This is a genomic window from Labrenzia sp. C1B70, from assembly GCF_000475395.1.
Taxonomy (GTDB): domain Bacteria; phylum Pseudomonadota; class Alphaproteobacteria; order Rhizobiales; family Stappiaceae; genus Roseibium; species Roseibium algicola.
In genome coordinates, this window is the sequence record NZ_AXCE01000010.1 from 115344 (window position 1) to 172294 (window position 56951).

52 protein-coding genes and 1 tRNA gene (2 of these 53 cut by a window edge) are annotated in these 56951 nt (G+C 59.8%); 30 read left to right on the forward strand and 23 right to left on the reverse strand.

Annotation, left to right across the window (positions count from 1 at the left end; all coding sequences use genetic code 11):
• On the forward strand, positions 1-338 hold the 3' portion of the coding sequence (locus tag Q666_RS46400) for an NfeD family protein (RefSeq protein ID WP_023003575.1). 118 nt of this gene lie to the left of the window's left edge; 338 of the gene's 456 nt are visible here — the last part of the coding sequence; the start codon falls outside the window, past its left edge; its stop codon occupies positions 336-338.
• Positions 339-391: 53 nt separating this feature from the next.
• Here the strand turns inward: Q666_RS46400 and Q666_RS46405 are convergent, their stop codons facing one another.
• The 3 genes from Q666_RS46405 to Q666_RS46415 all read right to left on the reverse strand — a co-directional run bounded on the left by Q666_RS46405 (position 392) and on the right by Q666_RS46415 (position 3314).
• Positions 392-1249, reverse strand: a complete 858-nt coding sequence (locus Q666_RS46405) for a flagellar motor protein MotB (protein ID WP_023003573.1) — start codon at positions 1247-1249, stop codon at positions 392-394.
• A 126-nt stretch (positions 1250-1375) separates the two neighbouring features.
• Entirely contained in the window at positions 1376-2143 is a 768-nt protein-coding gene (locus tag Q666_RS46410) for a MotA/TolQ/ExbB proton channel family protein (protein ID WP_023003571.1), read from the reverse strand.
• 157 nt (positions 2144-2300) lie between these two features.
• A complete protein-coding gene (locus Q666_RS46415) occupies positions 2301-3314 on the reverse strand; it encodes a KpsF/GutQ family sugar-phosphate isomerase (protein ID WP_023003569.1) in 1014 nt (337 codons plus the stop codon).
• A gap of 205 nt (positions 3315-3519) precedes the next feature.
• On the opposite strand from Q666_RS46415, the gene Q666_RS46420 reads away from it, so the two are divergent.
• The 3 genes from Q666_RS46420 to Q666_RS46430 all read left to right on the forward strand — a co-directional run bounded on the left by Q666_RS46420 (position 3520) and on the right by Q666_RS46430 (position 7643).
• Positions 3520-4983, forward strand: a complete 1464-nt coding sequence (locus tag Q666_RS46420) for an outer membrane beta-barrel protein (protein WP_023003567.1) — start codon at positions 3520-3522, stop codon at positions 4981-4983.
• 76 nt (positions 4984-5059) lie between these two features.
• Positions 5060-6331, forward strand: a complete 1272-nt coding sequence (locus Q666_RS46425) for a lytic murein transglycosylase (RefSeq protein ID WP_051990118.1) — start codon at positions 5060-5062, stop codon at positions 6329-6331.
• Between the two features lie 34 nt (positions 6332-6365).
• Complete coding sequence (locus tag Q666_RS46430; protein WP_031270546.1) at positions 6366-7643, forward strand: GDSL-type esterase/lipase family protein; 1278 nt, start codon at positions 6366-6368, stop codon at positions 7641-7643.
• A 78-nt stretch (positions 7644-7721) separates the two neighbouring features.
• Here Q666_RS46430 and Q666_RS46435 read toward each other — a convergent pair whose 3' ends face one another.
• Positions 7722-9152, reverse strand: coding sequence for a glutamate synthase subunit beta (locus tag Q666_RS46435; RefSeq protein WP_031270545.1), 1431 nt, complete (start codon positions 9150-9152; stop codon positions 7722-7724).
• 91 nt (positions 9153-9243) lie between these two features.
• Positions 9244-13920 (reverse strand): glutamate synthase large subunit, encoded by a 4677-nt coding sequence (gene gltB, locus Q666_RS46440; protein WP_023003559.1) that lies wholly within the window; start codon positions 13918-13920, stop codon positions 9244-9246.
• Positions 13921-14588: 668 nt separating this feature from the next.
• Between gltB and Q666_RS46445 the strand changes: the two genes are divergently transcribed.
• From Q666_RS46445 to Q666_RS46465, 5 genes are all read left to right on the forward strand, one after another.
• A complete protein-coding gene (locus tag Q666_RS46445; protein WP_023003557.1) occupies positions 14589-14888 on the forward strand; it encodes a DUF2282 domain-containing protein in 300 nt (99 codons plus the stop codon).
• 190 nt (positions 14889-15078) lie between these two features.
• Entirely contained in the window at positions 15079-15975 is an 897-nt protein-coding gene (locus tag Q666_RS46450) for a DUF692 domain-containing protein (RefSeq protein WP_023003554.1), read from the forward strand.
• A gap of 1 nt (position 15976) precedes the next feature.
• The gene (locus tag Q666_RS46455) at positions 15977-16762 is read left to right on the forward strand and encodes a DNA-binding domain-containing protein (protein ID WP_023003552.1); all 786 of its coding nucleotides are present in this window, start codon (positions 15977-15979) and stop codon (positions 16760-16762) included.
• 43 nt (positions 16763-16805) lie between these two features.
• Positions 16806-17390, forward strand: coding sequence for a DoxX family protein (locus tag Q666_RS46460; protein WP_023003550.1), 585 nt, complete (start codon positions 16806-16808; stop codon positions 17388-17390).
• Between the two features lie 43 nt (positions 17391-17433).
• A complete protein-coding gene (locus tag Q666_RS46465; RefSeq protein WP_023003547.1) occupies positions 17434-18492 on the forward strand; it encodes a low specificity L-threonine aldolase in 1059 nt (352 codons plus the stop codon).
• A gap of 113 nt (positions 18493-18605) precedes the next feature.
• On the opposite strand, the gene Q666_RS46470 is transcribed toward Q666_RS46465, so the two are convergent.
• Entirely contained in the window at positions 18606-19052 is a 447-nt protein-coding gene (locus Q666_RS46470) for an Hsp20 family protein (RefSeq protein ID WP_023003544.1), read from the reverse strand.
• Positions 19053-19326: 274 nt separating this feature from the next.
• Between Q666_RS46470 and Q666_RS46475 the strand changes: the two genes are divergently transcribed.
• Both Q666_RS46475 and Q666_RS46480 read left to right on the forward strand, forming a co-directional pair.
• Positions 19327-19746 carry a hypothetical protein gene (locus tag Q666_RS46475; protein ID WP_145903916.1) on the forward strand — a complete coding sequence of 140 codons (420 nt, stop codon included), beginning with the start codon at positions 19327-19329 and terminating at the stop codon, positions 19744-19746.
• A gap of 215 nt (positions 19747-19961) precedes the next feature.
• Positions 19962-21035 carry an alpha/beta hydrolase gene (locus Q666_RS46480; protein WP_023003539.1) on the forward strand — a complete coding sequence of 358 codons (1074 nt, stop codon included), beginning with the start codon at positions 19962-19964 and terminating at the stop codon, positions 21033-21035.
• Between the two features lie 30 nt (positions 21036-21065).
• On the opposite strand, the gene hisN is transcribed toward Q666_RS46480, so the two are convergent.
• Together hisN and Q666_RS46490 are read right to left on the reverse strand one after the other, a co-directional pair.
• Positions 21066-21872 (reverse strand): histidinol-phosphatase, encoded by an 807-nt coding sequence (gene hisN / locus Q666_RS46485; RefSeq protein ID WP_023003537.1) that lies wholly within the window; start codon positions 21870-21872, stop codon positions 21066-21068.
• A gap of 268 nt (positions 21873-22140) precedes the next feature.
• Entirely contained in the window at positions 22141-22986 is an 846-nt protein-coding gene (locus Q666_RS46490) for an N-formylglutamate amidohydrolase (protein WP_161633288.1), read from the reverse strand.
• Positions 22987-23430: 444 nt separating this feature from the next.
• Between Q666_RS46490 and cpdR the strand changes: the two genes are divergently transcribed.
• The 5 genes from cpdR to Q666_RS46515 all read left to right on the forward strand — a co-directional run bounded on the left by cpdR (position 23431) and on the right by Q666_RS46515 (position 26266).
• On the forward strand, positions 23431-23790 hold the full coding sequence (cpdR, locus tag Q666_RS46495; RefSeq protein WP_006932209.1) for a cell cycle two-component system response regulator CpdR: 360 nt from the start codon (positions 23431-23433) through the stop codon (positions 23788-23790).
• 149 nt (positions 23791-23939) lie between these two features.
• Positions 23940-24014, forward strand: a tRNA-Val gene (locus Q666_RS46500).
• Between the two features lie 149 nt (positions 24015-24163).
• Positions 24164-24289, forward strand: a complete 126-nt coding sequence (gene ykgO, locus Q666_RS46505) for a type B 50S ribosomal protein L36 (protein ID WP_006932207.1) — start codon at positions 24164-24166, stop codon at positions 24287-24289.
• 162 nt (positions 24290-24451) lie between these two features.
• Entirely contained in the window at positions 24452-25114 is a 663-nt protein-coding gene (locus Q666_RS46510) for a tetratricopeptide repeat protein (RefSeq protein WP_023003532.1), read from the forward strand.
• Between the two features lie 114 nt (positions 25115-25228).
• Complete coding sequence (locus Q666_RS46515; protein WP_081713249.1) at positions 25229-26266, forward strand: alpha/beta hydrolase; 1038 nt, start codon at positions 25229-25231, stop codon at positions 26264-26266.
• 57 nt (positions 26267-26323) lie between these two features.
• On the opposite strand, the gene pyk is transcribed toward Q666_RS46515, so the two are convergent.
• Complete coding sequence (pyk, locus tag Q666_RS46520; RefSeq protein ID WP_023003528.1) at positions 26324-27760, reverse strand: pyruvate kinase; 1437 nt, start codon at positions 27758-27760, stop codon at positions 26324-26326.
• Positions 27757-28194 (reverse strand): DUF1036 domain-containing protein, encoded by a 438-nt coding sequence (locus Q666_RS46525; protein WP_023003527.1) that lies wholly within the window; start codon positions 28192-28194, stop codon positions 27757-27759. The genes pyk and Q666_RS46525 overlap by 4 nt, the downstream gene beginning before the upstream one ends.
• A 461-nt stretch (positions 28195-28655) precedes the next feature.
• On the opposite strand from Q666_RS46525, the gene Q666_RS46530 reads away from it, so the two are divergent.
• The 3 genes from Q666_RS46530 to Q666_RS46540 all read left to right on the forward strand — a co-directional run bounded on the left by Q666_RS46530 (position 28656) and on the right by Q666_RS46540 (position 30221).
• Positions 28656-29465, forward strand: coding sequence for an N-formylglutamate amidohydrolase (locus Q666_RS46530; RefSeq protein WP_023003524.1), 810 nt, complete (start codon positions 28656-28658; stop codon positions 29463-29465).
• Between the two features lie 37 nt (positions 29466-29502).
• The gene (locus tag Q666_RS46535) at positions 29503-29799 is read left to right on the forward strand and encodes a DUF1244 domain-containing protein (RefSeq protein ID WP_023003523.1); all 297 of its coding nucleotides are present in this window, start codon (positions 29503-29505) and stop codon (positions 29797-29799) included.
• A gap of 152 nt (positions 29800-29951) precedes the next feature.
• Complete coding sequence (locus Q666_RS46540) at positions 29952-30221, forward strand: DUF2312 domain-containing protein (RefSeq protein ID WP_031270542.1); 270 nt, start codon at positions 29952-29954, stop codon at positions 30219-30221.
• Between the two features lie 90 nt (positions 30222-30311).
• Here Q666_RS46540 and Q666_RS46545 read toward each other — a convergent pair whose 3' ends face one another.
• Both Q666_RS46545 and Q666_RS46550 read right to left on the reverse strand, forming a co-directional pair.
• Complete coding sequence (locus Q666_RS46545; RefSeq protein ID WP_023003518.1) at positions 30312-32135, reverse strand: DUF882 domain-containing protein; 1824 nt, start codon at positions 32133-32135, stop codon at positions 30312-30314.
• Positions 32136-32370: 235 nt separating this feature from the next.
• On the reverse strand, positions 32371-33945 hold the full coding sequence (locus tag Q666_RS46550) for a sigma-54 dependent transcriptional regulator (protein ID WP_023003516.1): 1575 nt from the start codon (positions 33943-33945) through the stop codon (positions 32371-32373).
• Positions 33946-34135: 190 nt separating this feature from the next.
• On the opposite strand from Q666_RS46550, the gene Q666_RS46555 reads away from it, so the two are divergent.
• A complete protein-coding gene (locus tag Q666_RS46555; RefSeq protein ID WP_031270540.1) occupies positions 34136-35962 on the forward strand; it encodes a M3 family oligoendopeptidase in 1827 nt (608 codons plus the stop codon).
• A gap of 11 nt (positions 35963-35973) precedes the next feature.
• Positions 35974-36876, forward strand: a complete 903-nt coding sequence (locus tag Q666_RS46560) for a DUF3445 domain-containing protein (protein WP_023003512.1) — start codon at positions 35974-35976, stop codon at positions 36874-36876.
• Here Q666_RS46560 and Q666_RS46565 read toward each other — a convergent pair.
• Positions 36863-37720: a helix-turn-helix transcriptional regulator gene (locus tag Q666_RS46565; RefSeq protein ID WP_023003510.1), complete on the reverse strand. Its 858-nt coding sequence runs from the start codon at positions 37718-37720 to the stop codon at positions 36863-36865. The two genes, Q666_RS46560 and Q666_RS46565, sit on opposite strands and share 14 nt — an antisense overlap.
• 97 nt (positions 37721-37817) lie before the next feature.
• Between Q666_RS46565 and Q666_RS46570 the strand changes: the two genes are divergently transcribed.
• The 4 genes from Q666_RS46570 (at position 37818) to Q666_RS46585 (ending at position 41470) form a co-directional block, all read left to right on the forward strand.
• Complete coding sequence (locus tag Q666_RS46570) at positions 37818-38705, forward strand: SDR family oxidoreductase (protein ID WP_023003508.1); 888 nt, start codon at positions 37818-37820, stop codon at positions 38703-38705.
• A 167-nt stretch (positions 38706-38872) separates the two neighbouring features.
• Complete coding sequence (locus tag Q666_RS46575; RefSeq protein WP_023003506.1) at positions 38873-40252, forward strand: AarF/ABC1/UbiB kinase family protein; 1380 nt, start codon at positions 38873-38875, stop codon at positions 40250-40252.
• A 155-nt stretch (positions 40253-40407) separates the two neighbouring features.
• The gene (locus Q666_RS46580; RefSeq protein WP_023003505.1) at positions 40408-40689 is read left to right on the forward strand and encodes an aa3-type cytochrome c oxidase subunit IV; all 282 of its coding nucleotides are present in this window, start codon (positions 40408-40410) and stop codon (positions 40687-40689) included.
• 109 nt (positions 40690-40798) lie between these two features.
• Positions 40799-41470 (forward strand): RluA family pseudouridine synthase, encoded by a 672-nt coding sequence (locus tag Q666_RS46585; RefSeq protein ID WP_023003504.1) that lies wholly within the window; start codon positions 40799-40801, stop codon positions 41468-41470.
• 61 nt (positions 41471-41531) lie between these two features.
• Here Q666_RS46585 and Q666_RS46590 read toward each other — a convergent pair whose 3' ends face one another.
• The 3 genes from Q666_RS46590 to rpsU all read right to left on the reverse strand — a co-directional run bounded on the left by Q666_RS46590 (position 41532) and on the right by rpsU (position 43813).
• The gene (locus Q666_RS46590) at positions 41532-42392 is read right to left on the reverse strand and encodes a sulfotransferase domain-containing protein (RefSeq protein WP_023003503.1); all 861 of its coding nucleotides are present in this window, start codon (positions 42390-42392) and stop codon (positions 41532-41534) included.
• Positions 42393-42565: 173 nt separating this feature from the next.
• The gene (locus tag Q666_RS46595; RefSeq protein WP_208984760.1) at positions 42566-43417 is read right to left on the reverse strand and encodes a tetratricopeptide repeat protein; all 852 of its coding nucleotides are present in this window, start codon (positions 43415-43417) and stop codon (positions 42566-42568) included.
• 168 nt (positions 43418-43585) lie between these two features.
• Positions 43586-43813: a 30S ribosomal protein S21 gene (rpsU, locus tag Q666_RS46600; protein WP_008188883.1), complete on the reverse strand. Its 228-nt coding sequence runs from the start codon at positions 43811-43813 to the stop codon at positions 43586-43588.
• A gap of 403 nt (positions 43814-44216) precedes the next feature.
• Here rpsU and Q666_RS46605 point away from each other — a divergent pair, with 403 nt between their 5' ends.
• On the forward strand, positions 44217-45614 hold the full coding sequence (locus Q666_RS46605) for an MATE family efflux transporter (RefSeq protein WP_031270537.1): 1398 nt from the start codon (positions 44217-44219) through the stop codon (positions 45612-45614).
• Between the two features lie 91 nt (positions 45615-45705).
• Here Q666_RS46605 and Q666_RS46610 read toward each other — a convergent pair whose 3' ends face one another.
• The 3 genes from Q666_RS46610 to Q666_RS46620 form a co-directional block, all read right to left on the reverse strand.
• Positions 45706-46797 carry a 5-(carboxyamino)imidazole ribonucleotide synthase gene (locus Q666_RS46610; protein WP_023003499.1) on the reverse strand — a complete coding sequence of 364 codons (1092 nt, stop codon included), beginning with the start codon at positions 46795-46797 and terminating at the stop codon, positions 45706-45708.
• A 29-nt stretch (positions 46798-46826) separates the two neighbouring features.
• Positions 46827-47315, reverse strand: coding sequence for a 5-(carboxyamino)imidazole ribonucleotide mutase (gene purE, locus Q666_RS46615; protein ID WP_023003498.1), 489 nt, complete (start codon positions 47313-47315; stop codon positions 46827-46829).
• Positions 47316-47463: 148 nt separating this feature from the next.
• Complete coding sequence (locus tag Q666_RS46620; protein ID WP_023003497.1) at positions 47464-47670, reverse strand: DUF465 domain-containing protein; 207 nt, start codon at positions 47668-47670, stop codon at positions 47464-47466.
• Between the two features lie 355 nt (positions 47671-48025).
• Between Q666_RS46620 and Q666_RS0133190 the strand changes: the two genes are divergently transcribed.
• The gene (locus tag Q666_RS0133190) at positions 48026-48205 is read left to right on the forward strand and encodes a DUF465 domain-containing protein (protein WP_031270536.1); all 180 of its coding nucleotides are present in this window, start codon (positions 48026-48028) and stop codon (positions 48203-48205) included.
• Positions 48206-48263: 58 nt separating this feature from the next.
• Here the strand turns inward: Q666_RS0133190 and Q666_RS46625 are convergent, their stop codons facing one another.
• On the reverse strand, positions 48264-49898 hold the full coding sequence (locus tag Q666_RS46625; RefSeq protein WP_031270534.1) for an acyl-CoA synthetase: 1635 nt from the start codon (positions 49896-49898) through the stop codon (positions 48264-48266).
• 201 nt (positions 49899-50099) lie between these two features.
• Positions 50100-50864 carry a sulfite exporter TauE/SafE family protein gene (locus tag Q666_RS46630; RefSeq protein WP_023003494.1) on the reverse strand — a complete coding sequence of 255 codons (765 nt, stop codon included), beginning with the start codon at positions 50862-50864 and terminating at the stop codon, positions 50100-50102.
• A 185-nt stretch (positions 50865-51049) separates the two neighbouring features.
• Between Q666_RS46630 and Q666_RS46635 the strand changes: the two genes are divergently transcribed.
• Entirely contained in the window at positions 51050-52957 is a 1908-nt protein-coding gene (locus Q666_RS46635; protein ID WP_023003493.1) for a propionyl-CoA synthetase, read from the forward strand.
• 135 nt (positions 52958-53092) lie between these two features.
• Positions 53093-53884, forward strand: coding sequence for a 3-oxoacyl-ACP reductase family protein (locus tag Q666_RS46640; protein ID WP_031270533.1), 792 nt, complete (start codon positions 53093-53095; stop codon positions 53882-53884).
• Positions 53885-53949: 65 nt separating this feature from the next.
• Here the strand turns inward: Q666_RS46640 and Q666_RS46645 are convergent, their stop codons facing one another.
• Positions 53950-55758 (reverse strand): ABC transporter transmembrane domain-containing protein, encoded by a 1809-nt coding sequence (locus Q666_RS46645; RefSeq protein WP_031285011.1) that lies wholly within the window; start codon positions 55756-55758, stop codon positions 53950-53952.
• 319 nt (positions 55759-56077) lie between these two features.
• Here Q666_RS46645 and rpmE point away from each other — a divergent pair, with 319 nt between their 5' ends.
• Positions 56078-56302 (forward strand): 50S ribosomal protein L31, encoded by a 225-nt coding sequence (rpmE, locus tag Q666_RS46650; protein WP_006932159.1) that lies wholly within the window; start codon positions 56078-56080, stop codon positions 56300-56302.
• Positions 56303-56677: 375 nt separating this feature from the next.
• Here the strand turns inward: rpmE and Q666_RS46655 are convergent, their stop codons facing one another.
• Positions 56678-56951: the 3' portion of a DUF1465 family protein gene (locus tag Q666_RS46655; protein WP_023003489.1), read on the reverse strand. 266 nt of this gene lie beyond the right edge of the window; 274 of the gene's 540 nt are visible here — the last part of the coding sequence; its start codon lies beyond the right edge, outside the window; it ends in the stop codon at positions 56678-56680.

A 56951-nucleotide genomic window follows, 5' to 3' on the forward strand; every position in this document is an offset into this window, starting at 1 on the left:
TGTCGGCGCTTGTCGTCGGTGTCCTGGCTCTGTTGTTCGATTTCGCCTGGCAGGTGGATGTTGGGCTGTTCCTCGTGCTGTCACTCGTCAGCCTGCTGATCGGACGTCGGCTGATGCAGAAGCTTGCGTCGGAAAAGGGCGATCCGGGGCTGAACCAGCGCGGCAGCCGTTACGTCGGCCGGGAATTCACCCTTGCTGCGCCCTTGAACGAGGGTGCCGGAAACCTGTCCATCGATGACACGATCTGGCGCATTACCGGACCGGACATGCCGGCTGGCACGAAAGTTCGTGTCGAGGCAATTGACGGGGCGCGGCTGGTGGTCTCGCGGGTCAGCTAGATCTCACCGGCATCGTACGCGTTTCCTTTGCAGGGAGCTGTTGCCGTACGGGACTAAAGTTTGTGGCCGGCCGGCAGCGGCGGTTCTTCAGCCTTGAGCAGAATGCCGATCCTGCGGTTTGCCGCCAGGTAGGGGTCGTTGGGGAACAATGGTTCGGTGTCGGCCTTGCCAACCACTGAGTAGAACTGATTGTCCGGCACGCCGTATTCGGACAGGATCTGCCGGGCAACATTGGCGCGTTCGCTGGACAGCTCCCAGCCGGTATAGCTTGGATCGATGGACTGTCGGCCGGCAGTCGTGTGGCCTGTAATCTCGATGCGATTTGGCATCTGCGATAGCACAGGTGCCATCTTGGCGATCAGGCGGCGGGTGGTCTCGTAAGGATACTTCGAGCCTTCCCGGAACATTGAGCGCCCGTCCTGATCGACGAGCATGATGTTCAGTCCGTCCTCGGATTCTTCCAGAATGATGTTGCTGGAAATCTCGGTGATTTCCGGCATCTCCTGCCAGGCCTGGCGCAGCGAGGCGGCAGCCGTCGCAAATTGCCGCGGTTTTTCGATATCGGCTTCCAGCGTGTCGTGCGTGTTGGCTTCCGGGCCCTGTTTGCGCCGCTGTTCATGGCGCACCTGGGAGAAGTCGGAATCCATCTCCTGTTCGACCTGGCTGATATCCTTCATGTAGTCGCGGATCGGAATGCCCTCGACCTCGATGATACCGGTCTTGCGGGACGTGTCCTTCACACCGAAGGCTTCGCGCATGGACCCGGCGACCACCTGAAGCTTTTCCTTGTCCTGAATGGAAAAGGAAATGATCAGAACGAAGAAGCAGACGAGCAGGGACATCAGATCGGCAAAGGTCACCAGCCAGTCCGGTGCGCCGCCGCCGCCTTGAGGTTTCTGTTTCTTTGCCATCGCGTTGTGGTCGCTCTTTTGTCAGTTCCGGATCAGACTTGGTACGATCGATTGCGATTGAGCCCTTACCAATCGCTACCAGGGTTGGCGAACAATCTGCCCGGGTTCATCTGAACGCTTCCTGCTCTAGGCCGCGTCCGCCAGTTCGGCGCGCAATTTGTCCGGCAGGTATGCAATCAGCATTTCCTTGATCAAGGCTGGGCTCTTGGATTCGCGGATCTGGCAAACACCGTCGATGATCAGCGTCTGGTTGAGATCGTCGACGTCGAATTTCGCATCCAGCTTGTCCACCAGAGGCAGACAGAGGATGTTGGAGATCAACGCGCCGTAAAGGGTCGTCAGAAGGGCGACGGCCATGGAAGGCCCGATTGCCGCAGGGTCGTCCATGTTGGCAAGCATCTGCACCAGGCCGACCAGTGTCCCGATCATGCCGAAGGCGGGAGCGGAATCACCAAGTGCCTTGAAAACGCGCTTGCCTTCCGCGAGCCGGGAAAGCTGCAGGTCACGCTCCCGTTCCATCGATTCCTTGATGAATTCCAGCTCATAGCCGTCCGCAATATATTGCACACCCTTGGCAAGGACCGGATCGGAGACGTCCACGTTCTCCAGGCCAAGCGGGCCGGACTTGCGGACGATTTCACCCAGGTTGCTGATTTCGGTAATCAGGTCGCGAGGGCTTGCGTTCTTGCCCGCAAGCGCAACCTTGAAGCCTGTGACGAAAGCAGTGGCGATGTCGGTAAGCTGGAAGCGGATCAGCGTGGCGGCGAGACCGCCGCCGACCACGATGAGGACCGACGGCACGTCAATAAACTGACCGAAACTGCCACCAAGAAAAATAGCGGTCGTCACGATGCCAAAGGCACCCACAATGCCGATTAATGTCGCCAGATCCATTCTGTACACACACCAAGGTCTGCGGCGTCAAGCCGATGAAACTTTGGGGCAGTGTAAGAGGCTTATGGCTAATCAAATCCTAATGACGCGCCACTTGCGGGCCGGAAAAGAAACTTTTTCGACCCCGTGAGGCAATATTGCCTGCTTCGGTGAAAGATCAGGCTGCGCCGATGCGAAGAAGATCGTGCAGATGGACAATACCGACGGGGCGACCGTCCTCGATCACGAACACGGAGGTGATCGACAGGCTGTTGGCCAATTCAAGAATTGAAGCCGACAATGTGTCCGGAGAAACGGTCTTTGGAGCACGCGTCATGATTTCACCGGCGGATTTTGCCAGGAGATTTGACGAAACATGGCGGCGCAAGTCACCGTCGGTGATGATGCCGATCAACTGTTTCAGCTCGTCGACGACACCCAGCACACCGAAGCCGCGCTGGGTCATCAGGACGATGCCTTCGCTCATCGAGGTGTTTGCGGACACCAGCGGCATGCGTTCGCCGGTGTGCATGATGTCCTTGGCCGTTTTCAGGCTGGCGCCCAGGCGGCCGCCCGGGTGGAACACGCGGAAGTCCTGCGCGGTAAACCCACGTCCTTCCAGAAGAGCCACAGCGAGTGCATCACCGACGGCCAGCTGAATGAGGGCGGAGGTTGTCGGGGCGAGGCCATGCGGGCAGGCCTCGGTGACAGCAGGCAGGTTCATGACGATATCAGCTGCACGGCCGAGGGTGCTGTCCTTGCGCGAAGTGATCGCGATCAAGGGCACCTTGAAGCGACGGGTGTAGCTGACGATGCCTGCCAGTTCCTGGGTTTCACCCGACCAGGACAGGGCGATCACGACGTCGTCTTCGGTGATCATGCCCAGGTCGCCGTGACTGGCTTCACTGGCATGAACGAAGAAAGACGGTGTTCCCGTTGACGCAAGGCTTGCTGCGATCTTGGTGCCGATATGACCACTCTTGCCGATGCCGGTGATGACAACGCGTCCCTTGCTCTTTTGAATGAGATCGAAGGTCTTCTGGAACGGGATGGCAAGTCCGTTCTTCAGCGCTGCGCGAACGGCACTCAGGCCGGCAATTTCGGTTTCCAGGGTCCGCTCTGCGGAGACGAGGCACAGGGACGTCATGTCAGTATTTTCTTCGGAAACCGGGTCGCGCAGAACGGTGGTCATGAACATAATTCTTTTTTTATTTAGGATCGCCTAGCTCTATGCCAGTCGCCGACGGGGATCAAGAACCCGTGATCTATTAAATGCATTAGATCAGGTGACTTTATGTAACTTTGTGTAACCTTCCAAATTGCGAAAAAGAAACGAAGGATTAACCATCATTCGTCAGGTTGGACCGGACATTCCACGTCGACTGGTCCCGGAATTCATGCGCAGCTTTCTGCCTCTGATCACTTTTCTTGCCGTTTTGCAGGCCGTTTCCGCGGCTGCACAAACGACGCTTGACGATTTGCGTGGATCGGACGACCCAGGCGGGGCGCAAGAATCAGCAGACCCTTCCGATCAGGCAGCCCAGGCGGCAGACCGCAATCCTACGCAGGCAAATGTCTTTTCCCTTCGTTCGACACTGAATTCGGCAACGGCGGAAACCGGATCGAGCGGCCTTGGAACCAATGGCAGAGCCACTCCTGTCAGGCCATTTGCCGACAGGATTGCAGCTGTCGACAGGGCGGTTCCTCTATCGGACAGCGGTATCGACGACAGCGTTTTTGGCGGAGATACGACCTTCGATGCGGCACAGGGGATCCGGCTCGGGTCCTTCACGCTGACGCCCCAACTGACCGTCTCGACAGGTTGGACCGATAACCGGTCACAGGCGGCAGACGGAACCTCTGGCAAGTTCTACCGGATTTCTCCCGATGTTTCGCTGACCTCGAACTGGTCACGCCATCAGCTGGACACGTCGCTGCGAGGTTCCTTCACCGGATATCCCGGTGATACCGACGACAACGAGGCGAATGTCTTTGCGGCGGCAAACCTGCGGCTCGACATCAGCGAAGCGACACAGGTCACGACCAGTATAGCCTACACGCTCAGCCAGGAGGACGACGGCAGCGCAGAATCGGCTTCCGGGACTGACTACGATCACGAACTTTCGGGAAGCCTCAGTGGTACGCGCGCAGTCGGCATCGTTGCCGCAACAGCTTCGCTCGGCGTCGACCGGAATTTCTATACGTCGGAAAGCGGCTCGGAATCCGGACGTAACAACACGCTCTACTCCGCCAGCCTGCGGCTGGACGGCAATACCGGCAGCGTGTTTTCCCCGTTCGTCGAGGGGGCGCTGCTTCTGCGGCGCTATGACGATACCTGTAGCGACGCCTTGTGCGAAAAACGAAATGCCAATGGCTATCAGGTCATGGGTGGTGTCACCATCGCATCCGGCCCCAAACTGACCGGGGAACTCGGCGCGGGGTGGCGGATCGAGGACATTGAGGATGACAGGCTTGAAAACCTGTCAGGCCTGATTGCCGACGCCTCCCTGGTCTGGTCACCAAGCCGCCTGACGACGGTTACCGCTGGTCTTGGCACCTCCTTCGAGGCGACCGATATCGACGGTGCCAGCGGTTCGATCATCTACTCCGGCGACCTGCGCCTCGCTCATGCCTTCAGTGATCGTCTGGTGGGCGAGACCGGTGTCGGTTACAGTTACCGGACCTATGAAGGTGTTTCGATCGAAGAGCGTACCCTGACAGGGTTTGGTGGTCTGACCTTCGCTGTGACGAAGAACATTGCGGTAACGGCGGATTATACCCATCGTCTTTTCGACAGTTCCCAGCAGGGGAACGACTATTCCGAAAACGCTGTTGAAGCCGGGTTTAGATTGCGGCATTAACGTCACGGTAACCAAATCAACATCATTCATGGGGCGGGGGCAGAAACTTACGGACCTGGGCATCGAGGAGGCCCTGATGCGGAACCTTGCGCAGCTGACTGCGAACGTGAAAACCATATTGCCCTTTTCAGGAAGACTGAGAACCCTCGGGCGCCGGCTGCTTTTGACTGCCGCGGCGACGGGCACTTTGCTGGCCGTTTCGGTGCCGGCACAGGCCGATCAGGGGTTCAGCCAGTTCGTTTCCGGCTTCTGGCCGACGGCCAAGGCAGCCGGCATTTCTTCCCAGACCTACAACGCGGTCTTCACCGGCATGCAGCCGGACGATGACACCTTGCGCCTGATGAGCAAGCAATCCGAGTTCGTGAAACCGATCTGGGATTATCTCGATAGTGCCGTTTCAGACACGCGGGTCGAAAAAGGCCGCGAGATGCTGAAGGAGTACAGCCAGGTTCTTGCGGTCATCGAAAACCGCTACGGCGTCGATCGTGAAGCTGTCCTGGCGATCTGGGGCATGGAAACCAACTATGGCGGCTTCATGGGGCGTCATAACGTAATCCAGGCACTGGCGACGCTGGCCTATGCGGCGCCGCGCCGGAAGAGCTTCTGGGAAAAGGAACTTGTTACCGCGCTGGCGATCGTCCAGGCAGGTCATGTGCGTTTCCAGGACATGGAAGGTTCCTGGGCCGGCGCCATGGGGCACACCCAGTTCATGCCCTCTAGCTGGAAGGCCTATGCAGCCGACTATGACGGTGACGGCCGCCGGGATATCTGGACGTCCATTCCCGATGCACTCGCTTCAACCGCTGCCTATCTGCAAAAGCACGGCTGGCAGACAGGCAAGACCTGGGGATACGAGGTAGCCTTGCCCAGCGGGTTCGACTATCACATGGCCGATGGCGAAAAGACGCTGACGCTAGGCGAATGGGGGCGATACGGAATTCGCCGGTCAAACGGCAAGGATTTTCCGCGGCCGTCCGACAACGCCATCCTGGTTCTGCCTGCCGGAGCAAGCGGACCGGCGTTTCTGATGCTGAAGAACTTTTACGTGATCAAGCGATACAACAACGCGACTGCCTATGCGCTTGCCGTCGGCCATCTTGCCGACCGGATCATTGGCGGCGGACCGATCGAGGGCGACTGGTCGCGTGAGCACCTTCCGCTCAATCGCTCTGAAACCGCGGAATTGCAGGCGCTTTTGAACCAGCGTGGATTTTCTGTCGGTACGGCGGACGGCAGGATCGGACCTGCGACCCGAAAGGGTATCCGAGCCTACCAGCGCTCACGTGGCATGGTTCCCGACGGTTATGCATCCATTGTTTTGCTGGCACGCCTGAAGCTGGACGGCTAAACTGGGCGCAGTGCAGCTGCAGCAGGAGCACAGCGTGAGAGTTCAGACACGGCAACGGGAAGGGAAGGGGACACGCGCCGCCTCGCTTCGGGTTGTCGTATCCCTTGGCCTTGCGCTTGTTGTCTGCTCTGCCGGACTCTCTGCCGCACAGGACGCGCAGCGCGGTGAAATCGTGGTTGCGCAGAACGGGCCCTTCCGGGGGTTCAACCCGTTTGCTCCTTTGCAGCGGCTATTTGGCGGTGGGGGTGAAAAGCGCAGAAAGCAGCCGCAAAAGACACAGCAGAAGCCGCGGGTTTCCCGGCCCGCGGGTGCACCACCCAAATTCGACGTTCTCGAAAAGGATCCCAATGCCGGCCTGATCCTGGTCGTTGGGGACCGCATGGCACGCGGTGTCGCCGACGGGTTGAAATACACACTGGCGCAAAAACCACAGATCCGTGTCGAAGCCATTACCGAGGACAAGGAAGGCTTTGTCGGGGAAGGTTCGCCGGACTGGGCGACGCAAGTGGTTTCCAGGATCCGGGGGGCGGACGTTCAGGCCGTTGTGGTGATGATCGGCCGGCAGGACCTGGGTAAATCCTTTTCCGGTGAACCGCCTGTTGAATTCATGACTGCAGAGTGGCTGGAGAGCTACCGCAGGAAGGTCGACGGGCTTGTGCGTGTGGTGCGACAGGAAAAGAAACCGCTTGTGTGGGCCGGCCTGCCGCCCACGGGCGACGAACTGGTGAACGCGGATTTCACGCAGCTCAACTCGATCTTCCAGGGCGCGTCGGAGGACAGGCGGGTCCGCTATGTCGACATATGGGATATCTTCCTGGCTGAAGACGGCAGCTTTTCCTCTTACGGACCCGATGTCGACGGCAAGAACACGCGTCTGCGCACGAACGACAAGATCGATTTCACATGGGCAGGCTATCGGAAAGTCGCGTTCTTCGTGGAACGCGAACTGTCCCGCCTGCTCGGAGGCTATGGCGGGCTAGCTTTCGAAGGTGTGGAGGATGATCCGAACTTCATCGTCCTGACCGGACGAACGACGTCGCCCGAAGCACTGCTTCTGGGTGGTGAGGATGAAGAAGAGATCAATTCGGCCAGCCGGACCTATCGTTTCTTTGTCAAAGGCGAACCCTTGCCACCCATGCAGGGACGTGTGGACGATCCACGGATGCCTGCCGTTGCAGTGTCTGCGCCGGCTGCCGCTGTTGAGGACGTGTTTGCCCCTACAAGTGCCGATTTGCGTGAGAGCTTGAGCTCAGCAGCCAGCCAGGATGCGCAAGGCCGCGTCTCTGTGACTGTGCGCCCGGGATCGGAATGACCCTTTGAAATAGGTCCGAAAAACACAAAACCCCGCAGGCGTTTGCCGGCGGGGTTTTTTCATTTCCGGATTTAGAGTTCAGCGCGGCAGGTCGGTCGAGCCGGTCAGGAACTCGTCAACAGCGCGCGCTGCCTGACGGCCTTCGCGGATCGCCCAGACAACCAGGGACTGACCCTTGCGCACGTCGCCGGCAGCATAGACCTTGTCCAGGCTGGTCTTGTAATCGTCGGTGTTGGCCTTGACGTTGGTGCGGCCATCCAGTTCCAGCTTGTCGCCGGCTTCGGCGATGTAGGTTTCCAGCAGCGGGCCGGAGAAGCCGATAGCCGCCAGAACGAGGTCGGCGCGCAGGATGAATTCGGTGCCTTCGATCGGGCGGCGTTTTTCATCCACGCGGGCGCATTTGACACCGGTAACCTTGCCGTCTTCGCCGACAAGGGCAAGCGTTGCGGCGGAGAACTCACGTTCAGCGCCTTCGGCCTGCGACGACGAGGTGCGGAACTTGGTCGGCCAATACGGCCAGATCGCCAGCTTGTCTTCCTTCAGCGGCGGGATCGGGCGAATGTCGAGCTGCGTCACCGACAGGGCTCCCTGACGGAATGCGGTGCCGACGCAGTCGGACGCGGTGTCGCCGCCGCCGATGACGACGACATGCTTGCCACCGGCCCAGATCGGGGCCTCGTCGCCTTCCGGCTCACCGCCGACCCGGCGGTTCTGCTGGACCAGGTACGGCATCGCCCAATGGCAGCCTTCCAGTTCCATGCCGGAGACACCCGGATCACGCGGACGTTCGGCACCTGCGCACAGGATAACCGCGTCGTGACGCTCTGCCAGTTCTTCCAGGGCAACGGTTACACCGACATTGACGCCGTAATGGAACGTCACGCCTTCAGCTTCCATCTGCTTCACGCGGCGGTCGATGTAGTGCTTTTCCATCTTGAAGTCGGGAATGCCGTAGCGCAGCAGGCCACCGGCCTTCGGCTCACGCTCATAGACATGCACGGTGTGACCAGCGCGGGCGAGCTGCTGGGCGGCCGCCATGCCTGCGGGGCCGGAGCCGATGATCGCCACTGCCTTGCCGGTCTTGGTCGCGGACAGCTCGGGTACGATCCAGCCTTCTTCCCAACCCTTGTCGGCTATCGCCTGTTCCACGCTCTTGATGTTGACCGGAATGTCTTCCAGGTTCAGCGTGCAGGCTTCCTCGCAAGGAGCCGGGCAGATGCGCCCGGTGAACTCGGGGAAGTTGTTGGTGGAATGCAGGTTCTTGAGCGCGTAGTCCCAGTCGCCCTGGTAGACCAGATCGTTCCAGTCCGGGATCTGGTTGTTGACCGGACAACCGGTCGGGCCGTGGCAGAACGGAATGCCGCAATCCATGCAGCGGGCCGCCTGATTGGTGACGTCCTGGTCGTTCAGCGGAATGGTGAACTCGCGGAAATGGCGAATACGGTCAGAGGCAGGCTGATACTTCTGTTCCTGCCGATCGATTTCCATAAAACCGGTTACCTTGCCCAAGGCGACCTCCTCAAAATTTCATGCGTCTGTCCAGGGTGGCTGCAATCGGCCGCGTCATGCGGCCGAGAGCCAGTTCGTGCGTTTGGCCGGATTATTCGGCGGCGACCATGCCGAGGCGCTGCTCTTCCATTTCGCGCAGGGCCCGGCGGTATTCGACCGGCATCACCTTGACGAACTTGGGCCGGTACTGGGTCCAGTTGTCGAGGATTGCCTCGGCCTTTGTCGAGCCGGTCAGTTCCAGATGTTTCGTCAGCATCTGGCGCAGGCGCTCATCGTCATGGCGGGTCATGTCGCAGGAAAGGTCCACGCGGCCCTTGTGCTCGATATCGCCACCATGGTGGTGCAGCTTCTCCAGAAGATCGTCTTCTTCGGTCACCGGTTCCAGTTCGACCATGGCCAGGTTGCAGCGGGAGCCGAATGTGCCGTCTTCATCGAGCACATAGGCAATGCCGCCGGACATGCCGGCCGCGAAGTTGCGTCCGGTCTGGCCGATCACGACGACGACGCCGCCGGTCATGTATTCGCAGCCGTGGTCGCCCACGCCTTCGACAACGGCAACAGCGCCGGAGTTGCGAACTGCAAAGCGTTCCCCGGCAACACCGCGGAAGTAGCATTCACCTTCGGTTGCGCCGTAGAGCACCGTGTTGCCGACAATGATCGAGTTTTCCGGCACGATCCGGGTGTTCTCCGGCGGGCGGACGATCAGCTTGCCACCGGCAAGACCCTTGCCGACATAGTCGTTGGCATCGCCGACAAGATCAATGGTGACGCCGCGGGCGACGAAGGCGCCGAACGCCTGGCCTGCCGTGCCCTTCAGATTGATCTTCAGGGTGTCGGGGTGTTTCAGGCCCTTGTTGCCGTACCGCTTGGCGATTTCACCGGAGAGCATGGCACCAACCGACCGGTCAACGGAACAGATCGTCTCGTCGACAATTGTCGGTTCCTTGCTGTCCAGGGCCGGCTTGGAAGCGGCAATCAGGCGACGGTCCAGGATGTCGTGGATCGGATGATCCTGACGCGTGGTCCAGCGGGTCTCTTCCGGTTTTGCTTCCGGCTGGAAGAAAATACGGGAGAAATCGAGACCCTTGGCCTTCCAGTGATCGATCGCGGCTTCCTTGTCGAGGAAGTCGGACCGGCCGATCATGTCTTCCATCGTTTTGAAGCCGAGGTTGGCCATCAGCTCGCGCACTTCTTCGGCGACGAAGAAGAAGTAGTTGATGACGTGTTCCGGGGTGCCCTTGAAGCGCTTGCGCAGGACCGGGTCCTGGGTCGCGATGCCGACCGGGCAGGTGTTGAGATGGCACTTGCGCATCATCAGGCAGCCTGCGGCAATCAGCGGAGCGGTCGAGAAACCGAATTCGTCGGCACCAAGAAGCGCACCGATAATGACGTCCCGGCCTGTGCGGATGCCGCCGTCGACCTGAAGGGCGATGCGCGAGCGCAGTCCGTTCAGCACCAGGGTCTGCTGGGTTTCGGCAAGGCCGATTTCCCAGGGAGAGCCGGCGTGTTTGATCGAGGTCAGCGGTGATGCACCGGTGCCGCCGTCGTAACCGGAAATCGTGATGTGGTCGGCGCGTGCCTTGGCAACGCCGGCAGCAACCGTTCCGACACCCACTTCCGACACCAGCTTGACCGAGATATCGGCTTCCGGATTGACGTTTTTCAGGTCGTAGATCAGCTGCGCCAGATCTTCGATGGAGTAGATGTCATGGTGCGGCGGGGGCGAAATCAGGCCGACGCCCGGGGTCGAGTGACGCACCTTGGCGATCACCGCATCCACCTTGTGACCCGGCAACTGGCCGCCTTCGCCGGGCTTTGCACCCTGGGCAACCTTAATCTGGATCATGTCGGAGTTGACCAGATATTCCGTGGTCACGCCGAAGCGGCCGGAAGCAACCTGCTTGATGGCAGAGCGCTGCGGGTTGGACGAGCCGTCCGGCAGCGGATTGAAGCGCTCCGGCTCCTCGCCGCCCTCACCGGTGTTCGACTTGCCGCCGATCTGGTTCATGGCGATTGCCAGGGTCGTGTGAGCTTCACGCGAAATCGAGCCGAAGGACATGGCGCCGGTGACGAAGCGCTTGACGATGGCTTCAGCCGGTTCCACCTGGTCGAGCGCGATCGGCGAGCGTCCGATTTCGTCCGCGGACTTGATCCGGAACAGGCCGCGGATCGCGTAGCGTCCGCTCTTTTCGTTCACTTCCTTGGCGAAGGCGCGATAGGTGTCCGGGAGCTTCGCGCGCACTGCATGCTGCAGCAGCGCGACGGAGTCCGGGGTCCACATGTGGCTTTCACCACGGGTCCGGTAAGCGTATTCACCGCCAACTTCCAGCGAGCGGCGCAGGATGGCGACGTCGCCGAAGGCCTGCTCGTGGCGCAGAACGGTTTCATCGGCGACTTCGGCAAGGCCGATGCCTTCGATCATGGTTGCCGTGCCGAAGAAGTACTTCTTCACGAAGGACGAGCCGAGGCCGACAGCGTCGAAAATCTGCGCGCCGCAATAGGACTGGTAGGTCGAGATGCCCATCTTGGACATGACCTTGAGGATGCCCTTGTCGATGGACTTGATGTAGCGATAGACGACTTCGTCCTGATCGACTTCCTCCGGGAAGTCCATTTCCATATGCATGGAAAGCAGCGTTTCAAACGCGAGATAAGGGTTGATCGCTTCCGCGCCATAGCCGGCCAGAACACAGAAATGGTGGACTTCGCGCGCTTCACCGGTTTCCACCACCAGGCCAACAGAGGTTCTCAGACCCTTGCGGATGAGGTGATGGTGCACGGCAGCGGTTGCCAGCAGCGCGGGGATCGCGATGCGTGAGCGGCTGATCAGGCGATCGGACAGGATGATGATGTTGTATCCGTCCAGAACCGCTTTTTCTGCACGCTCGCACAATTCGTCCAGCGCGCCTTCCATACCGACAGCGCCTTTTTCGGAATTGTAGGTAATGTCCAGCGTCTTGGCGGAGAACTGGTTGTCAGCGATGTCGCCGATCGCGCGGATCTTCTCCAGGTCCTCGTTGGTGAGGATCGGCTGGCGCACTTCCAGCCGCTTGGAAGTCGACAGGCCTTCAAGGTCGAAGATGTTCGGGCGCGGGCCGATGAAGGAGACAAGGCTCATCACCAGCTCCTCGCGGATCGGGTCGATCGGCGGGTTGGTGACCTGGGCGAAGTTCTGCTTGAAATAGGTGTAAAGCAGCTTGGACTTGTCGGAGAGCGCTGAAATCGGCGTGTCCGTGCCCATGGAGCCGATGGCTTCCTGGCCGACGGTTGCCATCGGGGTCATCAGAAGCTTGATGTCTTCTTCCGTGTAGCCGAAGGCCTGCTGGCGGTCGAGAAGGCTTTCACCGGCTACCGGCGCGCGCTGGCGCACGCCCGGAAGGTCTTCCAGTACGATCTGGGACCGGTGCAGCCAGTCCTTGTACGGGTTGGCCGTGGAAAGCTGCCGCTTGATTTCGTCGTCGGAAACGATCCGGCCTTCGTCCATGTCGATCAGCAGCATCTTGCCCGGTTGCAGGCGCCATTTCTGGACAATGCGCTCTTCTTCGACCGGCAAGACGCCAACTTCGGAAGACATGATGACGAAGTCGTCGTCAGTAACGATGTAGCGGGCAGGACGCAGGCCGTTCCGGTCCAGCGTTGCGCCGATTTGGCGGCCATCGGTGAAGGCAACGGCTGCCGGGCCGTCCCACGGCTCCATCAGGGCAGCGTGGTATTCGTAGAAGGCACGACGGTTGTCGTCCATCAGCGGGTTACCGGCCCAGGCTTCCGGGATCAGCATCATGGCCGCATGGGCGAGCGAATAGCCACCCATGACCAGGAACTCGAGGGCGTTGTCGAAGCAGGCGGTGTCCGACTGGCCTTCATAGGATATCGGCCAGAGCTTGGAGATGTCGTCGCCGAGCAGCGCCGACGATACGGACGCCTGACGCGCCGCCATCCAGTTGACGTTGCCGCGCAGCGTGTTGATCTCACCGTTGTGCGCAACCATCCGGTAAGGGTGCGACAGATCCCAGGACGGGAACGTGTTGGTGGAAAAACGCTGGTGGACAAGGGCCAGGGCCGACGAAAAGCGCTCGTCCTTCAGGTCGGCGTAGTAGGCACCGAGCTGATAGGCGAGGAACATGCCTTTGTAGACAATGGTCCGGCTGGACATTGAAACGATATAAAAGCCTTTCGAAACCGCATCAGTTTCGGCGCGCACACGGTTCGAGATGACCTTGCGCAGTACATAAAGGCGGCGTTCGAAAGCATCGGCCTCACCGCCGGTCTTGCGGATGAAGACCTGACGGGAAACCGGTTCGGTGGCAGCAATGTCCGGCGCCTTGGAAAGCGATGAATTGTCGACGGGCACGTCACGCCAGCCGATCAGTTCCTTGCCTTCGTCTTCAATGACACGCTCGACGATGGCTTCGCACTTGGCGCGCAGCTCATCGTCCTGCGGCATGAAGATGAAACCGACACCATATTCACCGGCATCGGGAAGCGGTGTGCCGGCGTTCGCGAGTTCTTCTGCAAAGAACGCGTGCGGGATCTGCACCAGCATGCCTGCGCCGTCGCCCATCAACGGGTCGGCACCTACCGCGCCGCGGTGCGTGAGGTTTTCAAGAACCTGCAGACCGTCGGCAATAATCTTGTGGGACTTCTCGCCTTTCATGTGGGCGACAAAGCCGACACCGCAGGCGTCGTGTTCGCGCGACGGATTATAGAGCCCTTTGTCGGCGGCCGTGCTCAGTCGTTCCGCAAGTGTAGTGGTTGCGGTGGTGTTCATGTCCACGCTCCCAGCTTGCATGGCTGTGCTCGTCGTCAGCTCTATCTTCGTCATGTGCGCCCTCACTGTTGACCCCAGTGCCGCCGTGGCTGGGAGCGTCCGGTTCCGTTCGGGTCGCATTCCATCAAGAATGCGGTCCGGCGAACCCTGGCTTTCCTGCCCCGGCTCTGTTGTTGTATTAACCACGGCCGTTTATCAAAGCAAACCGCCGCATTGACGCAGCGGTCCTCCGCTGCCGAAACGTTCCGTCTCGCTTCCTTGCGGATCCTCCCCGGATCCGCCCAGTGGTCAGCCTGGCTATCACCGATGCCTTTTTGTCCTGCGCCCTGTCCGGGCCGTTTTGGGCATGGCGATAATTGGGACAGCATACCTGTCCTATTCCAAGCGGCGCGAACATGACAGATTTCGCCGTCGTGAGCAAGAGTGTTTCTGCGTCGCCGCATTATAATTGTTTCGCGCGAAAAGTGCCAATCGTCCGGAAAGGTCAAAACCGACGATAAATATGTAAGAATCTTGCGTTTGTTAAACTTTGTGCAGTTATGCTCGCAAAACAGTCACATGCGTTTGATTTCCTATTTATCTTCAATAGGGTCATCTACGGTGGGTGACTGGCGGCCCAGCAAAAACGCCGGTACGCAGTGATTTTTCAACGACGAGAGGAGATCGAGATGAAGCATAAGGCCATGTCTGCAGCAATTGTTGCCGGTGCGGTGGCAACCGCGGTTGCGGGTCTGTCGTCAACCGTTCCGGCCCACGCCCAGGCCAAGGAAAAATGCTATGGTGTGTCCTTGAAAGGTCAAAACGACTGCAAGGCGGGTGCAGGTACGACTTGCGCCGGTACGTCGACCGTCGACTATCAGGGCAACGCCTGGACCCTCGTCCCGAAGGGCACCTGCGTGACGATGGATGTTCCTGGTGGCCGTCACGGCTCTTTGACCGAACTTACGCGCGACCTGCCGGAAGCCTGATAGGCTTCAGACGGCCGCAACTGCGGCAATCTGGTCAGGCAGGCACCTGCTTATCCCGCACTTGGTGCCGAGGCGGGCAGGGTGTGAGCCCTTTCAAAGTCATGAGCCATGGTGCTTCAGTCAGCCCAGTCTGAAGATGTCCTCAGCCAGTGTGCCTGCCTGACAAAACTTATTCCACCCGGAGGGCTCCATGGTTTCCGATACCCGATCAAACCCGGTTCAGCGCTGCGAGGCGGCTGTTCCCGCGCGCGCCGGAGCCGGTCTGAAGCCGGAGCATGTCGCGGCTATTCTGGAAACATCCGCGGATATCGGTTTTTTTGAAGTTCATGCCGAAAACTACATGGGGGCCGGCGGTCCGCCGCACCGGCAACTGGAGGCAATCCGCGAGCGGTATCCCCTGTCTCTTCATGGTGTCGGTCTTTCGATCGGCGGTGAACAGCCACTGGACAAGGATCACCTGCGGCGCTTGTCAGACCTGAACAAGCGATATGAACCGGGACTGTTTTCCGAGCATCTGGCCTGGTCGACGCACGACACGACTTATTTCAACGACCTGTTGCCGGTGCCCTATGACGAAGCCACGCTGAACCGTGTGTGCGATCACATAGATGAAGTGCAGGAGACCGTCGGACGGCAGATGCTTCTGGAAAATCCGTCGACTTACGTCGCCTTTGCACAGAGCACGATGAGCGAACTGGATTTTCTGAGCGAGATCGCGCGCCGGACCGGCTGCGGCCTGTTGCTTGACATCAACAACGTGCATGTGTCCTGCACCAACCACGAGAGATCCGCGAGAGATTATCTTGCCGCCTTCCCGATGGCTGCTGTCGGCGAAATACATCTGGGCGGTCATGCGCCTGACCGGGACGACGCCGGACGGCCACTGCTGATCGACGCGCACGACCGGGAGGTGGATCTTGCGGTCTGGCAACTTTATGAAGATGTCATTCGTTTACAGGGGCCGCTGCCGACCCTGATCGAGTGGGACAACAATGTTCCTGCCTGGCCGGTTCTGCTTGCCGAGGCACAAGCCGCGGACCGCATTCTGGCGCAGCCTGCAGAGGCTGGCAGAAAGCAAGCGGTCTGACATGCGTGGTCCGCTCGCCCTGCCGCACGTCAATGCCGCCTCGTTTGGGCGTGCGCTGCTCGACCCGCAAATGGCAACGCCCGATGGACTGACTGGTCCGGATGGAGAAACGGCGCCGAAGCGATTCAATGTCTACCGCAACAACGTCATCGTCAGCCTGTGCGAAGCGCTCGGTGAAAGCTTTCCTGCAGTGAAGGCGCTGTTGGGGGAAGAGTATTTCAGGGCGCTTGCCCAGGCCTTCGTGACAGCTCATCCGCCGGTGTCGCCTGTGTTGATCTGGTACGGCGCCGGTTTCGCCGATTTCTTGGACGCGTTTCCGCCGCTCAAGGCATATCCTTATCTCGGCGATGTTGCCCGGCTGGAATGGTCTTGGCTCCAGGCCTATCATGCTGCGGATGCCGCGCCTCTCGATCCGGCAATCCTGGGCAGCGTCGATCCGCAAAGACTCGGGCGCGTTCGCTTCGTACCGCATCCGGCGGCGCACGTCGTGACATCTGCCTGGCCGATCTGGGCGATTGCGCGAGCCAACAGGTTTGAACCCGATGAGGCTGAAGCTGTCGATCTTGACGAGCCGCAATCGGTAATGATTACCCGTCCGGACATGGAGGTGGATGTCTATCTGCTGCGTCCGGGCGGGGCTGTTTTCACGATGGATCTCCTGCAAGGGCAGACGCTTGCAGCAGCGGCAAGCCGGGCTCAGGAGGACGACGACGGTTTTTCCTTGTCCGATTGCCTTTCGGACTGTCTTGCAGCTGGTGCATTTTCCGCCCTGCAACTGGATGACTAACACGCACGCGGCAAATGGCTGCCGCTTGATCATGGGGGATTAGATGGGTGTGCTGATTGGGTTTTTTGTCAGGCTCTACACGATGGTGTTCGGAGCTCTGGAACGGCTGACAAATGGCTGGTTCATCGGGCTTGCTGCCCGGTTCATTTTTGCCGCGATCCTGCTGCAGTTCTTCCTGAACTCGGCGATGACGAAAATCGGCGGCAACATCATGAACATCTTCACGCCAACCGCAGGTGCCTATGCGCAGATGCTGCCCAAGATGATGGAGCAGGTCAGCTACGACACCAGCCAGATTGCGTTCTTCCCGTATGGTCTCATGGTGCTTCTGGGCACCTGGGGTGAATTTGTCCTGCCGGTGATGGTGGTTGTCGGTCTATTCACCCGCTTCGCAAGCCTCGGCATGATCGTCTTCATCTGCGTCATGACCTATGTCGACATCTATGGCCATGGGGCTGATGCAAAGACGATCGGGGCGCTGTTCGACGGTGAACCCTATGCGATCATCGCCGATGACCGGTTGCTCTGGATCTTCCTGTTGCTGGTGCCGGTGCTCAAGGGGCCGGGTGTCGTCTCGCTGGACTGGCTGCTCGGCCGGTCCTATCGCAAGCGCGAGATGTACTACTGAAAAATCGGTTGCCGGTTGTGATACCAAGTGATTAAACCGGCACATGAATTTTGCCAGTGACAATTGGGCGGGTGCGGCTCCGGCGGTGATGTCGGCGCTGGCCCGCCATAATGACGGGTTCTCGCCGGCCTACGGCACCGACCCGTTGACCGATTCCGTCTCCGCCACGTTCAACGAGATCTTCGAACGTGAGGTTGCCGTCTTCTTCGTGGCGACCGGTTCAGCGGCGAATTCTTTGGCGCTGGCTTCCTGTGCCAAGCCGGGCGGGGCGATCTTCTGCCATTCCGGTGCGCATATTCAGGTTGATGAATGCAATTGCCCCGAGTTCATGACCGGCGGCAACAAGCTGTTGAGCGTGAAGGGACCAAACGGCCGGTTCTCCGCCGATGCCCTTCGCGAAAAGATGGCGCAGGTTCCTGACGGTATTGTCCACCATGGTCAGGTCGCATCCGTTTCCATTAGCCAGGCAACCGAATGCGGCACCGTCTACACGCTGGATGAAATAGGCGAGATCAAGGATGTCTGCCGGTCCCGTTCGGTGCCGCTTCACATGGACGGCGCACGATTTGCCAATGCGCTTGTGACACTCGGTTGTTCGGCAGCCGACATGACATGGAAAGCGGGGGTGGACCTGCTTTCCTTCGGAGCCACCAAAAACGGCTGCTGGTGCGCGGAGGCCGTGGTTTTCTTTGATCTGGACGCCGCAAAATCCTTTGAGTATTTCCGCAAGCGCGGCGGTCACCTTTTTTCCAAGAGCCGCTTCGTGGCGGCCCAGTTCGAAGGCTATTTCCAGGATGACACCTGGCTGACGACCGCAAGCCACGCCAACGGCATGGCGACCCGTCTTGCTGAAGGGATCCGGCAGGCCGGAGGGCGTACTGCCTGGGCGGTGGAAGCCAACGAACTGTTCCCGATCCTGAAACGTAGCCAGATGGAAGCGCTTCAGGCAGCCGGTGCCAAGCTCTATGAATGGCCGGCAGAGGGCCTCGCCGAAGGCCACGCCTCGGCATCGGACGAAGTCTGTGTACGTCTCGTCACCAGTTTCGCAACGACGGATGAAGACGTCGATGCGTTTCTGAAAGTGCTGTCCGGGACGGTCTGAGGGCCGCCTCTCGTGTGCCGAAATGTGTCGTGACGGACGCGCAGGAACATCAAAAAAGGCGCCTGGTTTCCCAGGCGCCCCGATGATGCGATTGCCGCAGTTGAACCAGGCGGTTAGTGAGCCGTGGTTTCGATCTGCTTGGTTTCACCACTGGTGATTTCGATCTTGCGCGGCTTCATGGCTTCCGGGATTTCCCGAACAAGATCAACGTGCAGCAAGCCGTTTTCGAGGCTTGCCCCTTCCACGCGAACATGTTCGGCAATCTGGAAGCGGCGTTCAAAGGTGCGCGAGGCAATGCCGCGGTAGAGAATTTCCCGGCTGGCATCTTCTTCAGCTTTTTCACCCTTGATGGTGAGTGTGTGCTCCTTGGCTTCGACGCTCAGTTCGTCGTCGGAGAAGCCTGCCACGGCCATCGTGATGCGGTAGGCGTTTTCGCCCGTGCGCTCGATGTTATAGGGCGGATAGCTCGGCGCTTCGTTGCCGGCGGCATCGAGCATCGAGAAAAGCCGGTCGAAACCGACGGTGGAGCGGTAAAGCGGAGAAAAGTCCAAGTGACGCATGTGTCTGTCCTCTCTTGAGCAACTGATACTTCACTGATGTTGAGCAGTCCTTCGTCCCCCGGATTGGCGGGACAGGCTGCGGTGCAAACCCGGTCTGGCGCTTGCATGAAGAGATTTGGTTATTCGGATTTTCATTTCAAGAGGCAGGAAATATGGGGCGTCGTGGAAACATGAACGCCACATGAACAGTGCCTTCCGGTTGCGTTCAAGTGGCCCGGTGCATCTTCAATCCAACGTCAGCACGGCGCTGGCGGAACAAACTGGAGATTTGAAGATGTTTGCCAATGTTTCGAAATTGTCCGCCCCGATCGCCGGTGCCATTCTGCTGGTGTCCGCAGGTTTCATCACCACTGCATCCGCTGCCCCGCTGGTCGGAAAGACCCAGATCGAACCGGCAAAATCCGAGCTGGTGGTCAAGGTCGATCATCGCCGTGGTAACGGACGTGGTGGCAACTGGAACGGCCGTCACGGTGGCCGCCATTACGAAATGGGTCCGCGCCAGATCCGCCGCAGCCTGCGTCACCGCGGTTTCGACCATATCAAGATCCTCGACCGCCGTGGCCCGATGTACATTGTTCGGGCAAAGGGCTGGCGCGGCATGCCGGTTCGGCTGGTGGTCGATTCCCGCAATGCCAACATTGTCCGCAGCCATCCGATCGGTAACCGTGGTCACTGGCAGCGCCGCTGGTACTAAGCAGCAGCTACAAGCTGTCTGACACTTTCAGGGCCGGCTTCCCAGGGAGCCGGCCTGAAGCTTGTTGTGAGAGGCGCCTGGCACGAGTATCACTTGACGATGCAAGACAAAGCCGGACGGTGCTGGCAGGATCTGCAGGCGTGACGAGTTGTTGACGAAAAACCATTATCTGTTTGAAAAACAAACTCTCAACGAACCCGAGTGATTCGCAGCGCATGACCTTGATCGACCATCCCGACAATCCGGTGCCTGAAGGGGCGCGATCCGGGTTCGTCACGACGCCGGACGACAAGAAGATCCGGTATGCGCATTGGCCCGCCGCCGGTGCCCGGCGAAAGGGTACGGTAACACTGCTTCAGGGGCGGGCGGAGTTCATCGAGAAATACTTCGAAGTGATCGAGGATCTGCGTCAGCGGGGCTTTGCCGTCATCGCCTTCGACTGGCGCGGGCAGGGCGGGTCGCAACGTCTGACACGCAACCCCAGACGCGGGCACGTTTCAAACTTCAACAAGTACAAGCTGGATTTGCGCACCGTCCTGAAGGAAGTCTCACTGGCGACCTACCCCGGGCCTCACTTTGCGCTTGCCCACTCTACAGGAGCGCTCGTTGTCCTGTCCGATACGGACCGTCTGCGGACGATGCTGGACCGCGCAGTGCTGACAGCGCCGCTGCTGGGCCTGCCGACGGGAACATGGTTTCCCGGTCTGGTGTCCGGGTTCCGGTCGATCCTGCGCAAGCTCACTCTGGGGCTGTTTGGCCGCCCGGGCCTGAAGGCAACCTCTCCAAAGACGTCCTGGCTGATCGAAAAGGTTGCTATTCCGGTTGCCCGCCTGTTGTCGATGTTCGGACTTGGCAGGTTGTTTGTGCCCGGGGGTAACGCTGAAATTTCCGTCGCTTACGAAAACAACCGGCAAACGACGGACAAGGCGCGGTTCGAGCGGTTCAACAAGGTGCTGGAACAGGCGCCGGAGCTGGGTGTCGGGTCTCCCACTCTCGGTTGGCTGGGGGCGACCGGTCGCGCCATGCTGGCGCTGCGCCGGCGGGAGGCCGGGCCGAATATCAAATTACCCTGTCTGGTGCTGGCTGCGGGCAACGACCGGATCGTCTCCACACCCATGATCGAGGACTTCGTGGCACGGGCGAAGGCGGCAGCCTATGTGGAAATCGCAGGCGCCGAGCACGAGCTGATGATGGAACGCGATGCCTTCCGCGACCAGTTCTGGGCGGCGTTCGATGCCTTTGTGCCCGGCCTTGAAGCCGAACAGGCGCTGGAACGCGCCCAAAGCTGATCCCGCGCCCTGATATGGCCGTGTGGACGGTCAATCTGCCTTTGCGAGGTTCCGCAGGAGGATTTCATGCAGGCGCGGGTCGCCTGACGCAACGATCTGGCCGCCGTCGGCCGGAGAGCCGCCAGTCCACGTCGTGACAACGCCGCCTGCTCCTTCAATGATCGGCACAAGTGCAACGATATCATAGGCTTGCAGACCGGATTCGATTACCGCGTCGCCGTGCCCGGCTGCGACCATGCAGTAGGCATAGCAGTCTGTGCCATAGCGGGATAACTGAACGGCCGCTTCGATCTGGTCGAACGCCTGGCGTTCGCCATTCTTGAAAAGTGCCGGTGTGGTGGTGAAAATAGTGGCATCTTCCAGCTTCTGACAGGGCCGGGTCTTGAGCTGCCTGGCACCCAAAGGTCCATCGTACCAGGCCGTCTTGCCGTCGCCACCGAACCGTTCGCCGATATAGGGCTGAACCATCATGCCGAGGCTCGGGACGCCATTGGTCCGCAGGCCGATCAGCGTCCCCCAGGTGGGCAAGCCGGTGATGAAGGCACGAGTACCGTCAATCGGGTCAAGCACCCACACATGTTCAGCGTCGAGATTTTCCGGACCGTGTTCTTCGCCAAGGATTCCGTGGTCCGGATAGGTCTCGTTGATCAGGGCGCGCATTGCCGTTTCACCGTTCTTGTCGGCGATGGTGACCGGGTCGAAGCCGGCTTCCCACTTGTTGTCGATTGCAAAGCCCTGGCGGAAATGCGGCATGATCGCACCGCTGGCTGCTTCCGCCAGCCTGTCCAGAAACGGGGCAAACAAATTGGAACTGGAAACAGGCCCTGCCGACATCATTACCTCCTGGCTGCGGAAACCGCTCAAAACCCAAATCAACGTGAATTGCCGCTTGTATAACCGGTTCTGCAAAAAAATGAATCTGCAAAACCTGAATGACTGCTCATACTTTGATCAGTTTGAAAGGGCTGTCGGGCTTGACCTTTGTGCGGTGCAATGCGATTTTATTGCGGTGCGATACGTTGTGTCGTACCGCCCTCCTTGGGCGTTTCCTCCCTAGACTCGGGCCGCCTCTTTTGAGAGCGGCCTTTTTTTTGGGTCCGGGATTTTATTCCGCTGCGATGGGGTCCGCCGGCAAGGCTGCATCCGGCATGGAGGTCAGTTCGCGGGCAAACTGGCGCAGGTTGTGGAAGAGGTCGCCGAAGCCGGGGGTCGGCTGGTGGGTTGCCTCGTCCATATAGAGCCCGCGATTGATTTCGATCTGCAGGGCATGCAGACCGCTTGTGGGGCGGCCATAGTGTTCGGTGATGAAGCCGCCCGCATACGGCTTGTTGCGCGAGACGGTGTAGCCCATCTCCTTCAGCACCGAGCAGGCGAACTCCGTCAGGTCGCTGCTGCAGCTGGTGCCATAGCGGTCACCCAGGATGAAATCCGGCCGCGTGTCGGTGGTCTGGCATTTCACGCTTGAAGGCATGGAATGGCAATCGATCAGAACCGCGTAACCGAATGTGACATGGGTCTGGGCCAGAAGCCGGCGCAATGTGGTGTGGTAAGGCTTGTAGATCTCCTCCACCCGGCTGAGGGCTTCGGATACCGGCAGCTTGTGCCTGTAGATCTCGTGGTTCTCGCTAACGATGCGGGCCACGGTGCCAAGCCCACCGGCTACGCGGATCGAACGGCTGTTGGCATAGGTCGGCAGACGCCCGTCGAACATCTTCGGGTCGAGCTCATAGGGCTCGCGGTTCACATCAAGGTAGGCTCTGGGGAAATGCGCACGCAGGAGCGGCGCGCCGAGCGGCACGACATGAGCAAACAGATCGTCGACATAAGCATCCTCCGACCGCCGGATGGCTGTTTCGTCCAGGCGGGAAGACGCTAGAAAGCTTTTGGAATATTGCCTGCCGGAATGGGGCGAATTGAAAACGAACGGAACCCTTTGGTCCGCAGGACACAAAACTTCAAACGCTGGGAAGCCGTTAAAGTCCGCCTCGAAGGAGGCTTGTGGAGAAGGCTGCTTGTCGTCCGTCAATGGTGTGTCCTGGTTGCCGCCCGGTGCAGGCCATGGCCCATGGTGCCAAGGAATCGCGGCGCAGTCCACCTTGGTGGGATCAAAAGCCCCGCGGCTGTGGGGAAACATCTGGTGATCGAGGGCAGGAATGGCCAGATGCCACGCATGCCATAGCCGTACCAATGGCCCGGGAATGCATACGCCACGACGATTTTCCCCAACGTGAGAAGCCGACAGGTTCTCACGAGGCAAGTGACGGTTCGTTCTCAACAAGAGCCTATCCACACCGTGGGGTCGTGATCCAATTCACCCTATCATTCTGTGGAATTCGAGCTATAACCGGCAGAAAGGGAACCGAACCCACACGAACAAAGGACCTGGTCAATTACGATGCCGCGTATCCTGCTTGCCGAAGATGATAATGACATGCGCCGCTTTCTGGCGAAGGCGCTGGAAAATGCCGGTCATGACGTCGTTTCGTTCGATAACGGCAGAAGCGCCTACGAGCGCCTGCGCGAGGAACCGTTTTCTCTGCTTCTGACGGATATCGTGATGCCGGAGATGGACGGGATCGAGCTGGCGCGCCGGGCTACGGAACTCGATCCGGACCTGAAGGTGATGTTCATTACCGGTTTTGCCGCCGTTGCCCTCAATCCGGAATCGGATGCTCCCAAGGACGCCAAGGTTCTTTCCAAGCCATTCCATCTTAAAGATCTTGTCCAGGAAGTGGAGCGCATGCTGGCCGCCTGACAAGGTGTTGACGCGGCGGAAAACAGGGGTTGCGAACCGGGCTGGGGAAATTTTGACAGTTCGGTGAAAAAGGGGGGTTGCACAGTTTGCGGATCCCCGTTATATCGCACTCCACCACGGCGCTGGGGCGTCGGACTACCGAGAAATTCGGGCGTGTAGCTCAGCGGGAGAGCACTTCGTTGACATCGAAGGGGTCACAGGTTCAATCCCTGTCACGCCCACCATTATTGCGCTGATTGAAGTTTCAAGAGGCGCGGATTGATCAGAAGACAGGCGCAGGACCTGCCGCAGCTTCTAGACCAATCCAGTCAAACGTGAGCGCCTTTGGCGCTCATTTGGTTTAAAGAAGCAGGGCCCTTGTGGGGACAGTGACATGAAGATCAAAAACTCGCTCAAAGCGCTCATGACCCGCCACCGCGACAACCGCATGGTTCGCCGTAAAGGCCGCGTCTACATCATCAACAAGAAAAACCCGCGTTTCAAAGCACGCCAGGGCTAATCTTGTTGCCGCGCATCGCGTGGCGGAAGAACTGAAAATCTCTTCCTGAACAAGGCTTTATCTTGTTGCTGGGAGAGGTGGCCAGGTCCCTGCCACCGTAGCGCACGAAGATGTGTCAAATTCCCGGATTGACCGCCGCATCCAACGATCCATAATCGTCGGATGCGGATTTTTGTGTTTGCCCTCCTGTTTCTCGCCGGCGTCAGTCTAGCCAGCGCCCAGCCTGTTCCAGATCTCGGTCCGGAAGCAGAGCCACCTTCTGCCGAAGACTTCAATGCACTTCCCGACGATCTTCCAGAAGACGGCGGGCAGGTGGTCGTCGATGAGAATGATCCGGAAGACGAGAAGTCGCGTCTGGACGAACTCTTTGCCAATCTGGCCAAATCGGACAATCCGAAGGAAGCCGAGCGTATCAGCCGGGAAATCCAGATGCTCTGGATGGATTCGGGCAGTGATACGGTGGATGTGCTGATGTCGCGGGCCGGCAAGGCGATCCAGGCTGACGATCATGCGTTGGCGCTGGACCTCCTGGACACAGTGGTCATCCTGAAGCCGACTTATGCGGAAGGCTGGAACCGGCGTGCGACAGTCCACTACATGACGGAAGATTTCGGCAAGTCCCTGGTCGATATCGAGCGCACACTGGCGTTGGAACCCCGTCATTGGGGGGCCTTGTCGGGGCTCGCCATCATCCAGCGGCGTCTGGGGTTCGAAACCGAAGCGCTGGCGACGTTCCGAAGGGCTCTTGAAGTCAACCCGAGCCTGGAAAATGCTACCAAGGCCGTGAACGATCTGGAAAAGGAAGCCGAGGGCGAGCCCGCTTGAGGCAAGTCCGCCTGAGGCAAGTCCGCCTGAGGCAAGTCCGCCTGAGGTAAGCCCACCTAAGGTAGGCCTAGCTGAGTAAGCTTGGTCAGTCTGTCTTTGTGCCGCCGGGCTTGAATGCTGCGAGCGCGGTGCTATGTCCGGGCTATGATCCCGTTCCTGATTGCTCTTCTTGTCGCCGCCTGTCTGTTTGTCGCCTACTCGCTTTTCAGGGCAAGGCAGATTTCGCGCACCTACACACCTGACGGCAGTCTTGCCGAGGTGAACGGAGCGCAGATGCACTATCACTTCATTCCTGCGCCACAGGCGGCCAGCGAGCGGCCTGTGCTGGTGTTCCTGCATGGGGCCAGTGGCAACGCCTACGACATGAAGTTGGCTTTTGAAGGCGCATTCAAGGGGCACTATTCGCTTCTTTTCATCGATCGTCCGGGGCTTGGGTTCTCGCAGCGCTCCAGAACAGGCCTGAACACGCCTGAAAGCCAGGCGGAGCTGATTACCGGATTGCTCGCGAAACTCGGCATCGAGACATCAGTGGTGGTGGGGCATTCGCTCGGGGGAGCCGTGACGGCTGCTGTGGGCTTTGCCGCACCGGAGCGGGTGAAGGGGCTCGTCTTTCTGGCTCCTGTCAGCCATGTGTGGCCGGGCGGGGTCAACTGGTACTACAAGGTTGCCGCGATGCCTGTCATCGGCTGGCTGTTTGCCCGGACGCTGACGATCCCTGTCGGCGAGCGGCTGGTGCCACAAATGCTGAAGCATGTTTTCCATCCGGATCCGCCACTTGACGGCTATGCGGCGTCTGTCCGTCTGCCGCTGCTTTTCCGTCCCGAAAGCTTCCGCTCGAACGCGGCGGACATCTGCAGCCTGAAGGAAGCTGTCCGGCAACAGTCCCGGCAGTATGGAAAGCTGGGGCAGCCATCGCTGATCATCACGGGTACGAAAGATACGGTGGTCTGGCCGTCGATCCATTGTGAGGGCCTTTTGCAGGATCTGCCGGATGCGGAGCTGCTGATGCTGGGCGCGGCCGGTCATATGCCCCAGCATACACATGCAGATGAAATCGTGTCCGGTATCGACAGACTAGTGGCGCGGATAGAGGCGTCAGAGGACAAGACGGGAGCGGCTGAAGCCAGGGCCGGGACATTGCGCACGGCATGAAAAAGGCGGCCTTGAAGCCGCCTTTCGTCATCCGGTTTGTTTTAACCGATTAGATCGTCAAATGCCGCCCTGGCCGTCGTTGCCGACGAAGGCAATCCGCAGCATGTTCGTGGAGCCCGGAGTGCCGAACGGCACACCTGCGGTCACGATAATGCGCTGACCCGGTTTCGCAAACCCTTCGGAGAAGGAGATGCGGCAGGCGCGGTCGATCATGTCTTCCTCGTTGGCGGCGTCTTCACTGACCACGCAGTGCAAGCCCCAGCCGAGCGACAGGCGACGTGCAGTTGCAAGCACCGGCGACAGAACGATCACCGGGCTGGCCGGACGTTCACGTGAGGCGCGCAGGCCCGTTGCGCCAGACGTCGTGTAGCAGACGACAGCAGCAAGGTTCAGCGTTTCGGCAATCTGCCGGGCCGCTGCCGAAATCGCGTCGGCGCCGGTGGCTTCCGGCTCGGTCCGCTGTGCGTAGATGATCGTGCGGTAGTTGGGATCCTGTTCCACCTGCTGGGCGATCTTGTCCATGGTGGACACTGCCTCGATCGGGAATTCGCCTGCAGCGGATTCGGCCGACAGCATGACAGCGTCTGCGCCTTCGAACACGGCGGTGGCAACGTCGGACACCTCGGCGCGGGTCGGTACCGGTGCGTTGATCATGGATTCCAGCATCTGCGTGGCGATCACAACCGGCTTGCCGGCACGGCGGCAGGCGCGGGTGATGCGCTTCTGAAGGCCGGGAACCTGTTCCAGAGGCAGTTCCACGCCCAGGTCGCCACGGGCAACCATGATGGCGTCGGAGAGTTCGATGATCTCGTCCAGCCGGCCGATGGCCTGCGGCTTTTCGATCTTGGCCAGGACGCCGGCGCGGCCACGGGTGATCTTGCGCACTTCGGCAATGTCGTCCGGGCGCTGCACGAAGGACAGGGCCACCCAGTCGACGTTCTGGTCGAGGGCGGCGATCAGGTCCTTGTGGTCCTTCTCGGTCATGGCGCTGGTTGCGATTTCCGAATCGGGAACGCTGACGCCCTTGCGGTCTGACAGCTTGCCGCCGACGACGACTTCCGTCACGGCCCGGGTGCGGTCGGCTTCCAGAACCTTGAGCTGGATCTTGCCGTCATCAAGCAACAGGCGGTGGCCCGGCTCGAGAGCCTGAAGAATTTCGGGATGCGGCAGGTGTACCCTGTCGACACTGCCGCCGGACTTGTCGGCGTCCAGCGTGAACGTTGCGCCGTTTTCCAGCATGACCGGACCGTCGGCAAACGTTCCCACACGCAGCTTGGGTCCCTGCAGATCGGCCAGAATGCCGATTGGTCGTCCAACCTTCTCCTCAACAGAACGGATGCGTTCAACGAGCATCTTCAGACGATCATGATCGGTATGGCTCATGTTGATGCGGAACACATCCGCACCGGAGCGATACAATTTTTCGATGATGTCTTGTTCTGAGGAGGAGGGTCCGAGAGTTGCAAGAATTTTGACTCGCCGGTTACGCCTCATCGCCCACCTGTCCCCTGTTGCACGGGTTCGGTCAGCTGGACCGTCCAGCTGCTCTGTTCGCCCGTGTCGATTTCAAAAAAGCCTGTCCGCTCGAATCCGCGAGCCACACAGTCCTCAATTCCGCGAATGGTGAATTCCTTTTCCCGGGTGCACATGAACGCCCGGCCACCCCATTCGCCGAATTGGTCATAATCAACTGCGTAGATGTAATAGTATCGTGACACCAGCGCCCCGGGTACCAGGGTCTCGCAGGAATTGGAAGCAAGGTTCCACCAGCCTTCGGTGACCCAGTCGGTCTTGTCCTTGTAGCCGATGGCTACACCAACCTGACTGTCGGTTTTGTTGCAAAGGCGCAGATCAGCTCTGGCTTCGTCACTGGATGCGGAGAAAAACAGCACGGTGAGGAATGCAGCAAAGGCAAATTTCACAGGCATGCTGATACATGCCCGAGACTCGCCCTGGTTCCGTTCCCCAACCTTAAACATATGCAGTCGTTCGCTTTGCTGCTTTACAGACATTCGCTTTTTGCGTCGACAAGGGGGCCTTGTCAACGTCGTTAACGGGATACGGAGCCTTTCGCCCAGACTTGTTTCCCGAACCGTCCGGATTTTTTGTCCAAATGAACAGTCCCACCCCCTATGCCGTCAGAAATGGGGCGGGAACATGGCCGCTCCGCCTCAGATCGGTGTTAGCTGTCAATAAAGCGTATACCGCGTTGTACACACCTTGGCAAAAACACAGGTGCCTTGATTGCAAGCAAGGGTGTGGAAGGTGTGGATGGCCTGCGGTGTTGCCGCCGGAAAGCGGTGTTTTCGGGCTTGGTTCCTTCGCCGGTTTGCCGTAAACCTGACCGCCTGCGCGATAGCGAGCCATAAAAGTTTCCACGAAGCGAGACATGATAGAACCAGCAGCCGAAACCGGCCGGGCCTTTCAGCCGACCGAATACGTAAAGGGCGATTTTACTTCCGGATTGCTGCTCTTGTGCGATCACGCCCGCAACACGGTCCCTGAGCCTTATGGCGATCTCGGCGTTCCGGCCGAACAGTTCGAACGCCATATTGGTTATGACATCGGTGCGCGCGCGGTCACACTCGAACTTGCAAAGCGACTCAATGCGCCAGCTTGCCTGACCACCTATTCTCGGCTGCTGATCGATCCGAACCGGGGCGATGACGACCCTACGCTGATCATGCGCCTGTCGGACGGTGCCGTCGTGCCGGGCAATGCAAAGGTCGACACGAAGGAGCGGGCGATACGCATCGACCGGTTCCACAAACCTTATCACGACCTCATCGACCAGACGCTGGATGCCATGATGGAAGTGATCGAGCCGCCGGTGATCGTCTCCATTCACAGTTTCACGCCGGTCTGGCGCGGCGTGCCGCGGCCCTGGCATGTCACCGTTCTGTGGGACAGCGACCCACGAGCCGTTCAGCCCATGCTTGAAGGCTTGAGAGCGCAGGAAGACATCGTCGTCGGTGACAATGAACCCTACGACGGAGCTCTCAAAAACGACACAATGTACCGGCACGCAACCCGCCGGGGAGTGGCACATGCGCTTCTGGAACTGCGGCAGGATCTGATTGCCGACGCGGCTGGAGCGGTTGAATGGGCAGACCGACTCGAGCCGGTTCTGAGAAAAATTGCCGGCATGTCCGACTGCCGGCGGATCCAGCATTTCAAGTCGCGTAGCGACGCTGCTTAAGGCCGGGCTACCGGTCCGGGACAGGGAGACCTTCGGGATGGACGATCAGACGAAACTCGAACTGGAAGCTGCGGTTTTCAGACGCCTTGTGGAACATCTGCGTGGACGGACGGACGTTCAGAACATCGACATGATGAATCTGGCCGGTTTCTGCCGTAACTGCCTGTCCAACTGGTATCAGGACGCGGCACAGGACAAGGGCGTTTCCCTGGAAAAATCCGAGGCCCGCGAAATCGTCTACGGCATGCCTTACGACGATTGGAAGGCCAAATACCAGACCGAGGCGACTGCGGATCAGCAGGCCGCCTTTGAAAAGAACAAACCCCAACACTGAGCCGGGGGTTGCGTCGGCTTGCTTGGCTGCTTGACGGCCAATGCGGAGTCTGGCAACGCACGGCCAGGTTATTGACGGCGGCTCATATCAGCCGCGGCCATTGAGACCGCGCACTGCGCGACAAGGAAGTACGAGAAGGAGAAACAGAAAACATGTCCGATCCCGGTGGAGTGGCAGGCGACCAGCTGCGCGCGTTTGTAGAGCGTATCGAGCGTCTTGAAGAAGAAAAGAAAGTCATCTCCGATGACATCAAGGACGTCTATGCCGAAGCCAAGGGCAACGGCTTTGACGTCAAGATCCTGCGGAAGGTCGTTTCCCTGCGCAAGAAGCAGCCGCATGAGCGTGAAGAGGAAGAGGCGGTTCTCGACCTCTACCTGCATGCGCTTGGCATGGCTGGTGGTGCTGGCGGCGGCGAAGGCTGACAAGCTGCGGTAACCGCGGTTCACGACAAGAAAAAAGAGCGGCTGAAAAGCCGCTCTTTTTTTATGCTCAATCTTTCACGGGTCGATGCTTCAGCGCGCGAAGCGTACCGGAAGGATGACCACTGCCGGACCGTCGAACCGGTCAGTTCGCAGGTCGCCGTAAGGATTGTTTTCAAAGCTGGCGGAGACAAAGCGGTTGCCAGGCATCATCACATTCTTCAGCTGGCGCTGGTTGGGGTGGCTGAGCCACGCGAAGGTCTGATGACGCGTGGTGCCTGCGCCGGACAGAAGCGTCGGAGCGGATTTGTCCGGCAGGCTTGCAAAACCGGCAAGCGGATCGACAATCTGATCACGCGGGATCCGGCCTGAAACGGACTGCTGGCGTGCAGGGGCTGTCTTGGCGGTGGCACCGGCTGCCGGCCGATTGGCCTGTGCCCGTGCCGGTTCGCTTACCGACGGACGCAGCGAGCGGCTCAGGCTCGTCGGTGCTGCAGAGGCCGAGGCATAGGCAAGCGTCGTTTCCGAACGCGGTGCAGGCACCGGAGAAGGTACGGAAGTACCCGTTGCTGCGGCAATGGCTGCGACCGGATCATCGGTCGGAGCGGAGCCCGGAACGGGGACATCGCCGGTCAGGCCGAGATTAGCCGCTGCAACCTTGGCAGCATCGCTAAGACCCTTGCTGGGTTTCTGCTGCGGCGTGCGCGAGGCTACCTGGAACCGCGAGTCGATTGCTTTCTCGGGAACCGGGTTTGCACCTTGTGTCGGCGCGCTCGGTTGCCCCGTCTCGATTGCAAACCGCTGTGCATCAAGCGTGTTCGGTGCGGGCGGGGGCGTCTTGCTTGCCGCCACGGCGGGAATATCCGCAGGCGGTTTTACGATCGGCGCGTTGCTGGCCACGACAATCGGTGCTGCTGCCGGTGCTTCCGGTTCGCTTTCCAGGACCTTCCGGCTGGGAACAGGCGGATTTTCGATCACCACAGCCGGGGCTTCGGCAACCGGTGCCGGCGGCGTGTTGCCGACGGCGCCCGGACGCTTGGATGTGTTGTCACGGTTGTTGCCGCCGCCAAAGAGGCTGGCAAACAGGTTGCCGCCACCGGAGGACGCATTGTCATCCTGCGCGGTTACCGGAATCGGTTTGCCCGGGCGGGTCAAATTCTGGTCGCGCGTGCTCAGGCCATTGGAAGAGCTTGAGCGCGTGTTGGACGCGACGATCGTCGGTTTGGAACTTCTCGACCGGCCGGATTTGCTTTCGGCGAGCGCAACCTTGTAGCCGCTCATAGGTTTGCCGTCGGACGGAAAGTGAAGTGTCTTGCCGTCCGGGAACACGCGAGCCAGTTCGGAACGGCTCATGCGCGGCCAGTGACGGACACTGCCGGTGTCCATGTGCACGAAGGGGGAACCGGATCTCGGATAATAGCCGACGCCGCCCACTTCCTTGCGCAGGCCAGTGGCACGCAGGGTGGCAAGTTTCACGCCGGGAATGAAAAAGTCCATCGCCTTGCCGAGCGTGTGCTGGCTGTTCTTGGCAACGCCAGAGGACCGCTTGCGCAGCATGTTGTTGGTTGCGGGAGACCGGTAGCTGGAGACGACGTGGATCGGCTGGCTTGCGCCCACCTTCTGGTAAACTTCCCAGACCAGATCCAGCAGTTCCGGATCGATCTTGGTCATTTCGTTACGGCGCCAGTCGCGCAGGAAGCGGTTGGCTTCGCGCAGACCATCCGGCAGATAGCGGCCGTTTTTCTTGAAAGTAATCGACACACGCTCTTTGGTATGCGTGTTGTACAGCTTCAGGGTACGCGTCTCGGCCTGGGCAAAGGTGACCAGGCACACAGACACGACAGCAAACGCGCCGGCCGCTTTCGCGGCACGCTTCAGCCAACCGACGGCGTCGAAATCAACTAACCGTGTACGCAATCTCTATCTCGCCGTTTTCAGAGGGCTTTCACCCATCCCGTGCTCCCCAGCAGGATGCATAGCCTAACTGCCGCAGGTTAAGAAGTTTTTACCCTATTTTCGCTTCGCTGATAATCGTTGCAGAACTGCAACGGCGCAAGCGCGTAGTGCAAAAACGCTCCGGTAGCGGTGGTTACCCGGAGAATGCGTCAAAATATCGTCGAAATCGACAGTTTGCGCTATGATTTGCCTCAATTCAGGCTGCCGCGTCCTTGCCGCTCTCGTCCAATCCGTATTCCTTGAGCTTGCGATAGAGCGTGGACCGGCCGATTCCCAACCGTTTGGCAACTTCTGTCATGCGTCCGGAATAATGATTGATCGCTGCGCGAATCAGTTCCTCCTCGATATCGGTCAACTTGCGGACATGGCCGTCCTGATCGAGGTTGCGCATGAAACCGAAGGGCGCCGCTTGCTCAAAACCTGCCTGAGGGGCAGGAGCCGACGGGGTGTGGTGCGGTGGAACCGAGGGTTCGCTCGGGCGGACCGGCGCTGCGGCAAGATCGCCTCCGGACAATCGATCTGGGTAGGCTATCTGTGCCTGCGGCTGGAGCGTTGCGCCCGGAGAGGCCGTCTGTTCCGTTGCCGCGGCCACCTGCGGGAAATCGTTGATCGTCAGTTGCGGGCCGTCGCACAAGACGACAGCGCGGAATACCGCGTTCTCCAGCTGCCTGATGTTGCCCGGCCAGTGATACTCCTGGAGCATCGCGAGCGTGTCCGCGGTGACGCCGGCCACCTGAGGCTTGCCTTCCTCTGCCGCGAAACGGGCCAGGAAGTGGCGGGTGAGCGCGGGAATGTCTTCTCGCCGGTCGCGCAACGGCGGGATCCAGATCGGGAAAACGTTGAGCCGGTAATAAAGGTCTTCCCGGAAGACACCTTCCTTCACCTGGTCGATCAGGCGGCGGTTGGTTGCCGAGATCAGACGGAAATCCACTTTCACCGGACGGCGAGCGCCGATCGGGTCAATCTCGCTTTCCTGCAGGGCGCGGAGCAACTTGACCTGAACTTCCTGAGGCAGTTCGCCAACCTCGTCCAGGAACAGGGTTCCGCCATGAGCTTCCTGAAACTTGCCGACATGCTTGTCGACCGCGCCGGTGAATGCGCCCTTCTCGTGGCCGAAGAGAATCGATTCGACCAGATTGTCGGGGATCGCACCGCAGTTGACCGTGACCAGAGGTTTGGACTTGCGGTCGCTGGATCCCTGAATGGCGCTGGCGATCATTTCCTTGCCGACGCCGCTTTCTCCTTCGATCAGGATCGGAATGTTCGACGCGGCGGCCCTCTTGCCCAGATTGATCACCCGTTCCATGGCCGGCGAGTGGGTGATGATGTCGGCGAAGGTCAGTGTGCCGGAGGCCTGTTTGCGGATCCGGGTGATTTCGCCTTCCAGAGCGGATGTCTTCAAGAGATTGCGGATCGAGACATTGAGCCGTTCCGGCGCCACCGGTTTGACCACGAAATCCTGAGCGCCCGCGTTCATGACGTTGACCACGGTATCGATGCCGCCGTGGGCGGTCTGAACGATGACCGGCGTTGCGTTCTTGTCGGAGCGTAGACGTTCCAGAACGCCCAGACCGTCGAGCTCGGGCATCACCATGTCGAGGATGATCAGGTCGATCTCGCTGGCTTCCGGGCTCGACATGATGCGCACCGCTTCGGCACCATTCTCGGCCGTTTTCGACCGGTAGCCGAATTTTTTCACGGCTTCCTGAAGCAACCTGCGCTGGATGGGATCGTCGTCAACAATGAGAATTTTGCCGCTGAGTGCTTGCATTGGCGGTTTCGCTCGTCCCGAATTGTCTCGTTTCGAACCATTCTGGTCGCAATTGGGTAAACAAATCGTCCAAGTGCAGGCAAAAAAGTTTTCACAGTCAGATTGCAGGCGGGCCTTTTCCCGGCCTACTAATTCTAACAACAGAAGATTGCCGGACCCGTTCGTCCGCAGACGCACCGGAGAAAAAAACTTGCCCATCCCACATCCCGTCCATGCCCCTCAGGCCGCCGCTTCAGGAGATCTCGGAGCGCTTCCCGAATGGGACCTCACGGATCTCTATCCCGCGGTCGACGCGCCGGAGGTTGCTGCCGACCTAAAGGAGATCCTGGAGCGGTCGAAAACCTTCGAGACGTCCTACAAGGGCAGGCTGGCCGATATGGCCCAGAGCAATGTTCCCGCGCTGGTCACCGCAATTCGCGCCTATGAGGAACTTGAAGACCTGATGGGCAGGCTGATTTCCTTCGCCGGCCTGGTCTATTCGGAAAACACGATCAAACCCGCATCGCAGAAATTCTACGGCGATGTGCAGGAGCAGATCACGACGGCAAGTTCGCATCTTCTGTTCTTCACGCTGGAGATGAACAAGATCGATGACGGCGTGATGGAAACTGCGCTCCAGGACAGCCAGTTTGCGCATTACCTGCCGTGGATCGAGGATCTGCGCAAAGGCAAGCCCTACCAGCTGGAAGACCGGGTGGAGCAACTGTTCCACGAAAAGTCCGTCACGGGCGCGGGTGCCTGGAACAGGCTCTTCGACGAGACGATGGCCTCGTTGACGTTCGATGTCGACGGTCAGGAACTGTCGATTGAACCGACGCTCAACATGCTGGTGGATCCTTCGCCCGATACCCGCCGCAAGGCGTCGGAAGCTCTGACGGAGACCTTCAAGGAAAACCTGCGCACCTTCACGCTGATCACCAACACGCTGGCCAAGGACAAGGAAATCTCCGATCGCTGGCGGAATTTCACGGACATTGCCGACAGCCGCCATCTTTCCAACCGGGTCGAGCGGGAAGTTGTCGATGCGCTGGTGGCGGCCGTGCGAGATGCCTATCCGCGCCTGTCGCATCGCTACTACAAGCTGAAGGCAAAGTGGCTGGGCATGGACCAGCTCAACACCTGGGACCGCAACGCGCCTCTGCCGAATGCCGACACGCGAGTGATCCCCTGGGATGAAGCGAAGGACACGGTGCTGTCCGCCTACAGCGCCTTTTCACCCGACATGGCGGAAATCGCAGGCCGGTTCTTCGACCGGCGCTGGATCGATGCGCCGGCCCGCTCCGGCAAGGCGCCCGGTGCGTTTGCGCATCCGACAGTGCCAAGCGCGCACCCCTATGTGCTGGTCAACTACCAGGGCAAGATCCGCGACGTGATGACCCTTGCCCACGAACTGGGCCACGGTGTTCACCAGGTGCTGGCGGCACCCAACGGACCGCTGATGGCGCCGACACCGCTGACCCTGGCGGAAACGGCCAGTGTGTTCGGCGAGATGCTGACGTTCAAATCCCTGCTTGCCAAGGCGGACAACCCGCAGACCCGCAAGGTGATGCTGGCCTCCAAGGCGGAGGACATGATCAACACGGTGGTGCGCCAGATCGCCTTCTACACCTTTGAGCGCAAGGTGCACACGGAACGGCGCAATGGCGAGCTGACATCGGACAAGATCGGTGAATTGTGGCTGTCGGTGCAGGGCGAAAGCCTCGGTCCGGCGATCAAGTTGAGCGAAGGCTATGAAACCTTCTGGACCTATATTCCGCACTTCATCCATTCGCCGTTCTATGTCTATGCGTATGCCTTTGGCGATTGCCTGGTGAACTCGCTTTATGCGGTTTACGAGGAAGCGGAGACCGGATTCCAGGAGAAGTATTTCGATCTTCTGAAGGCTGGTGGTACCAAACACCATTCTGAACTTCTGGCGCCGTTCGGACTGAGCGCGGTCGATCCGGATTTCTGGAAAAAGGGCCTGTCGGTGATCGAGCGGATCATCGACGAACTCGAAGCCCTGGAAGAGGCTTGACGCGGTTTCCGATGACACGGCCAGCGTTGCCACCCTTCCACCACACGCCCTATGACGGCACCAGCCAGCCTTTCACCGTCGGTCTGAAGCCGATCGGTGAGGAGGCCTGGCTGGAACCCGATCCCTTTCTGGTGAAACATCTGGGTGAGAAGAAACGGCTGTTTTCCGATCATCTGGAAACGGTTTTCCGTGCAGAGCCGGACACAGATGCCGCGCAGCAGGAGGTCCTGGACCTCCTCACGGAGAACCTCTCGCGGTTTCATGCAGATACCCACCGGGTCGGGGATGCCGAAGTCGAGATTGTCGCCAACGGCGCGCGTATCCCGCTCGCCGGGGCTCCCGCACTCGTAACGGCTGCAAGTCTTGTGCAGGAAGATCTTGTCTTGATGCGGCCCGGGCAGGACGGCTACAGGCTCACGGCTGCCGCGCTCTGTTTTCCCTCGTCCTGGTCTCTGGCGGAGAAGTTCGGCCAGTCCATGACGGGCATTCATGAAAATGTTCCTGGCTTCAACGGAAGCCGCATGGGAATGATGGTGGCCCGGATATTCGACAATCTGAAAGCCGGACAGTTTCTGGAGCGATTCAACTGGTCGATCTATCCCGACGGCGACCTTCACCATCCCTTGCCGAAACAGATCCGCGTCAAGATTGACGACGGAGCACTGGCCCAGCTTTTCCTACGGGTCGAGCGGCAAACCTTGCGGCGTCTGCCCGGGTCCGGCGATATCCTGTTCACCATCAAGATCCATCACGATCCGTTGGCGGCACTGGAAGCGCAGGAAGGGCGTGCAGGGCTGGCGGAAGGGCTCCGCAAGCAGCTTCTTGCGCTTGATCCGGATCAGCTTGCCTACAAGGGCCTTGTGGCAACACGGGACGATCTGGCCCGGGCGCTGGAAAAAATCAGTCTCGGCTAGCGGAAGATCGTGCTGTGTGCTGAGCGTCAATCAGTGCCCTGACCTTTTCCCGATCTTCAGCGCTCGCCGGGTGGTAGACCATCATCGCAAGGTCCGCACGGCCGTCTACGGCAAAGGTCGAACATTCAAGGCTCATCCAGCCGGCCACAGGGTGTTTCAACCGCTTGGTAAGGTCGTCGGAGGCGAGGACGTCATGGTCCTTCCACAGGCGTTCGAAGTCCTGGCTCAGCTGGCACAGTTCCTCCACCAGGGATGTGGTTTCATATGCGGCGCCGGCGCGTACCACATCCGCCCGAAAAGCACCGACGACGAAACGGGCGACGCTTTCCCAATCCGCCTGGATATTGCGGACCCTCGGGTCGCTGAAGATCAGCCGCAAAATGTTGCGTTCGCCGGGGGGCAAGCTGGCGTAGTCGGTCAGGACGGCCGAAGAAGCGCGGTTCCAGGCAACGACGTCCCAGGTGTGGGTCCTGATCATGGCAGGGGTCTGTTCCAGGGCATCCAGAACGTTCTGAAGCCGGGGCGACACGCCTTGCTGCGGTTGGTAGCGAACGTCAGGGGCACGGCCGAGCCCGATAAGATAAAGGTGCTCGCGTTCGACATCCGTCAGCATCAGGGCCTTTGAAACCCGGTCAAGGACGTCGGCTGAAGGCGCACCGCCACGTCCCTGTTCAAGCCATGTGTACCAGGTGACGCTTACATTCGCGCGTTGTGCGACTTCTTCGCGCCTCAGGCCCGGCGTTCGCCGGCGGGTGAGGGGAATGCCGAATGCAGCGGGATCCAGTTTTGCCCTGCGATCCTTCAGGAACCGGCCCAGTCTATTGTCTTCCTGGATATCCGCCATCTTATCCTGTCAGTCATTATACCTGTATAAAGTCACTACTTTAACTGGATAAATATTGCCGCAAGACTGCTCGCCGTTCAACCAACGGAGTGTTTTCATGCGAGTATTCGTTACCGGCGCAACAGGGTTTGTAGGCGCCGCCGTCGTTTCGGAGTTGTTGCAGGCAGGCCACCAGGTGCTTGGCCTCAGCCGATCGGAAAGAGGGGCTGCGCACCTCCGGTCTCAAGGAGCGCAAGTGCAGATCGGGTCACTGGAGGATCACGACAGCCTTCGTGATGGAGCGAGGGCAAGTGACGCTGTCGTGCACACGGCGTTCAATCATGATTTTTCGCGCTTTGCCGCAAGCTGTGAGGAAGACCGTGCCGCCATTCTGGCCCTCGGCGAGGGGCTATCCGGAACAGACCGGCCGCTGCTGGTTACTTCGGGTGTTGCCGTTGTCCGGTCCGGACCGGTGGCAACTGAAGCCGATCCGGCGGTTCCAACCTCACCGGCCTATCCCAGAGCTACCGAGGCCGCGACGGCCGAGTTGGTGCAGGCCGGGATCAACGCCAGGGTGGTCCGCCTGCCTTTCTCGGTTCATGGACCGGGTGATCATGGTTTTGTCCCGATGCTGATCGGCATCGCCCGGGAGAAGGGGTTTGCCGCCTATGTTGGCGATGGTGAAAACCGCTGGCCGGCAGTGCACCGTCTGGATGCGGCAAGGGCTTATCGTCTGGCACTTGAAACACCGGAGACAGATGGTCCTTTTCACGCAATCGGCGAAGAAGGCATTCCTTTCCGCGCAATCGCCGAGGCAATCGGCCAGGGACTGGACCTTCCCGTGCGCTCGCTCATCCCGGACGACGCAGGATCCTATTTCGGCTTCCTGAGTATCTTTGCCGGAATGGATGGTCCTGCGTCCTGCGACAGGACCCGGGCTGCGCTCGGCTGGCAGCCGGCAGAATGCGGTCTGCTGGCGGACATCGGCAGGAGCGGCTATTTCTGAAACTAGCCGGGCGTTGCCAGGCTGTTGGACGCCTGCGTCGGAATAGCGGCTGGTGGAGCTGGATATTGTTGCGGTAGTTCATATGTAGTGCCAGGAGACCGTATCCAACGGTTTGATGCATCGGGCGTTCCCGGAACGCCAGTTGTTACAATGGAGCCCGCCACCGCATGGCCGACAGCAAAGACCGTGAAAGCAACCGCCTCAGCGCTCGCATGGGGCGCTACGCCAAAGTCGGCACCAACATGGGTGGCATTGCCGCAAAGGTGGCCGGGGCACGGTTGTTCGGCATGGAACTCGACAATGCCAAGAACGCGGCCGAACTGGCCGCGGCCCTTGGCGGGCTGAAAGGCCCCTTGATGAAGGTGGCGCAGCTCTTGTCGACGATCCCGGATGCATTGCCGCCGGAATATACGACCGAACTTGCCAAGCTGCAGGCCAGTGCACCCCCCATGGGCTGGGCCTTCGTCAAACGCCGGATGCGGGCTGAGCTCGGTGCGGACTGGCAAGGCCGGTTTGCCGAATTCGGCAAGGAGCCGGCTGCAGCGGCTTCCCTTGGACAGGTGCACCGGGCCACCGGCCATGATGGGCGGGTTCTGGCCTGCAAGCTGCAATATCCGGACATGGCTTCTGCAGTCGAGGCGGATCTCAAGCAACTGCAGATGCTGTTTTCATTGCATCGGCGCATGAGCCCGGCCATCGATACGCGCGAGATCGCCAAGGAAATCAGCGCCCGGGTCCGTGAGGAGCTGGACTATGCCAGGGAGGCGGCACATATCGCCGTCTATCAGGGCATCCTGGGAGATTTCGACCGTATCCGCGTACCCGAAGTGATTCCGGAGCTGTCGACCAAACGCCTGCTCACAATGGGGTGGCTCACCGGAAAACCTCTGCTCGACTACAAGGAACACAGCCAGGACGAGCGCAATCTGCTCGCCAGAACCATGTTCCATGCCTGGTGGCATCCGTTCAGTCATTTCGGCGTCATTCACGGTGACCCACATCTGGGCAACTACACCGTGTTCGAGCAGGAAGGCGCTCCGGCGGGTATCAATCTGCTGGACTACGGCTGCATCCGCATCTTCCCCGAGGCGTTTGTCGAGGGGGTTGTCGAACTCTATCGTGGCCTTCTGGAAGAAAATGACGATCGGGTGGTCGCGGCCTATGAGCGCTGGGGCTTCAAGGACCTGAAGAAGGAAGTCATCGAGGTTCTGAACATCTGGGCAAGGTTCATCTACGGTCCTCTGCTCAGTGACCGCGTCCGATCGATCGCGGACGGCGTGTCGGCTGCCGAATACGGACGCAAGGAAGCCTTCCGCGTTCATTCCGCGCTGAAGCAACTGGGGCCGCTGACGGTGCCGCAGGAGTTCGTCTTCATGGACCGGGCGGCAATCGGGTTGGGCGGAGTGTTCCTGCACCTGCGGGCGGAACTCAATTTCTTTGAGCTGTTCAACGAGCAGATCGACGGTTTTGAAGCGGCAACCGTGCGCAAGCGCCAGAACGATGTACTGGCTTCAGCCGGGCTTTCCGGAGCCTCACATGCTGCCTGATTGTGCGAAGGTTTTCAGTGCGAAAAGGGATGCCAAAGCCAAAGCTGTCAAAAAGTCGCGACCTGTGTGACGAAATGTGCACTTCCCGTCATTGCCGAACCGGCAGGCTTTATTGTATGTAGGCTGCCGACTATCGAATTTTCCTGGGGGACTTCATGTCTGACGAAACTGCGCCCGCAATGGACTATGACGCTCACGAGCAGACTTACGAGGGGTTCATCAACTTCTCCAAGATCGGCACGATCGCAGTCCTGACCATTGTCGTCTGCCTGATCATGTTCGCCTTTGGCGGCACCGCTGCTACCGTGTTTGGCTGGCTGCTGCTGATCGCAACCCTCATTGCCACCGCTGTCGGCATGGCTCTGGGTGCATCCGGCTGGATCCCGCCTGCAGCTGTCTTCGTTCTGAGCGGCATCCTGGCGATCCTGACCGTCTGAGCTAAGCCTCCGGCCTTCATGGTCCGGCCAGCACAGACGAACACATCTGTTTTTGGAAAGGCGCGGTCAGATCCGCGCCTTTTCCTTTTGTTCCTGGACCCCAAGTGCGATGAGCCAAGCCGCGCCAGCATCCTTTGTCTATGACCCGCCGCTGGAGCCGTTTCTGACGGTGCTGCACGCAGATGACGATCTTCTGGTCATCGACAAGCCGAGCGGGCTCTTGAGCGTGCCAGGCAAGGCTGCCGAACATGGCGACTGCGTCGAAAGCCGCGCGCAGGAGCGCTTCCCAGATGCGCGGATCGTTCACCGGCTCGACATGGATACGTCCGGTGTCATGGTTCTTGCAAGGAACCCCGCAGCACATCGGCATCTGGGGCTTCAGTTCGAACGGCGCAAGACGCTCAAGACCTACATTGCCGATATCTGGGGGAGCCCGTCAGAAGACGAGGGAGAAATTGATCTGCCGCTCGTTTGCGACTGGCCGAACAGGCCCAAGCAGATGGTCAGCTTCGAGTTTGGCAAACCTGCGCTCACCAGGTGGAAGGTACTTGAGCGGAAAGAACTGACGACGCGGGTCCGGCTGTTTCCCCATACGGGACGGTCGCATCAACTGCGTGTCCACATGCTTTCGCTCGGGCATCCAATCACCGGCGACAGGTTCTATTCGGAAGGTGAGGCGCTGACAGCCTCCAGCAGGCTTGCGCTCCACGCCGAAACGCTTGAACTGCACCATCCGGCACATGGGGAGCGGATCTGTTTCCGGTCCGAAGTACCGTTCTGACGCTCATTGGTGTTGGTGATTGGTTTGCCGGTCAGCTCAAGACGGCTGTCCCAGGTTGCGGTCAGGCGTTCGCCAGATATCTTTCCATTTGCAGGTCGGGATAGAGCTCCCGCATGCGGTGACCGCAGATCTTGTCGATGATTTCGCATTCCTGACGGGACAGGTTTTGAGGCGGCGTATAGGAAACTTCTGGCTCGAAGTTCGTTGCAGACGTCGGTTTCCAGGTGTTGATCTTCGTGTCGGCCACTTCGGGCTTGATGCCCGTCAGGTTGGTGAAGGCCTCTATCCGGTCGATATTCTCCTGAAGGTTTTCCGTCAGGTCCTCATATTCGATGACGTGCAGCATTGCCGGCAGGTTCTCGAACTGATTGCGCTTCAGCGTGACGATCACTTCCGTGTTGGCGATCCACTCGGTGCAGCCTTCGACAAGCTTCGACAGGTCAGTGATCCAGCCCTTCGACTTCTGCGACCTCAGGACATCGTAGACATTCCGATAGATGTAGATGCATTTGAGGTCGCTGATCAGGTCCGACGTCTTGACGACGCTTTGAAAGGAAACATTGGGAACCTTTACTGCCCAGATATCCTTGTCGATTGCCTGCGTCGCATCGTCGTAGCTCTGCCTGTAGACCTGCACGGCTCCGACCAGCGCATGGGTTGGAAATTCTGCCGGCAGATCCAGCCCAACCATCCAGTAGTCATAGTTCTCTTCGAAGATGTTGTTCCACTCGAAGGCTTGCCGTTCCTGGTTGTTCTGGACGTTTACAATCTCCTTGTGGGCAAACTCGCACAAGTTGATGATGCGGCGCCCACAGGTTTCCCCGTAGCAAATTCCGTTTTCCGAGCTTGTGATCAGCCGTTGCAGGAGCGTTGTTCCTGAACGCGTGGTCGGCGAAGTTACGAGAATGGGACTGGCTGTCATGGTGCGAAGCTGGCTTTTCTTCGTCTGGAACGGCGGTCTCGTGGCGAATCGCTTTGAAAACGCTAACACGAATGAACGCTGACGTCGAAAAGGGTGCACTTGCGCAACCTGCGCTCGCAGCGATGTGCGAGCGCGATACTAGATGAAAAGGCTTGCTGGGTGTCGTGGCCGGATCAGCCGTTGCCGACGCGGCCAAGACCTTCGCGGGCGATCTTGTTGGAGTTGTCCAGCGTGATCGCACGGGTGTAGCTCCGGCGCGCATCCTTCGGATTGTTGAGCATTTCCTGGGCGAGGCCCCGGTTCGCCCAGGCAATAGCGGAATCCCGGTCGAGGTTGACAGCCATCGACAGGTCCGAGAAGGCGGCGTTCGGGTCGTTTACCGCGATGTAGGAGATGCCGCGAGCGATATAGGGAGCGCTTGCCTTCGGGTTCAGGCCGATGGCAGTCGCGAAGTCCTCGATCGCGCGCTGATGCTGGTTCTGCGCCTGGTAGATCAGACCGCGATTGTAGAACGCACGGGCATCGCTGCTGTCACGGGTGATGACGGAATTGAAGTCGGCAAGGGCAGCGTTGTAGTTGCCCTGTTGGCGATAGATGTTGCCGCGCCCGACATAGGCCACGTCATAGTCCGGCTTGATGTTGATCGCGCGGGTGTAGTCGGAGACCGCCTGATCGTTCTGGCCCATGCGGCGATAGACAAGACCGCGGTTGGCATAGGTCTGGTAGGACTGCGGGTTGAGCTGCAGAGCCCGATTGAAGTCCTCGACCGCCTTGTCCAGCTTGCCGGCCTGGCCGTAGGCAATGCCGCGGGTGCTGTAGGCGCTTGCATCGTTCGGATTGGCATCGATCACCGCCGTCAGAGAGGCGATGTTGGTCGAAGACCCTGCCGAAGCATTGGTCGGCACATCGTCGTAGACGCCCGTGGTGCAGGCCGACAGCACGGCAGCAAGGCCAAGCAACGTTGCATGGGGCAGAAACTTGCGCATGCGGCACATACGATCTCTAAGGGTCAAGCGATTAGACATGCCGTTCATCTGCCTCCAATAGGGCGGGAGTATGGCTGCTTCACGCTCTTTGAACCGAGCCGGAAGCATTCCCCGCAAAACGCCAAAAGCCGACCGGAACTTCGGTCGGCCTTAGGGCAGTTTTGAGAAGATTGGCGGCCAAATCCGCCAGAAACGCTCAAGCCGAACTTAGCGGCGAGCGGACTTGCCCGGGAGCAGGCCTTCACGCTGTGCCCGCTTGCGAGCCAGCTTGCGTGCACGGCGAATTGCTTCAGCCTTTTCACGCGCCTTCTTTTCGGACGGTTTTTCAAAGTGACCGCGAAGTTTCATTTCACGGAAGATGCCTTCGCGCTGCATCTTTTTCTTGAGCGCCTTCAGCGCTTGATCGACATTGTTGTCGCGAACCAGAACCTGCACGCGTTTTTTCCCGTTTTCGATGCGCTGCAGAGGATCCGCAGCAAGAATAACCATGATGGAAGCGAGACTTCGCCAACGAACCTTACGGTGGTTTCAAAAACACATGCGAATGCCCATCGGTTTACCGATCAACCAAGCATCCACTTGTGTACAGAGACCTTATCGCCGCTGACGCGTCGCTCACTTTGGCGCGCTTAATACCAGAGCAAACCCTATGTGTCCACAGGCATTCGCAAAGAAACCCGCCAAAATCGGATTCCGGCACCTGCGCCGGAGCGTGTCCCCAACCCGTAGAACAAGTGTGGACACCGGACAGTATCACGACTAGAGGTGGATGTCTCACCCCGGTCAGAAGAGCCTCGTGCAAGAAGGCGTGACCTTGCCCACATTGTTGGAGGAAACAATGGCGCAGAACGCGTCAAGGGCTCCCGATTCGGACAAGAGCCAGTCCCTTTGGCGGAGCGACATACGGCCTACCCTTTCTCTGGGGTTGCCGCTTGCCGGGGCCCAGTTGGCCCAGATGGCCATCAATACCACGGACGTTCTGATGATCGGACGTCTCGGCGCGCAGGAGCTTGCTGCCTCCGTGCTGGCCTTCAATTTCTACATGCTGGTCTGGTTTTTCGGCATGGGTGTGCTGCAGGCGGTGATTCCGCTTGCCGCCCGTGCCCGCGGCCAGAAAAAGCTGCGCGACCTACGCCGGGCCGTGCGCATGGGTTTCTGGATTTCCGTCCTGTTCTGCATTCCGGTCTGGGGCATCCTGATCTTCATCGAGCCTATTCTGCTGATGCTGGGGCAGGAGCCGGAACTGGCCAGGCTCGCGGGAGTCTACATGGTCTATCTGCAATGGACCATGTTGCCCGCTCTGCTGATCATGGCCGTGCGCGGCTTCCTGACCGTAATGGAGCGGACGCAGGTGGTGCTCTGGGCGACGATTGCCGGTGCCATCGCGAATGCGTTCCTGGATTATGTGCTGATTTTCGGCGAACTCGGTTTCCCGCGCCTGGAACTGGTTGGGGCGGGGATTGCCTCGGTTATCAGTGCGACAACGACATTCCTGTTCCTGCTGGCGTATGCCGTGCTGCACCCCAGGCTGCGGCGCTACAACATTCTTGGCCGTATCTGGCGGTCGGACTGGCCTGTCTTCTTCCAGATCGTCCGGCTGGGAACGCCGATTGCACTGACCATCATTGCAGAGGGCTCCCTGTTCACGGCCTCGTCGGTGATGATCGGCTGGTTGGGCACGCTTCCGCTTGCCGGTCACGGCATCGCCCTGCAGATCGCATCCATCACCTTCATGGTGCCTGTCGGTCTGTCCGTGGCCGCCATGACCCGCGTCAGCCTTGCTTCCGGGCGGGACGACCACAAGGGGGTCGGCCGCGCCGGCTGGACCGCGCTGGTCGTGACCATGCTGTTCATGGGCCTATTTGCCATTCTCTTCTGGACGATCCCGGAGCAGCTGGTGGGCGCATATCTCGACCTCAGCGACCCTGAAGCCAGGGAAGTGATGGCCTATGGCGTCTCGTTCCTGACGGTTGCGGCACTGTTCCAGCTTGCCGATGGCGGCCAGATTATCGGTGTCAATAACCTGCGCGGCCTGGGCGACACCACGATACCGCTTTTCTACGCCCTGTTTGGCTACTGGGTCGTCGGCATCAGCCTGTCGCTTGGACTTGGTTTCGTGGCCGAATGGGGCGGGGTCGGTGTCTGGTGCGGCCTGGCGGGCGGCCTTGCCTCCGTTGCGGTGCTGGCGAACCTGCGCTTTGCCCGACGGGAAAAGCTGGGTCTCGTGCCCGGCTGAGCCAGCCCCGTGTCGGCAACGTATCGGCGTCAAAACCAGAAAGCCCCGGCTCGTGTCCGGGGCTTTTTCAATCCTTTTCAGATGGTCCTGTTCAGGACTTTAACGAGATCCGGTTGACGTGGCCCATCTTGCGGCCTTCGCGGGTTTCGGCCTTGCCGTAAAGATGCAGACGGGCGGCGGGTTCCTTGAGAACCTCGTGCCAGCTGTCGGCGTCGAAGCCGATGAGATTTTCCATGACGGCATCCGAATGCCGCTCTGCAGAGCCAAGAGGCCAGCCGGCGACAGCGCGAATGTGCTGGTCGAACTGGGACGTCAGGCAGGCGTCCTGCGTCCAGTGGCCGGAATTGTGAACGCGCGGTGCAATCTCGTTGACCAGCAGTCTTTCGCCCGCTGCCTCGCGCACCAGGAACATTTCAACGCCCATGACACCAACATAATCCAGACCGGCAACAATCTTCCCGGCCATCGCACGGGCTGCGTCCAGCGTTGCCTGCGAGACGCCGGCCGGAACAGTCGAGGTCTTCAGGATGTGGTTTTCGTGATGGTTCCGGGCAACGTCGTAGCAGGCAATGCCGCCGTCCAGGTCGCGTGCGACAATCACTGAGACTTCACACTCGAAGGGGATAAGCGCCTCGAGCACCATCGGTACTGCGCCGAGCTTTTCGAAGGCGCTGTCGGCATCCTCGGGCTTGCGGATCATCTGCTGCCCTTTGCCGTCATAGCCGAAGCGGCGGGTCTTCAGTACGCCCTTACCGCCAAAACGCGCAACGGCTTCTTCGAGATCCTGCTGCGAGGCAATGTCGGCGAAGTCGGCAATGGCAACACCGGCACCGGAGAGAAACTGCTTTTCGAACAGCCGATCCTGGGAAACCTCCAGCGCGCGTACACCGGGGCGCACCGGAACCTTGGCGTCGAGATGGGCAGCGGTCGGGCCCGGCACGTTTTCGAATTCATAGGTGACGGCGTCGACGGAAGAGGCGAAGCGGTCGAGCGCGTCGATGTCCTCATAGGGCGCAACCGTGAAGGTGGCGCTGACGTCAAAAGCGGGACTGTTCGGATCCGGGCAGAAGATATGTGTCTTCAGACCAAGGCTGGCGGCCGACTGCGCCAGCATCCGGCCGAGCTGGCCTCCACCAAGGATGCCGATGGTGTCGCCTGGGCTCAAACGGGTTTTGGCGTTCATGGTATGGATCCTGCCCGCGTCGGGCTATTTCAGTCGTTGGATGGCGTTTCGGCGACGGCGGCAGTGCGCTCGGCGCGGAAGGCGGTGAGGGCGGTGTCGATTGCCGGATCATGCAGGGCCAGGACGGCAGCGGCCAGCAGGGCGGCGTTGGTGGCACCCGCCTTGCCGATGGCAAGCGTGCCGACCGGAATGCCGGCGGGCATCTGCACGATGGACAGGAGACTGTCCTCGCCGGAAAGCGCCTTGCTTTCGACCGGAACACCGAAGACGGGCAGCGGCGTCAGGGCCGCAGTCATGCCTGGAAGATGGGCTGCACCGCCTGCGCCTGCGATGATGATCTTGAAGCCTTCGGCCTTTGCGCTCTTGGCGAAGTCGTACATCCGGTCCGGCGTGCGGTGAGCGGAGACGATGCGTGCCTCGTAGCTGACGCCGAGCTGGTCCAGCGTGTCGGCGGCGTGTTTCATTGTCGGCCAGTCCGACTGACTTCCCATGATGATGGCGACATCCGCTTTGGCCATAAAATGCTCCAGTTTCCGGCGGGCTCAGAAGAGCCGCGGAGTATAGGCAGCGCGCCGCGCATCGCAAGCGCGAATCGGCAGATTTCGTGTCGGAAATTCACATTCGGGGTGCATGGTGCCGATGCGGGAAACCCGGTGGCAGGCAAGCTCAGGCGATGATGTCCGGGAACAGCTGATCCTCAAGTGCCGTGATCCGGTCCTTGATCATCAGTTTCTTCTTCTTCAGCCGCTGCAGCTGCAAGGCATCTTGGTTCGAAGTTGAGGCGAGTGCCTCCACGGCCGCATCAAGATCTCTGTGTTCCTGGCGAAGCTGCGCCAGTTGCAAACGCAACGCATCACTATCCATCTGCGCCATCTATGTCCCCCAAACAGGAGATAAGTCCTAATCCATTTTGCCGATGACGGGCAAGATATCATCTTAGGCCAGCCGGTGGCCGGTTTTCAAAAGTCCCTTGCTTTCGTCACGCGAACCGGGGTGCAGGTCACGATTTCGTATGTTGAAAACTTGTGAACTGGCAAATCTTTCAAGGGTAATTTTCGTGAGTCTTAAGTGTCTTAATTGGGGCCGCTTCTTCAGGGTTTCCTAAGGATAGCAGCGAGAATGCATAATTTGACGGCGAAACGCTCAAGCTATGCGCAAAGAACAATCGACAACGCCGGAATTCCTGTGGCACGATGAAAATGTTGAGCCAACAGACAGGAGGTTATCCATGTCAATGCAGTCGCATCTCGCAGAACTTGAGCGCCGTCACGCGGAAATGGAACGCAAGATTGAAGACGCTCAGTTACATCCGAGTACAGACTCCCTGCAATTGGCTGACATGAAGCGTCAAAAGCTCAAGATCAAGGATGAGATTACGCGAATACGGGAAAAGGAAACGCTCCATTAGAGGGCAGTTCCACTGAGATTGAACGCCGCGCATTGCGCGGCGTTTTTGTTTTCAGCCGCTAGAGCGCCTTTGCCTGCTCGCGCAGGGCGAATTTCTGGATTTTGCCTGTCGAGGTCTTGGGCAATTCGCAGAAGACAACAGTCTTAGGAGCCTTGAAGCTGGCAAGGTGTTGCCTGCAGAAGGCAATCAGGTCGGCCTCGCTAACCGTTGAACCGTCCTTCAGCTCGACAAAGGCACAAGGGGTTTCGCCCCATTTCTCGTCCGGTTTCGCCACCACAGCCGCGGCCTGCACGTCGGCGTGCTTGTAGAGCACTTCTTCCACTTCGATGGAGGAGATGTTCTCACCGCCGGAGATGATGATGTCCTTGGACCGGTCCTTCAGCTGGACATAGCCGTCGGGGTGCAGGACGCCGAGGTCTCCGGAATGGAACCAGCCGCCCTTGAAGGCCTTCTCTGTCGCTTCCGGGTTTTTCAAATAGCCCTTCATCACGACATTGCCACGGAACATGACCTCGCCAAGGGTCTCGCCATCGGCGGGCACCGGCTCCAGCGTTTCCGGATCGAGCACCGTCAGACCTTCCAGCGCGACATAGCGTACGCCCTGGCGTGCCTTTTTCTGTGCCTGTTCGGCAAGCGGCAGGTCGTTCCATTCGACCTTCCAGTCGTTGACGACCGCCGGGCCGTAGACTTCCGTAAGGCCATAGAGATGGGTGACGTTGAAACCGGCGGTCTTCATGGCTGCGAGCACGCTTTCCGGCGGCGGGGCGGCGGCTGTGAAGAATTCCACTTCGCGGTCAAGATCGCGCTTGTGCTCGGGCGCTGCGTTGAGGAGCGTCGACATGATGATCGGCGCGCCGCACAGATGTGTGACGCCTTCATCGGCAATCAGGTCCCACATGGTTTGCGGGCGGACCCAGCGCAGACAGACATGGGTTCCGGCGACAAGCGACAGGGACCAGGGAAAGCACCAGCCGTTGCAGTGGAACATCGGCAGGGTCCAGAGGTAGACCGGGTGCTTGGCCATGGAGGCGGTAATCACATTCGCCTGGGCCAGCAGATAGGCGCCGCGGTGGTGGTAGACCACGCCCTTCGGATTGCCCGTGGTGCCGGAGGTGTAGTTGAGCGCGATCGCATCCCATTCGTCATCCGGAAGCGACCAGGCAAAGTCCGGCTCGCCCGATTGCACGAATTCCTCATAGTCGAGGCTGCCGAGACGTTCGCCTTCCTGCGGAAATTCGGTGTCGGAAAAGTCGATCACGGTAGGTGTCACCGTCGCAATCGACAGGGCTTCCTTGACGACCGGCGCATATTCACGATCGGTGATCAGCACCTTGCAATCGGCATGGTCGAGCTGGAAGGCAATGATAGCAGCATCGAGACGTGTGTTCATGGAATGCAGAACCGCACCGGCCATCGGCACCCCGTAGTGAGCTTCCAGCATCGGCGGCACGTTGGACAGCATGACGCTGACTGTATCGTTCTTGCCGATTCCGAGCCGCGTCAGTGCGGATCCAAGCTGGCGCGCCCGCCGATAAAAGGTCCGGTAGTCGGTCCGCTGACGGCCATGGACGATCGCAACCGTGTCCGGAAACACATCCGCCGCCCTTGCCAGGAAGCTCAGCGGACTGAGCGGTGCATAATTGGCGGTGTTCTTGTCGAGACCCCGGGCGAAGGGGTTGACGCTGGCATCCATGACCATCCTCCCTGAAGCATCCCGCCAGCAGATGGGAACGGGATGCCAAAAACGTCTTGAGACCACTCTGGTGCCCTCCGCCACATGGGGGAACGGCACGGTGACCAGTTGATTTTGGCCGTATCAAAACCGGAAACGGTTTGCCGCGCAATTGGTCATTGGCGGGGGTATCCCCTTAGACGATCCACCCTGCACGCCATGTCAGGCAAGAAGGCCGACAATTCCGTCATAAGTCAGCTTGGCGCCGATCACGCCCATGAAGATATAGATGATGGCGTAGAACATTTCCGCCTTGACGATGCGCACCAGCCAGACGCCGACAAGTGTTGCCACCAGCGCAACTGGAAACAGCGTGACGGAGGTCGACAGGTTGGTGGCGTCGAATTGTCCCAGCAGGAAATAGGGCACCAGCTTGATCGCGTTCACGGTGGCGAAAAAGATGACCGCCGTTCCGGCAAACAGCATGGGCGCCATGCGCAGCGGCAGCATGTACATCTGAAAGGGTGGGCCGCCGGTGTGGCTGATGAAGCTGGTGAAGCCTGCCATCATGCCCCAGAACGTGCCCTTCGGCAGATTGTGGCCGCTCGCGGTGGTGATCTTGCGCTGCTTGAAGAGATAATCGGCGACGAAGGCCAGGGACATTATGCCGATCAGGAAGATGACGAAGGAGTCGTTGACATAGGCGGCCGTGGCCCAGCCGATGCCAATGCCCATCACGGCCGCGGGCAGCAGAATGCTGAGGGTTTTCCAGTCAGCGCGGCCGCGATAGGCAATCAGCGCGACAATGTCCATCACGATCAGGATCGGCAACATGATGCCGGCGGCCTGCAGTGGTGAAATGACGAGCGCCATGATCGGCACTCCAAGCATGGCGAAGGTGCCGCCGAACCCGCCCTTGGACAGGCCGACCAGAAAGACCGACGGAATGGCGGCCGCATAGAACCAGGGATCAGTAATTGGGATCATGTGCTGAGAAACGCGAGGAGTAGAACGGACAGGCCCGGCAGACAATCATGCCAGAGTGCTTACGTAAAGTCCCGAAGGCCGAATTGCCTATAAGCGGAGGCTTGCAATTTCGGGTGCCCTTACAGCACTCTAGGCCGCAAAAGCCGGAGCTGTGTCTCCGGGCTTGTGTTTGGGAGGACATTGTCATGGCAAGCCGGTATCACGAGATCTACCAGGGCTGGAAACAGGATCCGCTCGGGTTCTGGAAAGAGGCCGCTGAGGAAATCGACTGGGTCTCGACGGGCGACAAGGTGTTCGATCCCGATCAGGGGCAATATGGCCGCTGGTATCCGGATTGGGAGTGCAACACCTGCTACAACTGCCTGGACCGGCACGTGGAGCGCGGTCGTCCCGGCCAGCCGGCACTTATCTATGACAGCCCGATTACCGGACGGACGGCAAGCTACACCTATGCGGAGCTTCTGGAAGAAGTGGAGGCCATGGCCTGCGTGCTGGCCGACCAGGGCCTCGTCAAGGGCGACCGGGCCATCATCTACATGCCGATGATCCCCCAGGCAGTGATGGCGATGCTGGCTTGTGCGCGTCTTGGTGTCATTCATTCCGTCGTCTTCGGCGGGTTCGCCGCAAACGAACTGGCAACGCGAATCGATGATGCGACCCCGAAGGCAATCATCGCAGCGTCCTGCGGCATCGAGCCGGGCCGCGTCATTGCCTACAAGCCCCTGATCGATCAGGCCATCGATATTGCCAGGCACAAGCCGGAAAGTTGCCTCGTCTTCCAGCGCGAGGAACTGACGGCGGACCTGAAAGCGGGCAGGGACCACGATCTCGGAGCTCTTCAGGCAGATGCTGTCGCGGCCGGGCGCAGGATCGCGCCGGTTCCGGTGAAGGCAACCGACCCGCTCTATATTCTCTACACTTCCGGCACGACCGGTCAGCCCAAGGGTGTCGTTCGCGATAACGGCGGCCACATGGTGGCACTGAAATGGTCGATGAAGAACCTTTACGACATTCAGCCAGGGGAAGTTTTCTGGGCGGCATCAGACGTCGGCTGGGTGGTTGGCCATTCCTACATCTGCTACGCGCCGCTATTGCACGGCTGCACCACGATCGTGTTCGAGGGCAAGCCTGTGGGGACGCCGGATGCGGGAACGTTCTGGCGGGTTATTTCCGACCACAACATCGTGTCGCTGTTCACGGCGCCGACTGCCTTCAGGGCGATTCGCAAGGAAGACCCGAAAGGCGAGCTGATCCAGAAATATGATCTGTCCCAGTTCCGGTCCCTGTTTCTGGCGGGAGAGCGTGCGGACCCTGAAACGGTCAACTGGGCCATCGACCAATTGCAGGTGCCGGTGATCGACCACTGGTGGCAGACGGAAACCGGCTGGTGCATCGTCGGCAATCCGGTTGGTCTCGGCCAGTTGCCGGTCAAGCCGGGGTCTCCCACCGTGCCGATGCCCGGCTACGACGTCCAGGTGCTGGACGATGCCGGCCATCCGCTGGGCGCCAATACGCTTGGCAACATCGTGGTGCAACTGCCGCTGCCGCCGGGTTCATTGCCGACTTTGTGGAATGCGGACAAGCGATTCTTCGATGCCTATCTCGCCGAGTTCCCCGGTTACTACAAGACGGCGGATGCCGGGATCATTGATGACGACGGGTATCTGTCGATCATGGCGCGGACCGACGACATCATCAACGTTGCCGGTCACCGACTGTCGACGGGCGGCATGGAAGAGGTGCTGGCCACGCATCCCGATGTTGCCGAATGTGCCGTCATCGGCATTGCAGACAAACTGAAAGGCCAGCTGCCTTGCGGGTTCGTTGTTCTGAAAGCCGGTGTCGACCGGACCCACGACGAGATCGAGAAGGAGCTTATCAAGCTGGTGCGCGACAAGATCGGCCCGGTGGCGGCGTTCAAGATCGCGATCACCGTCGACCGGTTGCCGAAAACGCGTTCCGGCAAGATCCTTCGAGGCACCATGCGCCAGATCGCCGACGGAGAAAGCTGGAAAATGCCGGCCACGATCGACGATCCGGCAATCCTGGACGAGATTACCGAAGCGCTCAAAACACACGGGATTTCCGTCTGAATTGACCAGGTGACGTTGCTGGAGGGCGATAACAGCCATCGACACAGCCGTTTTTGACACTTAATGTCGGGCCGCCGCGAAGCGGCCCGCGCTATTTGCGCATCAGAATTAAACTCAAGCAGCCGTGAGGTTTCCGTGTCTTTGGAGAATAAGGTCGCCATCATTACCGGGGCAGCCCGTGGGATCGGATTTGCAGTCGCCAAGCGCTTTGTCGCCGATGGCGCGAAGGTCGTGATTGCCGATGTGGATGACGAAGCCGGTGAAGCCGCGGCTGAAGATCTGAAATCGCAGGGCGAGGCAATGTACATCCATTGCAACGTCGCTGAACGTCTGGACGTTCGCAATCTGGTTGCCGAAACGCTGAACGCCTATGGCGACCTCGATGTGCTGGTCAACAACGCCGGCATCGTGGTCGGCGCGGATTTTCTCGACCTGGAAGAAGAGGATTTCGAGCGCGTCCTGTCGATCAACCTGAAGGGTGCTTTCCTGTGCTCGCAGGCCGTTGCCCGCCACATGGTGGAAAAGGTTCAGAACGGTGGCGAGCCGGGCTGCATCGTCAACATGTCGTCGGTCAACTCGGTGCTCGCGATCCCGAACCAGATCCCCTACTGCGTTTCGAAGGGTGGCATGTCGCAGCTGACCAAGACGACCGCTCTGTCGCTTGCCCAGTACGGTATCCGCGTCAACGCCATCGGTCCGGGCTCGATCATGACCGAGATGCTGGCGTCGGTGAACAGCGATCCGGCGGCGAAGAACCGCATCCTGTCGCGGACGCCGATGCTGCGCGTTGGCGAACCGTCCGAAATCGCCAGCGTCGCCGCGTTCCTGGCGTCCAGCGATGCCAGCTACGTCACCGGTCAGACGATCTTCGCCGACGGAGGCCGCATGCCGCTCAACTACACGGTCGCGGTTCCCGACGACGCGTGATTTGACATCGGCATTCATCAGCCAAGAAGGGCGGCAATCTTGCCGCCCTTTTCACGTTTGACGGGCTATGCGGTTTCCGCGTCCAGCTCGGCACCAAACTGCAGCCTCGCCAGTTTGGCGTAAAGGCCACCAGCAGCGGTCAGTTCGCCGTGTGTCCCGGTTTCGACAATCCGGCCGTTTTCCATCACCACGATCCTGTCTGCCTTGAGAACCGTCGCCAGCCGGTGCGCGATCACCAGCGTGGTCCTGTTCTCCATCAGCCGGTCGAGGGCTTGCTGGACCAGATTTTCGCTTTCCGCATCGAGCGCGCTTGTGGCTTCGTCCAGCAGCAGCACGGGTGCGTGTTTCAGGACAGCACGGGCAATGGCAATTCGCTGGCGCTGGCCGCCGGAAAGAGTAATGCCGCGTTCGCCGACGATGGTGTCGTAGCCGTCCGACATCTTCTCGATGAAGGGGGCCGCAAGCGCTGCTTCCGCGGCGGCGATGACTTCTTCCTGGCTGGCGTTCGGCCGTCCGTAGGCGATGTTTTCCGCAATGCTGGCGCCAAAGATAGCCGTGTCCTGCGGCACCAGTGCGATATGGCGGCGCAGGTCTTCCGGGTCGAGATCCGGCAGGGCAACGCCATTGAGGCGGATGTCACCCGAGACGGGATCGTAGAACCGCATCAGCAGGCTGAAGAGGGTCGACTTGCCTGCGCCGGAAGGTCCGACCACGGCCACGGTTTCGCCCGGTGATATGGTGAGGCTGAGGTCGCGGACGACGGGCATTTTCTCCGCGTTACGGTAGGCAAAGGACACGTCCTGGAAGACGATCTCGCCGCGTGGCGTCTCAGGCAGGCTGACCGGGTTTTCAGGTGCGGCGATTTCCGGCTGGATTTCCAGAAGTTCCGACAGGCGTTCTGCCGCACCGGCTGCCTGTGAGAGTTCGCCCCAGACCTCGGAGAGGGCAGCCAGGGATCCGGCCGCCAGAATGGAATAGAGCAGGAACTGGCTGAGTTCACCGCCGGTGATCCTGCCGGAGAAGACGTCGCTCGCACCGATCCAGAGGACGGCGACGATGCTGGCCCCGATCACCATGATGGCAAAACCGGTCAGCGCAGCGCGGGCGACGATTGCCTGGCGGGCAGCCTGGAAGGCGGCATTGACGGCATCTGCGTAGCGGCCTGCGCTGCGGCTTTCATGGGTAAAGGCCTGAAGTGTGCGGACCGAGCCCAACATCTCGCTTGCATAGGCTGATGCTTCAGCAAGGGTATCCTGGGCAAAGCGGGACCTTCTGCGCACCTGGCGCCCGAAGCCGAGGATGGGAATGAGAATGACCGGTATAGCTGCCAGAACGATAACGGAAAGCCGTGGACTGGTGACGACCATCATCACGGCAGCGCCCAGGAACATGATCAGGTTGCGCATCGCAAGCGACGCACTGGAGCCGAAGGCAGCCTTGATCTGGGTGGTGTCGGCCGTCAAACGGGAGAGGATTTCCCCGGATTTGGCGCTGTCGTAAAAGACCGGGCTGAGCCTGGTCATATGAGCAAAGACATCGGAGCGCACATCGGCGACGACCCGTTCGCCAATCCACATGACCAGGAAATAGCGAACGGAACTGGCAGTTGCCAGGGCACACACCACGCCGATCAGCACGGCGAAATAGGAATTGACCAGCGCGGGGTCATCGGCGCCGAAGCCGAAGTCGATCATCCGGCGGACCGCCGCAGGAAGAACAAGCGTTATGACAGCGGCCGAGAACAGGGCTGCGACTGCCGCTGCAACCATGGTCTTGTGCCGGAAGAGATACGGCAGCAGCCGGGTAAGCGGGCGAAGCGATCTGCGGGACTTTCCGGATGGGGATTGGGTTTCGTTGGCAGGGGCGTCGGCCACTGGGGTCTCCTTGTTGTTCCTTCCCGTCTTAGCATGTTCCGCAGTGCGGACAATGACTTTGGACAAAGCCGCCAAGAGCTTTAAAAGGGCTTTGCCGGAGGAAAGCGGGCCGCGTCGGCGAGGGGTTGAAATCCTTTGCCGGAGATAGCTGGAAATTGCCGGAATTTGCCCCTTGTCTTGGCTCCTTCCATGGGGTATATCCCCGCCTCATGTTTCTGAGGGCGGCGTCCGCAACCGGATCGGCGGCCCCTCATTTCGTTTTGCGTTTGCTTGGCGGCTTTCCCGGAAGGTTGTCACAGGGCGCTTGAAAGGACCGGCCATGAAAGCGGATATTCATCCCGACTACCACACCATCAAGGTCGTCATGACCGATGGCACCGAATACACCACCCGCTCCACTTATGGTGCGGAAGGCGACACCCTGACGCTCGACATCGACCCGACGTCCCACCCGGCATGGACCGGTGGTGACCGTCAGCTGATGGACCGCGGCGGCCGCGTGTCCCGCTTCAAGAACAAGTTCGCTGGCTTCCTGGGCTCCTAAGCTTCAGCCACGACAGTTTCAAACGAAAAACCCGGCCTCTGGCCGGGTTTTTTGTGTTTTGAGGCCCGCAGGAAGCGCAGCAAATACAATGTCACCCCGGGCGAGCACCGCGAGATCCTGGGTCTACCCGTTTCCTGAGGGCTGGCCAGAGAGCTGACCAGAGACCTGGCTAGAGACTTGGCCAGAAAACTGGAGCGTGTTGACCTTCATCAGCAAACTCTGGCGCTTCGGCACTTGGCGTTGAGTATAGGCTTTGGATCTACGCTTCGCTACTCGGGAGGCATCCTGGGGCTTTACTGGGATCCGGCGCAGGCTCACCCAAAACAAAAAGCCGCCTTGCGGCGGCTTTTCGAATTCGAAAGAGGTTGATCGGACTTAGCCGAACTTGCCGAATGCGGCGTGCAGCTTGTTGATCTGGGAAGCGACCGGATTGTCGTTCGTGGCTTCCTCGACCTGCTCTGCGTCCTTGCGGTACAGCATCTTGTCGAGGTGGACGACGCGTTCCTGCAGCCGGGAAGAGCGGTCAACCAGCTCGCGCAACGTTTCCGGCAGATCAGTCCAGGTTGGGCCGCCCGCAGCTGTGGACAGCTTGTCGAGGCGAACCTTGTTCTTCTCACTGCCGGCCTGCTCACGGGACATCTCGCCCTCG

What these genes read in the sequence shown, in the direction of transcription:
- Q666_RS46405 (WP_023003573.1), bottom strand. Translation starts at nt 1,249, where the DNA reads ATGGCAAAGAAACAGAAACCTCAAGGCGGCGGCGGCGCACCGGACTGG.
- Q666_RS46410 (WP_023003571.1), bottom strand. Translation starts at nt 2,143, where the DNA reads ATGGATCTGGCGACATTAATCGGCATTGTGGGTGCCTTTGGCATCGTG.
- Q666_RS46415 (WP_023003569.1), bottom strand. Translation starts at nt 3,314, where the DNA reads ATGACCACCGTTCTGCGCGACCCGGTTTCCGAAGAAAATACTGACATG.
- Q666_RS46420 (WP_023003567.1), top strand. Translation starts at nt 3,520, where the DNA reads ATGCGCAGCTTTCTGCCTCTGATCACTTTTCTTGCCGTTTTGCAGGCC.
- Q666_RS46425 (WP_051990118.1), top strand. Translation starts at nt 5,060, where the DNA reads ATGCGGAACCTTGCGCAGCTGACTGCGAACGTGAAAACCATATTGCCC.
- gltB (WP_023003559.1), bottom strand. Translation starts at nt 13,920, where the DNA reads ATGAACACCACCGCAACCACTACACTTGCGGAACGACTGAGCACGGCC.
- Q666_RS46445 (WP_023003557.1), top strand. Translation starts at nt 14,589, where the DNA reads ATGAAGCATAAGGCCATGTCTGCAGCAATTGTTGCCGGTGCGGTGGCA.
- Q666_RS46450 (WP_023003554.1), top strand. Translation starts at nt 15,079, where the DNA reads ATGGTTTCCGATACCCGATCAAACCCGGTTCAGCGCTGCGAGGCGGCT.
- Q666_RS46455 (WP_023003552.1), top strand. Translation starts at nt 15,977, where the DNA reads ATGCGTGGTCCGCTCGCCCTGCCGCACGTCAATGCCGCCTCGTTTGGG.
- Q666_RS46460 (WP_023003550.1), top strand. Translation starts at nt 16,806, where the DNA reads ATGGGTGTGCTGATTGGGTTTTTTGTCAGGCTCTACACGATGGTGTTC.
- Q666_RS46465 (WP_023003547.1), top strand. Translation starts at nt 17,434, where the DNA reads ATGAATTTTGCCAGTGACAATTGGGCGGGTGCGGCTCCGGCGGTGATG.
- Q666_RS46470 (WP_023003544.1), bottom strand. Translation starts at nt 19,052, where the DNA reads ATGCGTCACTTGGACTTTTCTCCGCTTTACCGCTCCACCGTCGGTTTC.
- Q666_RS46475 (WP_145903916.1), top strand. Translation starts at nt 19,327, where the DNA reads ATGTTTGCCAATGTTTCGAAATTGTCCGCCCCGATCGCCGGTGCCATT.
- Q666_RS46480 (WP_023003539.1), top strand. Translation starts at nt 19,962, where the DNA reads ATGACCTTGATCGACCATCCCGACAATCCGGTGCCTGAAGGGGCGCGA.
- hisN (WP_023003537.1), bottom strand. Translation starts at nt 21,872, where the DNA reads ATGATGTCGGCAGGGCCTGTTTCCAGTTCCAATTTGTTTGCCCCGTTT.
- cpdR (WP_006932209.1), top strand. Translation starts at nt 23,431, where the DNA reads ATGCCGCGTATCCTGCTTGCCGAAGATGATAATGACATGCGCCGCTTT.
- ykgO (WP_006932207.1), top strand. Translation starts at nt 24,164, where the DNA reads ATGAAGATCAAAAACTCGCTCAAAGCGCTCATGACCCGCCACCGCGAC.
- Q666_RS46510 (WP_023003532.1), top strand. Translation starts at nt 24,452, where the DNA reads ATGCGGATTTTTGTGTTTGCCCTCCTGTTTCTCGCCGGCGTCAGTCTA.
- Q666_RS46515 (WP_081713249.1), top strand. Translation starts at nt 25,229, where the DNA reads ATGCTGCGAGCGCGGTGCTATGTCCGGGCTATGATCCCGTTCCTGATT.
- pyk (WP_023003528.1), bottom strand. Translation starts at nt 27,760, where the DNA reads ATGAGGCGTAACCGGCGAGTCAAAATTCTTGCAACTCTCGGACCCTCC.
- Q666_RS46525 (WP_023003527.1), bottom strand. Translation starts at nt 28,194, where the DNA reads ATGCCTGTGAAATTTGCCTTTGCTGCATTCCTCACCGTGCTGTTTTTC.
- Q666_RS46530 (WP_023003524.1), top strand. Translation starts at nt 28,656, where the DNA reads ATGATAGAACCAGCAGCCGAAACCGGCCGGGCCTTTCAGCCGACCGAA.
- Q666_RS46535 (WP_023003523.1), top strand. Translation starts at nt 29,503, where the DNA reads ATGGACGATCAGACGAAACTCGAACTGGAAGCTGCGGTTTTCAGACGC.
- Q666_RS46540 (WP_031270542.1), top strand. Translation starts at nt 29,952, where the DNA reads ATGTCCGATCCCGGTGGAGTGGCAGGCGACCAGCTGCGCGCGTTTGTA.
- Q666_RS46550 (WP_023003516.1), bottom strand. Translation starts at nt 33,945, where the DNA reads ATGCAAGCACTCAGCGGCAAAATTCTCATTGTTGACGACGATCCCATC.
- Q666_RS46560 (WP_023003512.1), top strand. Translation starts at nt 35,974, where the DNA reads ATGACACGGCCAGCGTTGCCACCCTTCCACCACACGCCCTATGACGGC.
- Q666_RS46565 (WP_023003510.1), bottom strand. Translation starts at nt 37,720, where the DNA reads ATGGCGGATATCCAGGAAGACAATAGACTGGGCCGGTTCCTGAAGGAT.
- Q666_RS46570 (WP_023003508.1), top strand. Translation starts at nt 37,818, where the DNA reads ATGCGAGTATTCGTTACCGGCGCAACAGGGTTTGTAGGCGCCGCCGTC.
- Q666_RS46575 (WP_023003506.1), top strand. Translation starts at nt 38,873, where the DNA reads ATGGCCGACAGCAAAGACCGTGAAAGCAACCGCCTCAGCGCTCGCATG.
- Q666_RS46580 (WP_023003505.1), top strand. Translation starts at nt 40,408, where the DNA reads ATGTCTGACGAAACTGCGCCCGCAATGGACTATGACGCTCACGAGCAG.
- Q666_RS46585 (WP_023003504.1), top strand. Translation starts at nt 40,799, where the DNA reads ATGAGCCAAGCCGCGCCAGCATCCTTTGTCTATGACCCGCCGCTGGAG.
- Q666_RS46590 (WP_023003503.1), bottom strand. Translation starts at nt 42,392, where the DNA reads ATGACAGCCAGTCCCATTCTCGTAACTTCGCCGACCACGCGTTCAGGA.
- Q666_RS46595 (WP_208984760.1), bottom strand. Translation starts at nt 43,417, where the DNA reads ATGTCTAATCGCTTGACCCTTAGAGATCGTATGTGCCGCATGCGCAAG.
- Q666_RS46605 (WP_031270537.1), top strand. Translation starts at nt 44,217, where the DNA reads ATGGCGCAGAACGCGTCAAGGGCTCCCGATTCGGACAAGAGCCAGTCC.
- Q666_RS46610 (WP_023003499.1), bottom strand. Translation starts at nt 46,797, where the DNA reads ATGAACGCCAAAACCCGTTTGAGCCCAGGCGACACCATCGGCATCCTT.
- purE (WP_023003498.1), bottom strand. Translation starts at nt 47,315, where the DNA reads ATGGCCAAAGCGGATGTCGCCATCATCATGGGAAGTCAGTCGGACTGG.
- Q666_RS46620 (WP_023003497.1), bottom strand. Translation starts at nt 47,670, where the DNA reads ATGGCGCAGATGGATAGTGATGCGTTGCGTTTGCAACTGGCGCAGCTT.
- Q666_RS0133190 (WP_031270536.1), top strand. Translation starts at nt 48,026, where the DNA reads ATGTCAATGCAGTCGCATCTCGCAGAACTTGAGCGCCGTCACGCGGAA.
- Q666_RS46625 (WP_031270534.1), bottom strand. Translation starts at nt 49,898, where the DNA reads ATGGATGCCAGCGTCAACCCCTTCGCCCGGGGTCTCGACAAGAACACC.
- Q666_RS46630 (WP_023003494.1), bottom strand. Translation starts at nt 50,864, where the DNA reads ATGATCCCAATTACTGATCCCTGGTTCTATGCGGCCGCCATTCCGTCG.
- Q666_RS46635 (WP_023003493.1), top strand. Translation starts at nt 51,050, where the DNA reads ATGGCAAGCCGGTATCACGAGATCTACCAGGGCTGGAAACAGGATCCG.
- rpmE (WP_006932159.1), top strand. Translation starts at nt 56,078, where the DNA reads ATGAAAGCGGATATTCATCCCGACTACCACACCATCAAGGTCGTCATG.